This window comes from Haloarcula sp. CGMCC 1.6347 (assembly GCF_037078395.1).
GTDB lineage: Archaea > Halobacteriota > Halobacteria > Halobacteriales > Haloarculaceae > Haloarcula > Haloarcula amylolytica.
On sequence record NZ_JAYMGX010000002.1, the window covers coordinates 109,176 to 164,713 of the forward strand.

The window sequence follows — 55,538 nt, forward strand, 5'->3', positions numbered from 1 at the left end:
GCAGTGATAGAGATGCGTGCCCGTCACGTTCGCGGGGATGGTGTAGGTGTGTTTCTCGCCGGGGTCGATACGGATGCCCGTCGTGGTCGGGACGCCGTCGTCTTCCCATTTCTTCCGGACGGCGTGGAAGTGGACCGTGTGCGGGCGCATGCCGTCCGTGTTGTCGAAGGTGACCTCCATGTCCTCGCCCTCCGTCGTCCGGAGGATCGGACCCGGGACGCTCGGTTCGCCGTCGTCGGCCTTGAACGCCCACACCTTCGGGAGTTCGACCGGGCCGCCCATGGATTCGCCGGGATGGGCTTCGTGTTTGGCCGGGACAGAGGAAAGCGTCACTTCGCCACCCTGTTCGTCGACGTTGACGATCTCAGGCGGCGACGTGGTCGGGAGGTCACTGTCGGATTGTGCTGGAGTTGTGCTGGTGTCGACTGACTCTTCGGTCGGAACCTCACCCGGGGCGGTACAGCCCGCAAGCGCGACCGTGCCACCGAGGCCGGAGGCTTTCACGAAGTCACGACGGGAGATGCCCGATCCGGGTGCGCCAATCTGGTCTTCCATAAGCAACTGTGGATAAGATACCACAGTATAAACCCCCGAAGGGAGTTCTCAGACCGACAGAAGCGTTCTCAGTTGCTGGGAACGAACGAACGGTTACAGATAAGTGCCCCATATATTGCGTGCTGTGTGGCGGAAACGTCGGCTGTGTCGGGCGGTAAGCGCTCCCGAGTCGGTTACATTAAACGTCTTGGGCGGGCAGTGTCGAGCAAGGATGGTCCGGGACCCCTTCGCTGACGAGGAGACGCCGGAGTTACAGACGGTCCTCGACGCACTCGACGACGAGGACTGTCGCGCCATTGTCAGCGTACTGGAGGAACCGTTGACGGCGAGCGAAATATCCGACCGGAGCGGCGTACCGCTATCGACGACCTACCGAAAGCTCGAACTACTGACGGAGTCCTCGTTGCTGTACGAGGGCGTCGAAGTCCGGTCGGACGGCCAACACGCGAGCCGGTACGCGATCGACTTCGAGGAGGTCGTCATCAGTCTCGACGAGGAACTGTCGCTCACCGTCGACATCTCACACCGCGCTCGGACGCCGGACCAACGGCTCGAAAACCTCTGGTCTGAGGTGCGAAAGGAGACATAACCATGGTACACATCCCAAGTTCACAGGTCGGCATCGTCGTCTCGAAGACACTGATCCTCATTCTTGGCGGACTGATTACGTACTACTCGTATCAGGCGTACAGCCGGACGAAAAGCCCCCAGCACAAGTGGCTCACCTACGGGTTCGGGGTGGTGACCCTCGGTGCGTTTGCCGGCGGTGTCCTCGACATCTTTGTCGGCAGGTATCTCGGCCAGCAACTGCTCGCTGTGAGCGTGTTCACGTCGAGTTCGCTGACGGCCATCGGCCTGGGTATCATCCTGTACTCGCTATACGTTCGGTAGTGACTGCGCGGCGCGGTGCTCGATTCGTCTCTTGGTTCTCGATTTCGCTCGGAGCGGGCAACTGGTCCGTATTACGTCGTGACACTGGTATTCTCACCGACTGGAAACGCTACGGACGGTATATTTATCAGGACGTGTCAATCAGAGCCATGCTTGGAGCGAACGCAGTGTTGTTAATCGGGATGAAGACAGTCACGCTGTTCTGCGGTGTGATACTGACGACGTTGACATACCGCGCATACCGCCGCACTCGAGCACCGGCGATGCGAGCGCTCTGTCTCGGTATCGGGTTCGTCACACTGGGCGCAATACTCGGGGGGAGCCTCCACCAGTTCGTCGGCATGCCGGTGGCACAGAGCGTCACTGTCGAGGAGCTGTTCACCGCTGCCGGGTTCTTTATTCTGACCTACTCGGTGTACACTGACCAGCCGACCACGACGAACTGAGTTACGAGTCCTCGGCGGGTGTGTGTTCACGACCGGTCAGCAGTGTTGGCAGCGATTGCGGGCTGTGTTCGACGAGGACAGCGACGAGGTTGCCCGCGAACAAGACGGTCCCGAAAAACGCGAGCCCCCCGGCGACCAACGCCGTGCCGTCCGGTGTCTCAAGCCACTGACTGCTCACGAGGAGGCCGTACGCAGTTATCAGCGTCACACCATCTATCGCCGCGATTCGGTGGTCGTACAGGTCATCGACCATCGGCACGTCCTCGAAGCCGAGGCGGTCACTGTACCGGTGGACCCAGACGATGAACGGGACGACGTGATACAGCGTCCCGAGGACGACGAAGCCGACGCCGCCGACGAGCAGCACTGTCGACGGCTGACCGAGCAGCCCGGCGTACGCGAGCGGGTCGTTCCACCATGCGAACATCGTCAGCCCCGCCCAGAGAAACAGCGACAGCGCTGCGACGCTGTATCGGGTCAACATCGGGGACCACTCGACACGCGCCCCGACGAGCTGTCGCGCCAGGAGCACCGCCACCACGCCGAGACCGGCAGCGACGAGAACCGCGCCGAACCGGGCCAGAACGGGTGACCCGATCAGCCGACCGCCAGCGAGCGCAAGGACCCCAAGCGGATAGACGGCCGTCTCCGCCCGCTGGACCGCTGCGTCAACCTTGCCGGTGTCGGCCTGCGTGAACATCGGGGCGAGCTGTGCCAGCGCGCCCGCGACAGTCGTCAGGACAGCACCGAACACGGCGAGTGTCCCGTGGGCCAGCAAGAGCCCCTGCCTGCCGATTCCCAAAAGCGGGAGGACGCCGGCGGCGTGGTCCAGCGCCAGCACGATCCCGGCGGCCGTCACGAGGGCGAAAAACAGCAGTGCCCAGCCGAAATGAATCGCCGTGACGTCGGGCTCCGCAGCGAGTAGCGTCCGTCCGATGTTGTAACAGAGCGTCCAGACGCCGATCAGCGCGAACGCTCCGGCGACTGGCAACACTGCAGGAGTCGCTGTCAGGAAGCCAGCGGCCAGACCCGCGATCCCGACCGCCGCGAGTGGTAACTGCGCAGCAGCGAGGCGGCGCGAATGGAGTTCGATTCCACACCAGACCGGAACGAACTGCGTCAGTGCGCCCATGATGGTGAGACAGACCCACCCCGCGAGCAGGAGGTGGACCTGTGCGAGGTGGCCGGCCCGACCCTCGACGACGCCGACGGTGACACCGGCGACCAGAAACGCCAGCGCGACGACGAAATGACGCAGCGGAACCGTCATCGGCGGGGCGGCGTCTGCGTCCACGTCGGCAGGTATTCCGCTCATTGCTGTGTAGTATGACCCTGTCCCTGCTGGCAATGTGGCCGAATATGTTCGGGGAAAGGGTCGGCCCGTTCACAACCGAACGCAAACACATGACGTCGAACCACCAGCCAACAGAGCAGATCGCGGCCCTGATTTCGGAAACTGGTGCGCCCGGTGACGCGCCGACGGAACGCCTCGATGTGCAGTCGCTGGGGCCGCCAAAGCCGCTCAAGCAGACACTAGAGCGGCTTGCGGACCTTGACGACGACATCGTCCTCGTCCAGTTCAACGACCGCGCCCCACAGCACCTCTATCCGAAACTCGAGGACAGAGGCTACGAGTACGAAAGTGTTGAGACCGACGACGCGACAGTGACAGTCATCTGGCACAGATGAATCAGAACACGGAGCCGCCTGTCGACGTCGAAGAAGCGATCGCTCGGATCGACAGCCGTGGTGCGAAGATTCAGCGGGAGCAACTCGAACGGACGCTGTCACAGCTACAACAGGACGGCGAACTGACGGCTGACCAGCGGCTTGCGGTCGAAAAACTGAGCGAACGGCTCGTCGACCGATTGCTCGCCGTCCCCCGGGCAACTCTACAGGACGCGGCGAGGAGTGCAGACGACGAGCGGATCGAAACCGCGATTTCCCTGTTCGAGTGAGCCTACTCCGACGACGCCAAAACGAGCAGTGCCTCGCTGTCCGCCGTTGCGGCGGGGGAGATGTTCTGGTCACCGTCGAACCGGACGACGTCGCCGGGAGAGAGCGACACCGTCTCGTCGCCGAGCGTCAGGTCCACGGCGCCCGAACGGAGGAGGAACACGATGTCCCGACCGGGATGCTTGTGGGCCGGAATCGACTCGCCCGCACCGAGCGTCAACCGGACGGTCTTTGGCTCCCCGTCGAACAACCTCGTCCGGCCGTCCCCGTCGCCGTCGAGCGTTGCTCGCTCCGTTTCTGTGACGGTAGATTCGCTCATTGTTTCGGGAGGTCGGCGACGAACTTCTGTGGGCCGTCCTGCTCGCACCGGTAATTCGCCGCGTCGAACGCCTCGACCTCGGCTTGCATCTCGTAGAACAGCGGCTTCGGCTCGTGATCGTTGATAATCCGAAGCGTCTCCCCTGAGGACAGCGCCTCGAAGGAGTCGTGTATCTTCGAGTGTCGCTCCGGCGGCGGCGTCTCGCGCAGGTCGAGTGTGGTTGCTGGCATCACCTGAGCGTTCGCCGGGCGTCGGTGAGGGGGTTCCCCCGAACACGTTCGGGAGTAGGTCCTGATGGATGCCGCCCGTTCGTTTCAGTATGAGCCTTCTCTCCGGCCTCCGTGGCGGCTCAGACGTCGGGTTCGATAGCTACGGGACGTTCGTTCCCGAACACAACCCTGACCCCGGCCCGTTCCTGTCTGAGACAGCAGTACTGACCGGCACCGACCACGCCGCGTTCCACCGACTCACGATGGACCTGTTCGACGAGCGCGGCGTGTACGACATGACTTTCGGGTACAACCTCGCACGGCTGAACCTCGACCATCGGCACCCGGACGCGGGCTTCCGCTACGGCCGTGAGACGGACGACAGGAGCGTGTTGCGAGCCGAGTTCACGCCGACGACCGAGTTCTGCCCCCAGAGCGACACGCTGACTGTCGGCGCGTTTCGCGCCTGGAACGGGCTGTCGGACCGCCACGAGTACGACCTTGTCCGCGTCCGCGTGAGCCCTGGCCACCACCAGAGTACGAGTATCAACGACAAACTCCAGCAACTCGAAACGCGGTACCGGAAAACCGGTGAACTCCGGACGGACGATGCGGACGAATCGTCCGACGAGAGCGTGCCGTTCTGACAGCTGAGTACATGGAAAACGTTATACGGTTTGCTGGGCGACATATCGTAAGCTGAGCCGACTGGGTGGGATATCGGTGGCTTGGTGGGATAGTGGAGAGTCCCTCCACGACAGAAAGCAACAACCTATCAAAAAACGATGGTATCGGAGTACTTACGGTGCGGCGTCGCGGCCCGCCGGAGGCGGAGCCGAGATGGATAGCGATATCTTTCGGGATGCGGACGGAACCTACAACAAGCGGCTTCTGGGACTGGTCCTTCTCGTTTTACTCGCCGTCGTCGGTGCTGGCGTTGGGACCCTCGGTCTCACCGACAACAGCGACGCGACTTCTGAGCCCGCCACCGAGACGACGCCAAGCCCGGCAGAGTCGACACCGGACGGAACTGACGCCACTTCGACCGAAAGCGGCGGCAGTGCCTCCCCACCGCCGAGCGCGCTCCTGTCCGAAACTCCGACAGAGACTCCGGCTAACAACCAGTCGGACGGGACCACCGCGGGCAACGCGACGGCTGAATAGTCCGGCAGTAAAACGGCGGTTCCTCAGGAAAACAGCAGATTGAGGTTGAACCCGGTCACGGCGAGCCCCATCACTGTCAGAAGCACCGGCGGACCGTAGTAGAGCAACGGGTCTTCTTCGAGCACGCCGCCCCAGATGCTCACGCCGAGACAGCAGTATATCACGAGGAGTTTGAGGCCGAGGAAGCCGCCGCCGCCGAACGACTGGATCGCCCACCTGATCGCGGGATTTGCCTCGGTGAACGTCGGGACGAAATAGACGATGGCGATAGTGGTAACCACGTCACCGACACCGTACGTCGCCAGCGCTACCGCCCACACGCTGGAGAAGGACCGGCCGGAGAAAGAACTCCCTTCCAGCGTCAGCCAGTCACCGTCGGCAGCACCCATACTGTGTTGGGGTATGGCCAGCGGTCATATATACTCCGAGTGCCAGTTATCTTATTTGAAAACCCGGACTTCGATGTGACGCCTCCGGAGATATTGAGCCAATAACCTCGTATAGCCACTCCAACGGCCCATATTACCCTCTTGATACCCATGACCGATTCTCAGTAGCCACTCGTATTCAGCTGTGAATCTCAGTTATTGGGAGTGGGTGTCGAGTCGTTGTACAGGCGCGCCTCGACGGTCGCCGTTCGCTGAGCTGCCGACGCGAGTTTCGCTGTGTTCCCGGCCAGAGTGTACATTCGCGTACTACCGACGCGGGTGCATGGAAAGGGACTTATCTTGTGGGCGGCCACGAGGAGGTAATGAGCCTGTCCGACGCGGACCACGAACTCGTGGTCGAGGAGATCGGCCGGGAGCCGACCCGGGCGGAGGCCGCTCTCTTCGAGAACCTCTGGAGCGAACACTGCGCGTATCGCTCCTCTCGCCCCCTGCTGTCGGCGTTCGACTCCGAGGGCGATCAGGTCGTCATCGGCCCCGGCGACGACGCGGCCGTCGTCTCTCTACCGACCAACGGCGACGGCGAGGAAATGTACATCACGATGGGCGTCGAGTCCCACAACCACCCGTCCTACGTCGACCCGTTCGACGGCGCGGCGACGGGCGTGGGCGGGATCGTCCGCGACACGCTGTCGATGGGGGCCTACCCCATCGCGCTGGCCGACTGCCTGTACTTCGGTGACTTCGACCGGGAACACTCGCGCTATCTCTTCGAGGGCGTCGTCGAGGGCATCTCCCACTACGGGAACTGCATCGGCGTCCCGACAGTGGCCGGCAGCGTCGCCTTCCACGACGACTACGAAGGCAACCCGCTCGTGAACGTCTCCTGTATCGGCCTGCTGGAGCCCGAGCGGACCATCACCGCCGAGGCCCAGGAGCCCGGTAACAAGCTCGTCCTCGTCGGCAACGCGACGGGGCGGGACGGCCTCGGCGGCGCGTCCTTCGCCAGCGAGGACCTCGCGGAGGACGCCGAAACCGAGGACCGGCCGGCCGTGCAGGTCGGCGACCCGTACTCGGAGAAGCTCCTCATCGAGTGCAACGAGGCGCTGCTGGACGAGGCGCTCGTCGAGTCGGCCCGGGATCTCGGGGCCGCCGGCCTCGGTGGCGCGTCCTCGGAACTGGTCGCCAAGGGCGGCCTCGGCGCGCGCATCGAACTGGACCGCGTCCACCAGCGCGAACCGAACATGAACGCCATGGAGATTCTCCTCGCAGAGAGCCAGGAGCGGATGGTGTATGAGGTTGCGCCCGAAAACGTCGACCGCGTCGCCGAACTCGCCGAGCGGTTCGACCTCGGCTGTTCGGTCATCGGCGAACTCACCGAACCGGGCACGAACTACGTCTGTACGTTCGAGGGGAGCGAGACAACTGTCTCGGACAAGTCGAGCGGGCAGCGCCCGCGAGACAGCGAGACAGTCGTCGACGTGGACGCGACGTTCCTCGGCGACGGCGCGCCGATGAACGACCTGCCGAGCAACGCGCCACCGAAACAGGAACGGGACCTGCCGACGGTGTCGCTGGACGAGGCGTTCGAGCAAATTGTCGGTAGTCCGAACTGCGCTTCCAAACGGTGGGTGTACCGCCAGTACGACCACGAGGTGCAGGTCCGAACGAGCGTCCTGCCCGGCGACGACGCCGCGCTGCTCGCCGTTCGCGAAGCCGGGACCGGGCTGGCGTTCTCCGCCGGCGCGGACCCCAACTGGACCGACGCCGCGCCGTATGAGGGCGCACGCGCCGTCGCACTGGAAAACGCCACCAACGTCGCCGCGAAGGGCGCGACGCCCCACGCGGCCGTGGACTGTCTGAACGGCGGCAACCCCGAGAAACCCGACGTGTACGGCGGCTTCAAAGGTATCGTCGACGGGCTGGCTGATATGTGCAGCGACCTCGACGTGCCGGTCGTCGGCGGCAACGTCTCGCTGTACAACGATTCACAGGACGGGCCGATTCCGCCCACGCCGACGCTCGCGCTGGTCGGGGTCAAGGAAGGCTACGACGCCCCGCCGCTGTCGCTGTCCGGCGAGGGAACGCTCGTCGTCGTCGGTGACACCGCGCTGGAAGGCGAAGCCGACCCGCGACTCGGCGGCTCCGAGTACACCGCGCAGTTCGGCGGGACCGACCGCTTCCCCGCCCTCCCGGCGGACTCAACGGACGTTGTCGAGACGATTGCCGAGGTTGCCGACGCCGACCACGTACTGGCGAGCCACGACGTGAGCCACGGCGGGCTGGCAGTGGCACTTGCGGAGATGGTCCACGAGGACGCCGGCGCGTCGGTCGACATCGAGCCGGTCGAGCGTGGCAGCCAGAACCGACTCCTGTTCAACGAGCGGCCCGGCCGCGTCGTGTTCGAGACGACCGACCCGGTGGCGGTCCGGGAAGCCTTCGACGGCGTCGCCCCGGTGACGGAACTGGGCGAAGCAAACGGCTCGAACCGGCTCGATATCACTGTCAACGACGGGACGCTGGCGTACGACGCTGCGGACATCGCCGACCTGCGGTCGGTCATCGAAGACGAACTGGCCTGATTACCAGCGGACATCGAACCGCGCACCGCCCCTCTCGCTCTCCGAGACTGCGACCGACCAGCCGTGCGCTTCGGCGATGCTCTGAACGATCGACAGGCCGAACCCTGTCCCGTCCGAGTTCGTCGAGTAGCCGTGTTCGAACACTAGCTCACGGTCGTCCGGTGAAATGCCGGGGCCGTCGTCGGCGATGGAGAACCCGTTCTCATGTGTCTCGGGCGCGGAAACGACGACGGTGCATTCCGCGCCCGCATGCTCGATGGCGTTCCGGTAGAGATTCTCGAATAGCTGCTGGAGGCGCTCGGCGTCCGCCTCGATGGTCGCGTCGGTTTCGATGGTAAGCGTTGCGTCCCCGGTTTCGACCTGTTGCCACGCGTCGCCTGCGACGGCTTCGATGGAGACGCTCGTGGTCTCTCCGACGACCCGCCCCTGACGAGCGAGCGTCAGCGTGTCATCGAGGATCCGTGCCATCCGCTCGTGTGCCGCGGCGACCTCCTGTAACCCCTCCCGAACAGCCGCATCCTCGATGTCGCCGAGCAGGAGGTGGGTGCGGCCGGATGCGACGTTCAACGGGTTCCGAAGGTCGTGGCTGACGATACTGACAAACTCGTCAAGCCGCTCGTTCTGGTGTTTCAGCTGTTGTTCGCGGCGCTTCCGTTCAGTGATGTCGGTGTATATCCCGTACCCTTCCAGCTGGCTGCTGTCACGGGTGACGATGGTACTCCGGAACAGGTAGGTCCGTATCTCGCCTGATGCAGTCGTCCGCCTGACCTCTTGCTCCGACTGGCCGGTCTGTTCCCACCAGTCAGTCCTGATGACTTCGGAGTCGGCTCCGGGCGGCGCGAGGAGTGTCCGAAGCTCCGTTCCGACTGCATCCGTCTGGTCGTAGCCGAACGTGTCCGCGAACGCTTCGTTGATCGACTTGACGTACGGTTCTCGCTGCTCAAACTCGACGACGACAGCCGGGTTTGGGATGTTCCCCAGGAGCGCGTCAAACCGTTCCTGTGCCGCCAGCTGCACGCGGAGTTCACTCGCGACGAGTGCGACGTATCCCTCGTTGTTGTGCTGGATTATATCACAGATATCCTGTGCATCCGTGTCGTCTATCTCCGTGTCGCCACTGATACCCAGATCAGCCATCGCGTCGTCGACGATAGCCGACGCCTTCTCGATGCCGACCGTTTCTGCGAACTTTGAGACGAGTCCTGTTCGATTCATCTGTTACTCCGGCAGTGCAAAGAGCACCGTTGTCGTGTTGTGAAAGCCACTGAGTTGTCCGGCCTGCATACACAGCTCTCCGTACGTCTCAAACCCAGCAACTGGGGCCGACAGGGTCGATGTGATACCATCGACAGTCGCCGAAAACGCGTCGTCGAAGAGAATCTGACGACACGCACAGTCGTAGACGAACGCGCCAGCGATGGGACCGTCACACAGCGAGACAGCGTCGGCAGCAGCCTGTTCGGCGGACGCGATCTGGTCAGCTTTGTTGCCATGCATTACGCGGAGGACAGTTCCCTCCGGAATATCGACGGCAAACTGCAGTGCGCCAGTCTCTTCAATCGCAGTCCGGGGCCAGCGGATCTTGTAGGTTTCACCCTGGTCGATACCGAACAGGTATTCGACCATGAGCTTCCTGAGCGCCGTCGAACCGACTGGGACGTCGTCGACGGCTACCCCCGTTGTCTCCACAGCGTGGTCTCGAACAGCGTCTTTCCATACCGCAAACGCTGGTTCACCGTCGAGTTCGTGAACCACGTTCCCGGAGACCTCGGTTACCTCCCACGGTTCTGAGATGGGGCTGTGGCCGTGGTTGACGGTAATGATCGGACGCTTTTCGCCGGAGACGAGTACGATAACGACTGCGTCGTCGACAACCGACTCATCGCAAAACACTGGTGTCGACTCCATCCGGAGACCGTCAGACGCTGCCCCACCTGCGAATTCGACATAGGGGCCAAGCCGTCGCTGGACTGACAGCGACAACTGTTCACCGACGCCCGACAGCCCGTCGTGGAGGACGATCGCTGACTGGTAGGGTTCCTCGATATCGTCGGGAAGCGCTCGGACAGCATCTCTGACAGCCCCACGGGTGTTCTCGCTGAGACCGGCGGCAAGGGCCGTATCGAACCGGAACGAATCACTGGTAACGAGCGTGACGGCCACGCCGGCGTCCATCGTTCGCTCCTCAGTGAACGTTCCGCCAGCCGTGCAGCCGACAACGGCTGTCTCGTCGTCGACGAGCGCATTCACGCCCGCCAGAACGGCTTCGGGGTCGAACCCGGAACTGGCAAACACCTGACAGAAGTCCACCCGATCGGCGTCCAGTCGGTCCCGAGCAGCGCTGGTCGCCTCTCGGCCAGCGCGCGTCCCAGCGGTCGCCACTGACGTTCCCGTTGCGACCGCTGTACTCGCGCCTGACTGGGGCGACATTGTACAACAGTTATTCGCGCGGAAACCTATATACTCTCCCCAGAAGTATCAGAAATGATATCCCTGGCGGCCGACGTGGTCATACCGACCTGCTCAGGCCAGCGCCAGCGCGATACCGAACGTAAGCACCAGTCCGACCAGCAGGACGCCGAGCCCTGTCCCGACCTGCGACATGGTGAACGGGCTCTGTGGGGCCGTCGACCGAAGCGGCGGTTCTCGCGCGGGCAGTTCGACGTGTTCAGGGTCGTAATCCGGCCGGTCCTCTTCGTGGTGGTCGTCTGCCATGAGCGGTGATTCTGGTGCGTCGTACGTGTAGCTGTCGGATTGTCACTGCGTACTCGGCCAGACACTTGCACCAGTCGAAACGGTCAAACGGCGTTGCGTCGAACCCACAGGTATCGAATGACGCTCACGAAACGGATCATCCCCTGTATCGACGTCGACGTGGACGAGAACGGGGACGCGGCGGTGTACACGGGAGTCAACTTCGAGGACCTGGAGTACACTGGCGACCCGGTAGAGATGGCCAAGGCCTACAACGAGTCCGGCGCCGACGAGTTCGTCTTCCTGGACATCACCGCCTCCGCCGAGGGCCGCGAGACGATGCTCGATACAGTGTCGGCCGTGGCCGACGAGGTGTTCATCCCGCTGACCGTCGGCGGCGGCATCCGCACTCGTGACGACATCAAAGAGACGCTGCGGGCCGGTGCGGACAAGGTGTCGATCAACTCCGGCGCTATCGCCGAGCCCGACCTGATCAACGAGGGCGCGGCGGCCTTCGGGAGTCAGTGTATCGTCATCTCCGTCGACGCTCGCCGTCGCTTCGACGATGAGGGCGAGTACTACACCGAGGTCGACGGCGAGTCCTGCTGGTTCGAATGCACCGTCAAGGGGGGCCGCGAGGGAACCGGGCTGGACGTCGTCGAGTGGGCGACCGAAGCGGAGGAACGCGGGGCCGGCGAACTGTTCGTCAACTCCATCGACGCCGACGGGACGAAAGACGGCTACGACATCCCGCTGATGCAGGCCGTCTGTGATACCGTCTCGACGCCGGTCATCGCATCTTCGGGCTGTGGCGGCCCGGAAGACATGGAAGAGGTGTTCGTCGATGCCGGCGCGGACGCCGGTCTCGCTGCCTCCATCTTTCACTTCGGCGAGTACTCCATCGCCGAGACCAAGGAGTACCTCGACAGCAAGGGGATTCCGGTCCGACTGTAACCCCGTCTCAGACATAAGGTAGCAATATTAAATACCCATACCTGTCATTATATCGGTATGACGCAGTTCTCCTGTCGGTTCGGATGCCCCGGTTTCCTCCGCGTCTCGGCGTTCGATATCGGTTCTCGCTGCCAGCGGCCACGCTCACCCCGGTCCCTGGAAGCAGGCGTCAACGGGGTCGAACGGCCCCGATGAGTCAGCCCACGACTGAGCGACCGTGGGGGAACGTCTCCCCGGAACCGCAGCACTGTGGCCTGGCATCGGGCAGGTTTTATTCGCCCAACACGGAGAATCAACAATGAAATGGCGGTGCGAATGGTGTGGCAAACCCCACGAGGAGGACGACCCGCCGTGTGACAACTGCGGGCACGGCTCCTTCGAGGAAGCCGTGACGCAGGTCAACGAAGAGGTCGTCGAGGGCGGGCCCAGGTGGGTCTGTCTGGACTGCGGTCGCCAGCACCAGAAGAACTCCCCGCCGTGCAAACGCTGTGGCGGGAGTAACTTCGAGCGGCGGACGGGACCGCCGGAGGACGATCCGCTCGATGAGATACAGACCGGCTGGCTGGACGTGCTCGAAACGAAGTACGCGATCGGCTACGCCGCCGTGGCACTGCTGCTCGGCCTCATCGTGCTCGCTGCTGTGGGCGGTATCACGTTGCCGGGCTTTGCCGCCGAAACCCCCACCGGCCCACCGTCGATCGCGTCCCCTGCCGGAAGCGGCGACACCGTCGACTCGCTCTCGCTCGCCGAGGTCGAGGACACCTACGTCGACGTGTACAACGTCCGGCGGTCGGGCGTCGGCGGCGGAACGGTCTCGCGGAACGCGACCATCGACGACGCCGCGGCCTACTACAACAAGGGCCGCGTCGACGCGCGATACGACAACGCGGAGCGACCCACGCGAGAGGGAGTCTCCCGGTTCCCGCTCCCCTGTGACCGCCCAGCAGTGGTCAGCTACGAGGTGGCCTACGACCGAACGCCGCAGTCACTCGACCGGTTCCGGAACGAGACGGCGCTGGCGACCGCGCTCGTCGACAGCTACCTCGAGCGGGGTAACAGGATTCAGACGTCAGACGCCGGACTGATCGGCCTCGATATCCACGTCGGTCCGGACGAACGCGTGTTCGTCACGTACGTGCTCTGCTAGAATTACGCGGCGGCTTCGAACGCGTCAGTGAAGTTGTCCGCCTTCTCGATGACGGCGTCAGTCCCGTCTTCGAGGGCTTCGAGCGCGTCGACGCCCTCCTCGGTTTTGATGGTCAGGACCGGGTCTGTCTGGCCACCGGATTGTTCCGGGTTCACGTCGTAGGTCGCCGCTGTGACGCCCGCTGTCTCCAGCAGCGCCCCCTTGATGACGTTCATGAACGTGTGGTCCTCACCGGCGATTTCGATAGAGAGTTCCGTGTCGGATTTGTCGATAACGCGAAGGTCCATACCCACTGTTTGGTCACCTGCGACCCATCAACGCTTCGCTTCCCGTCTGCCGGCCAACAGCGAGGCTCCAGACCGAGCGGACGATACGGCGTCGGTTAGACGAGCGCGTACACCATCAGGAAGCCGAAGTAGATGAGCACGAGCGCGCCCAGCGCCTGCAGTCGGAACGCCGAAAGCGACGCTTCCTCCTCGTCGTGGGCCGCCCGGAAGGCCTCGACCTCCTCGTCGTCGAGTTCGCTGGGGTGGGCCAGGCCGCGGTGGAGCGCGAGCCAGGACTCGCGGGCGAACGGCCGGCCGCAATACGAACAGGTGTAGGCTGTGGCGTCGGCCGGAACGTCGTATGTCTCGTCGATGGCGGTGCCTGTCGCTGCCGCTGATTGGGTTGCTGTGTCAGTCATAGATGGGGGAGTGCCACCTCCGGCTGGGAGACGACCCAGAGGCTCGTCATCGTGTAGAACACCATGACCGCGATGAAGGGGTACTGCGACCGAATCGCCTGCAGCCGTGCGGGAAACAGGTCGTACGCGGCGGCGTGGGCCACCCAGATAGCGACCAGATGACCGATGATGACCGACGCGAGCGCAATCGCGCCGAACCAATCCGGTAGTTCGATGGTCGGCACTACTGCCGGGTCCGCGAACGGCGACGTGAGCGCGACGGCCAGCGAAGGTGCGAGCACGAGGAAGTACCCGAGGTAGTGCGCGAAGTGGTAGCCGACGGCGATGGCGATAAGCGGCGGCGCGAACCGCTGTGCGAGCACTGCCGGAGCCAGATACGTGTCCGACATATCGCGGGAGAGCCGGACCGCGAGTCGATACACGCCGAGGAAGCCGGCGAAGCCGATCCCGAGCGCGACCGGGTACAGGAGGTGCGGCGGGACGCCAGTGTCGACGAGTGGTGTCGTCAGGTCCCGCCAGGCCGGCGTCGTGACCAGCCCGTCGTAGGTCGTGACCCACAGCAGGGCGACCACGAACGCCACCTCGTCCGGACCGTCGACCAGCCGCGGCGTCGAGAGGTCCATGCCGGGGAGCCGAAGTCGGAGTCCGTCCTCGCCGCGGCCGATGGGGGCAAAGCGACCGTAGTAGCGGAACACCCGCTCCACTGGATCGGCGTGAGCGAACCAGTCCTCGGGTCCGAACACGAGCGCGCCCGCGAGCGTCAGCACCGAGTAGCCGGCGACGACCGACGCGAGCAGGCGCGGCTGGTCGGCGAGCGGGCTGACCACCTCAACCCACACCAGTACGAGCAGGCCGCCGACGGCGGGCCACGACCCGACGCGGGCGGGGTAGGTGCGGTCGAGCGACGGGAGGAGGTCGGCGAGCGTCTTGAACGGATTGAGCGTCGCCCAGCTGTTCCCCACGAGGTACGTCGTCATCGCCAGCCCGGCCCACCAGCCGACCCAGACGAGCAGTATCGCGAGGTTCGTCCGGGCGTTCGTCGGTCCGAGGAAGCCGACGACGAACACCGCGGCGAGTCCGGCGAGCCCGAGGAGTTGGCCGGCGAGCGTTAGGACACGCTCGTAGTCGCCCGACAGCGGCCGCCCCCAGTCGTGGATGCGCTCGACGAACGCCCGGTCGGTGACGAACGAGGCCAGCAGGAACGACGCGCCGACGGCCGCACCACCGGTACTCAGGAAGAGCCACGTCGGTATCGTCAGCGATTCGCGACCGCCGCCGGCGAGACTGCCGCCGTGTGCGCTCGCCGTCCCCGTCGCGGCCAGCCAGCCCAGCCCACACACCACCAGCGCGACCGTACGACGCCTCCCAGATGTCATCGTCGGCAGTTGGGCCTTCGCCCCCGTGTAGCTTCCGGGATGCCGGCGGGCCATTCAGAGACGGAACCGGGCCAATCCGCAGTGAATTGGATGGGCTTTTAGTATTCCGTTCGCAAGGGCCCTAGTATGAGTGTCTCCGATGAACACGCGGACGACGGGCACGGGGAGCATCACCTCCCGGCGACGGAGGACTGGCCCCACGGGTTCGGCGAGGCCAGCTGGTGGCCCTTTGTGACGGCGATCGGTGGTTCGGGAATCTACGTCAGCGCGGCCCTGCTCGTGCTCTCGATGGGCGAGAACGCACTAGTCAGCCAGACGGTCGGGGCGGGAGCGATGGCCGGGAGCGTCGGCCTCTTCCTCGTCGGCATCTACGGCTGGCTGTATCACGCCTTCGTCTCCGACTTCTGGGAGCGCGGGACGGACTACCACTCGGACAAGACGCTGAAGTTCGCCATGCTCCTGTTCCTCGGGAGCGAAATCGCCACCTTCGGCGCTGGCTTCGTGTACTACTTCATCGTGCGTGGCGGCGAAGTCTGGGCGCAGGCGGCAGTGCCAGAGGTGTTCGGCTCGCTGGTGATCGTCAACACGCTGATTCTGATCGCCAGCTCGGTGACGCTTCACTACAGCCACATCGCGCTCCGGAACGGAAACCGAAGCCGGTTCCTGAAGTTGCTGGGCGCGACGCTGCTGCTGGGCATCGTCTTCATCGGCGGGCAGGTGTACGAGTACTACGAGTTCATCGTGCACAAGGGCTTCAGCATCGGTGGCGGCATCTACGGCTCCGCCTTCTACGGTCTGACGGGACTCCACGGCCTCCACGTCACGATGGGGGCTGTCCTTCTGGGTATCGTCTTCGTTCGCGCGTACTACGGGCAGTACTCGGCTGAACGGCACACCTCCGTTTCGACGGCGTCGATGTACTGGCACTTCGTCGACATCGTCTGGATCTTCCTCGTCGTCGTGCTCTACATGGGCGCGAACCTGGTGTAGATCGCCGACGAGTTTTAGACGGCCGACACTCGTTTCACACGCATGGACCGGCTAGACGTCAGCGGGAGCTTCGACGTACACGAGTACCGCCACGGGCTCAAGCTGCTGAAAGACGACCGTGGGACCATGACGCTGTCGAACCGGAAGGGGTTCGCCTGTCCGGCCTGTGGCAACGAGTTCGAGACGCTCTTTATCAGCGAAAAGCGGGCGAACACCTTCGGGGACCCCGGGTCGCCCTTCTGTCTGGTCCGAACTGACGACCAGCTACTGGTCCTGACACATTGAGCCGTATCGCCCCCGGTAACAAGGCTTATTCCGTCCGCCCCGATTCGGTGAGGTATGCATCGAATTGTCCCTGCGGTCGGTCTCGCTGCCCTCGTCGTCCTCTCCGGCTGTGTGACGGCGACGGTTGACTCGACAGTGGCCGGAGACGGCACAGTTTCGGAGTACGATCTGACTCTCGAAATGTCCCCGTCGGTGTACGACGGGCTCCAGAGCCAGGCCCAGCAAGAGGGCTATGACTCGGTTGAAGGATATCTCCTGGCCGACGTGAACACCAGTCGGATGGCGAACCAGACGTACGAGCAAGAGCTGGAGGGTGAGAACGTCACGCTCTCGATGACGTTCACGGACTGGAACCCCGGCCCGGAAAGCGACGTGTCGGTCAACGCTAGCGGAGGCAACGTCACGTACGAAGACCGGACGTTCGTCACTGCGAACGAGGATACCGACGTGGCCTTCGGCGATGGCGTCGCAGTCGAGTACCAGCTGACGATGCCTGCCGACGTCTCGTCCTCGAACGCCGATATCGTTCGGAACGAGACCGCTGTCTGGGAGTACGAGGCTGACGAACCGGTCGAGGAACCGATCCGCGCGACCAGCCCCGCACCGTCGTCGGCCTTCGGCCCCGGAATGGGGATTCCCGTCGCCGTCGTGGCACTGCTCGGGGCCGCACTGCTAGCCAGTCGGGACTGATACTGTCGGCTGTAAGTCTGTAACGAATTTCGCCACCCTGGGTGGCGAATATCTTAAAATAGTTACAGCCAACAGTATGAGTAGCTGAGAGCGTCACCACACGCACCGTTTCTTGTACCTGGCTTCGGAGTCTACAGACGCTGGCCGGGTGGCTGATACTCTTCTCAGACAGTGGAACGGGCGATACCGCAATGTATATGATATTTTATAATGGATATTTAATGTCGTTTCGCCCGGATACAGAACGATGCGCGCAGCCAGACTCCACGAGTACACGCACGATATGTCGGACGGGCTCTCGATAGACGACGTAGATGCGCCACAGGTCGCATCCGGGGACGACGTCATCGTCGAGGTCGAAGGGGCCGGCTGGTGCCAGACTGACAATCACATCATCGAGGGGATGTGGGACCAGTACGTCCCGCAGGACCTCCCGATGACGCTGGGCCACGAGAACGCCGGGACAGTCGTCGAGACCGGCGACGACGTCGACATCGTCTCGGAAGGCGACCAGGTCATCTGTCATCCGGTCCAGACCTGTGGCACCTGCCGACCGTGCCGGCAAGGTGAGACGATGTACTGCGAGAACGACGCGTTCAACGGCCTGACGACCGACGGCGGCTTCGCCGACCAGCTACTGACCAGCGACCGGTCGGTCATCCCGCTGCCCGAGGGCGTCGACCCGGTCGACATCGCCCCGCACGCCGACGCCGGTATCACGGCCTACCACGCGGCGAAGAAAGCCGTCGACGGACTCAATCCGGGCGACACTGCAGTCGTCATCGGTATCGGCGGGCTCGGCCACATCGGCCTGCAGTGCCTCGACGCGATGTGTGCCGCCGACCTCGTCGCCGTCGACATCAAGCAGTCCGCCCGCGACCTCGCCGACGACCTCGGCGCACACTACACCATCGACCCCGAAAGCGAGGACGTAGCCAGCGAGGTCGAAGCCATCAGCGACGGCGTCGGTGCCGCCCAAGTGCTCGATTTCGTCGGGGCCGACGAGACGACGGCGCTCGCGCCCGATATCTGTGCCGCCGGCGGCGACCACCACATCATCGGCTACGGGGGCCACATCCACGAACCCGCGCAGGCGCTCGTCAACGGTGAGTTCGCCTATCAGGGCAACATCGTCGGCCAGTACACCGAACTCCAGGAACTGGTCGCGCTCGTCGAGCGCGGTGCAGTCGACCTGCACACGACCCAGTACGACCTGGGCGAGGTGAACACCGTCGCACAGATGCTCGAAGACCGAGAGATCGACGGTCGGGCGGTCATCACGCCCTGAACGGCCTGTGTTGTGGTGTCGTATCGCCGGACAGGGCACCCTTTTTTCGGCTCACCGACCGTCGGCGCGGGTCTGTTCCGTTTCGTCGGCTAGGTCGTGATAGCGCCTGAGAAACGCGTCTCGGCTCACGGTCCCGGCACCGGCCGCTTCGAGTCGGTCTTCCAGCCCGCTCCGGTCGAAGTGACAGTACTCCCGATAACAGGGCTTGCACAGATACTCGAAGGACTTGTTGTCGCGGTTCCAGCGGTCGCCGTACTTGTCGTATTCCCGGGCATCCGACCGGGCGACCGTTTCACCGCAGGCGATGCAACGGACCTCTGCATCGGTGTCGCGATGCCAGGCGTTTCTGAAATCCATCAGATCCACACTCCGTCTAACTGTCCGCAAGTGTGTCTGTCGTGCCGCTCTCGCCGGCACACCGCAGTACCCGCCGGTAATCCGTACTGTGTGACCATCGTTTACAGCTAGAAGTACCGTCCAGCAGTCCGTCGCCGTATCGCGTCACTGATGAGGGTCGTTTTTATGCGGCCTGTGGAGCCCCGTCAGACCAGCGACGGAGTACCTACGGCTGCTGACAGGTCATCTCCGGTAGGAACCGTACTTGTCAGAACAGCACTCGAAAGCGGAAGCCGGTGGAGGGAGTATGAACAACGGTCGGAGCAAAGCTCTTCACTGCTTCAAACCTCAGTGGCTTTCGCTCGTCTTGCACTGGAGATTCGCCATCGACCCGAGACGGAGACACCGCTCAAGAAGAAAGGCAAGGGTGAACGCGACGTACTCATCGAGAAGGACGACGGGAGAGTGATTGCGGATTACATCGAGAACGCCCGCCTAGCGGTGACTGACGAGTACGGTCGAGAACCACTGATTGCGACCGACCACGGACGCCGAGCGCGGACGACTATTCAGCGGATGGTCTACACGGCGACACGCCCGTGTCACTACGAGAACGCCTGCCCCTTCGATGAAGACCCCGAGACGTGCGAGGCGGCGACGTGGAACGGCGCGTCCAAGTGTCCGGGGTCGGTGAGTCCGCACGCTCTCCGTCGTGGATACGTGACTGCGGCTCGGAACGCTGGTCAGCCGAAGGACGTGACTGGCGAGCGTGTGAACATGACCGGGAGAGTGATCGACAAGCATTACGATAAGGGTTCACACGATGAAAAGGCCGAAAGAAGACGAAATCACCTAAGAGATATTTGATAGGGGCTACTCCTTCTGTCGTATGCTCTCCAGAGCGAGAAGGATTGTTTTTGTTTTAATTCTGAGCGGGTGTCTTTTGTTTATCTTGACGCCTCTACTTATCCTCATATCCGTATCTTTAGTTCTTATTGACCTGCCACGCAGGGTAGGGGAAGTAATCAATTTTGACGATGCAATTCGTGTCGTTTTATTCAGATTTAGTGACCCCGAGGAAATGCGTGAATTCCGAGACGATGTGCTTCACATAGTCGAGAGCGAGAACGAAAACTCTGGCTCAGATAGATGGTCACTCCTTCGTGAGATGGATAAGGCCGAATCTGAGATTGAAAACAGAATACGGAACGGTGAGTTCGCGTTCAGTTTTGCGGGAGGTATCTCTGCACTACTCGTGGGGAATGTATTCGGAATATCATACGGTGGAGTGGTGATTACGATTGTAGTTTTGGTGTTTTCTCTCCTTGTTTCAGCGAGGATTATCGTGACTGACATTCTTTGTTACGAGCCAGTCAAACATCGAAACGACCCGATAGAGCGTCTTGAAATATTGTATGCGTGGAATACGAGTGCCGCAATGAAACAGGGTGCTGTTGGAATAGCTATTCTGACAGCGTTTGCCTCCCGAAGCGAACAGGGATACCGAGTAGGTATCTGGTTGTTGGACACCATCGCCAATATGCTCTACTCGGACGACGATAGATGGCGAGTGGAATAATTACTGCTAACATCGGGAAGGGGCGGCTGCAGTGTTCTCAGAGCAATAATTGACACGGGAAAGAAGTGGCAAATCCTCTTTGTAGCGGGGCAAATTCTACGCCTTCCGTGGCCCAATAATTAAGTAAGCCGACCGCTGTCTGTCCATTTAGACGATTCCGAAGGAAAGAGCCGGTGGAGGGATTTGAACCCTCGGCCTAATCCTTACGAAGGATTCGCTCTGCCAGTCTGAGCTACACCGGCGCGTCGCTCGCGTACATCAGTTGTTGGACGCATAACCGCAATAAGGATTGCGAATCGGGACCACCGAGAGGGACGTTCTCACTCCGCTCGGGACCCGACGACGGTGACCGGGTCGTCCGCCTCAAGCAGGACCTGCTGGGAGACACTCCCGAACACGGCCTTGCCGGTCGGCGACCGCTTCCTGGACCCCATTACGATCTGGTCGACGTCGAACTCCTCGGCCAGATCGATGATGCCGTCCGCAGGCGGCTGCTGACCCTCGGCCAGCTGGACATCGACGTCGTGGTCTTCGAGGTAGTCACGCACGAGGCGCACTGTCGAGATGCGCTCGACGTTGCGTATCTCCTCGGGCGCTTCCGCCTCTTCTTTTGTCAATGCGTGCGTAATGACGGCCTCGATGTCGGTCTCAGCAGCCGGTAGCTCCGCGACGAAGGCGGCCTGGCCGCGGGCGCGGTCCTCATCGGCGTCGACGGGGACGAGTATTGTGTACATATTTTACCCTCCTAGATACAAGCGTCCGACTTCCTCGTCGTTAAGCAGTTCGGTCCCCGTACCGGTGATGATAATAACTGTTCGTTTCAGCGCGTCAGTCGAACGTCGAGAACGACGTTGTGTTCCTTCGGGGCATACGACCGGACAGTGTGTCGCGTTTCGACCGTCACGTCGTAGGCCGGCTCCGCAGCCGCCCGGATCTCTCGCTCGCCGGGCCCGAACAGGTCGTCCTCGTGCTGGATATCGTAGTAGTGAAAGACACAGTCGTCAGCCGCCAGGCGGACGGCGGTCTCCAGAAACTCGTCGGCGCTATGGGGCAGATTCATCACGACGCGGTCAGCCCAGCCCTCGTACTCTCCGGCGACCTCTCGTACGTCGCCACAGATGCCCGTCACGCGGTCGGCGACGCCGTTGCGCTGTGCGTTCGCCCGGAGGTACTCGATTGCCGTCTCGTTGATGTCTGTTCCGACGCAGGTCGCGCCGCGTTTGGCGAACGGAATCGCGAACGGGCCGACGCCCGCGAACATGTCGAAGGCCTGCTCGCCCTCGCTGACCTGTTCGGTGACACGATGGCGTTCCGTCGCTAGCCGCGGTGAGAAGTACACCTCGGCGAGGTCGAGGTCGAACGTGCAGCCGTACTCCCGGTGGGTGACTTCCGTCCCTTCGCCAGCGAGTACGTCCCAGTCCCGGACCCGCTGTTCGCCTTTGATCTTCGACGCGCGGTTCAACACCGCTCGCACGGGCAGGTCTGAATCCATAATCGCGTCGGCAATCGCCCGCGCCCGGTCGGCGTCGTCCTCGTCGACAATCGCGACGTCGCCGATGCGCTCGTAGCTCGGGTCGAAGTCGAGTCCGTCCGCCGGCATCGTCTGGCCCTCGCGGACCGGCGGGTCTGCCTCCACGACGACGAAGTCCGACGGCACTGCTTCGGGGTCGGTGACGGGAACGTATAGCTGCCCGTCGACGACCGTGATGTCGTAGCCGTCGTCGACGAGGTTTGCTTCGGCGAGGCGTTGGCGCGTCTCTTCGCCGGCCTCGCGGGGAACGCGAACGCAGGGAACGCCCATACTCTCTCTCCCCGACCGCGGGCGGTAAGCCTGACGCTTCGCGCCCTTTATGCCCGACGGCGACCCACTCCGGATATGCTCACATTCGTCGGGCTGGGCCTCTACGACGAGCGCTCGGTCACGGTCGCCGGCCGCGACGCCATCCGAGACGCCGACCGGGTGTTCGCGGAGTTTTACACGAGTCGGCTGGTTGGTACCGACCTCGAAACGCTGGAGGACGTACTGGAGACGAGTATCGAAGTCAGGGACCGCGCCGGCATCGAGCAGGACCCCGAACCGATTCTCGAAGCCGCCGAGAGCGAAGATGTCGTCTTCTGTACTGCCGGGGATACGATGGTCTCGACGACACACACCGACCTCCGACTCCGCGCTGCTGACCGCGGTATCGAAACCCGAATCGTCCACGGAACGACAGCCCAGACGGCCGCCGGCTCACTGACTGGCTTACAGAACTACCGCTTCGGGAAGGCCACGACGCTCCCGTTCGAGGACGCCCACGGCGGTGACGGCGTTCCGGACAGCGTCGTCGCCACCATCGAGGACAACCGGGAGCGGGACCTGCACACGCTAGTCTATCTCGACATCAAGGTCGACGACCCCCACTGGGACGAGAGTGACGACACGTACATGACTGCCAGCAAGGCCGCCGCCATGCTATCCGAGCGGTTCCCCGACACGCTCGGCGTCGTCGTGGCCAGAGCCGGTAGCCCGGACCCGCTGGTGGCCGCCGATACGCTCGACGCTCTCGCCGCACAGTCATTCGGCGAGCCGCTACATCTGCTCGTCATTCCCGGTTCGCTCCACCCGCTCGAAGCTGACGCACTGGAATCGATTGCTGGAGCAGAATTAGAATAACGGCCGTTCCTCCCGACGCAGTTCAGTCGTCACCGGGTGTCGCGGGACTCGATTCCGACTGGTTCTTTTCGAACGCCGTTCCGAGGTCGTACTCCGTGCCGGTCACCAGGAAGAGGAGGTCCTCGACGATGACCGTGAGTTCCGGTAGCTCCCGCATCAGCACCCACGTCAGCCCGACGAGAACGATGACGGAGCCAAACTGCGCCAGAATCCGGTCGACGATGTAGTAGGACACCAGCTGTGCGTCGCTGAGGCCGAACAGCGCCATGACCGTTCCCGGGAAGAACTGCGCCTTCTGCAGGCCAAAAGCCAGCGCGATTCCGAGGTTTCGAATCAGATTCAGTACGTAGATGATGCTGACGGCCGCGACCAGCACGCGGAGCTTCCGCCGCCACGGAGCCTTGACTGCCAGTATTCCGCCGGCGAAGATAGATATACTGCCGATACCCGTACAGGCCAGAATGATGGTGTACGTTATCGGACGCTCGTTCCCGTCGAACCAGAACGTGTTCTCGTAGGGGTACTGCTTCGAGGCGATATCGATGCCGTTGTGCGAGAGCCCGTCGACTACCACTGGGTCGTAGCCCAGTACGGTCATGAGGAAGGAGACCTGCCCGGTGACGATCTCGATGATGGTCTGGCGGAGCGGCCCGATGGTGAGAAACGGTACGTAGATGACGCCCATGAGGCCGATTGCCCGGGTCAACACCAGCAGCGACTCGCGGCCGTTCCAGAGCAGATAGCCGGTGTACAGCGACAGGGGGACGGCGATGACGCTCCCCAGGCCCTCGACGACGCTCTTCTGTATCAGAATGAAATGCGGGGCCAGGACGAGCCAGTACGCTGCGAACAAAGCCCAGCCGACTGTTCCGACGGGACGGGCCAGTCGCTCGTCGTACTGGGCGACAGCCACGCTTCCCAGAAACGCCGCGAGAACGAGCCACATCAGCGGTTCCGAGACTGTGACCGGGTCGAACGACAGTCCAGCGATGTCGACGCCTGCTTGCAGGACTGTCTCACTCATTGCTCGTACGTTAGCCAAACCGGCGTATATGTTTTGTCGTTGCGCTACTGTGTGGTGTCGTCGTCAGACCGACCTATCGGCAGTGCCGCCGCTACTCACGTAGCGCGCGAAAGAAAGAACGGTGTTCAGAGACCGGAGCTGTTCCGGTTAGTTGTTGCGTCGGACAGCGAGGAGCGCAGCGGCGACGAGTGCGATGAGCGCGATGGCTGCCGTGAAGCCGGGACCTTCCGCGGCGGTGGTCTCGGACTCATCGGTTGCCGGCTCATCGGTTGCCGGTGCGTCAGTTTCCTCTTCGGTTTCGGTTTCCGTGTCCGGTGCTTCGGTTTCGGTTTCCGTGTCCGGTGCTTCAGTCTGGTCTTCCTCGACGATGGTCACGTTCGCACTGTCCGTCACGGCAGAGCCGTTCTGGGTGTACGGATCGTCATCGCCGGGGAAGTCGTACGCTTCGTTGCCGTTGGTGTCCTGGTGCGGCATCGCGACCGCAGTGAAGTCCTCGTCCATCGGCTCGTCGAGCGTGATCGTGATGTCCTCGTGGCTGCCTGCCTCGAGGTACTCGGAGTTCCCGACGACGTCGCCGGATGCGTTACCGGCGTGGATTGCGATGAAGCCACCCTCGGACAGCTGTGCGCTGTCGACGACGACTTCGCTACCGTCGGATTCCTGCTCGCTGATGCTCACAGTAGCCGTGTCGGCTTTGACGATACGGCCATCTTGCTCGTCGCTGAAGTCGTTGCTACCGTCGACGTCGAGCGTCCGGACGGTGAAGTTCGTTCCAGCGGAGTAGTCGCTGAAGTCGGCCGTAGCGGTGTACGTACCGTCGGGTGCGACATCAGTTTCCGGACGGAGGACGAACGGGTTCGCTTCGTTCTCGGACTCCATTTCGACTTCGAGTTCGCTGCCGGGTGCGACGTTTGTCTCGCCGGTCACTTCTTGACCAGCGGCGGCTGAGACCGTGACAAGGTCGTCGTCGTCAAGGTTCAGCGTGGCGTCGCGCTCGGACGTGGTGTAGATCGCACTGCCGCTGTTGCGGTCGTCGGTCAGCGGACCCTCTCGGACGGAGAAGGTAGCGTTGAGGCGCGTGTCCTCCTCGTCAATGATCGTCTTGCCGTTTTCGAACACAACGTCGCTGGTATCAACGGCGACGAAGTAGGTGTTGTTGTCCGGGTCGTCAACGACGGTCACCGCGTCACTGCTGTTGGTGAAGTTAACCGGGTTCGCGTCAGCGTTTGCACCGACGTCCGTCCGGTTGACGTAGAGTCGGAGGCCGGAGTCCGTCGTATCACTGCTGTTGATACGGTCCGGCGTGGTGTCGGTCGCGTCGATGAACGCCTCAGTTGCGTCAGAGGCACTTCCGTCTTCCTGCTCGTATTCAAGCGCACCCTCGATACCGGAGGCCTGAATCTCGTGGACGACAACGTCCTCGGCTGCGAGGTCGTCAGACTCGGTGAGGTTCACGCCGATGCGGTCGTAGATGTCGACATCCTCATCGTCGATGTCTGCGTCGCTCGGAGCGGCCCACGTCTTGACGTTCTCAACGGAGTTTTCGTTGAGTTGTAGCGTCCCGACTGCGTCGGGGCTGGTGACGTCAGGGGATGTCCCTGCAGTCACGTTGATTGAGTAGGAGCCGGCTTCGAGTGCGTCGCTCGAGAGGTTCGTTCGGCTGAAGTCGCCGCCTTCTTCGACTTCATCAAGGTCGTCGTCACCAGGGACGCTGAGCACCGTGTTGGTGCCGTCAGTCCCAGCGGTGTAGCTGTTGAACTGGACAGTGACTTCGCCGTCACCGTCTTCGTCCGTAAGCTGACCCTGGATGTAGTAGTTGTCGTCGTTCTGGCTGCCGACGTTGATTACCGCATCCTCGGTGTTGTCCACCTGAACCGTGATGTTGGCGACGTCGCCGAGTTCGTCCTGAACGGTTCCGGTTTCGAAGCTTGCTTCACCGTCGTCGGACTCGGAGACGTTGATCTGGTCGGACTGTGCGGAGACACCGGTCTGGTTGTCCGTCACTTCAACGTAGTACGGACTGTCATCAGCGCTGTGATTACCGAAGTCGAACACAGTGTTGTCGTTACCCTTCAGGTTCTTGATGATTGTATCAACCTTGTCGTCGTCCTCGTTGAACAGCGTCGCGTTGGCCGGCTCGCCACCGCGGTTCGTGGAGACGTTGATTGCGAGAGTATCTGTGTCGTCGATGTTGGCACCGTCGCCGACATCGTCGTCAATGTTCACATTCAGGCTGAGGTCGCTGATTGTGACGACCGCTTCCTCGTTGTTGTCGACACTGATGGTGTAATCCTCGCCAGTGTCGAAGTCGCTCGTGTCAACAGTGTAGACTTCACTGTTGTCGGTGTACGAGTCGGACAGAACGACACTGTCTGCCTCGACCTCGATGGATGGGGAGTTGTCAGAGTCGTCTGCAGACGTCTTCTCAATAGCGATCACTTCACCACGGAAGGCGTTGAGCTCCGTGTCATTTTTCGTGTTCGCCGTGATCGTCTCGGACGTCACGTCAATGTCCTCAGCGACGACTGTGCCGTCGCCACCAGTGAGGTTGCTGACTTTGACGGTCAGGTTTCGGTTCGGTTGAACGTCCTGATCCAGACTGAACTGGAGGCGCTCGCTCGTCCCGTCAGCACCGACGTTGGTGACGCCGTATTTGCTCGGGTTCTTGTTACCGTCGATGTAGACGTCGATGTCAGTGTCAGTGACTGTGCTACCGGTTGAACCATTGAGTGCCAATTCGACTGTCCCGCTATCGTATTCTACTGCCTGCTCAACGGTCACGTTCGCGGCGGCGGCTGCGCCACCGGAGAACGCGATGGTCCCGGCGAATACCGAGAAGACCATCAGCGCCGTGAGGAACAGGCTGCGGATTTTTTCGTTTGTATCTGTCATAGTTTGTGTTGCTATCGGGCGACCCCAGCAGTTTTCCACCTGGTCGGAACGTGATCACCGCGACCACGCATAGACCGGACCGGCGTACTCACTTCTGGCGTCATGGGTAGGGGTGTCGATATATTGCCGCAAGTGTGGTAAATGCTTTATGGATAAAGGTTGCATCCAAATTACATGATCCTGTCGCTTAATAATTATTTTAAAATGGTATGTACTCTGATTATGGATATTAGTTTGAGCATTCTTGTAGTTTGACATGAAAAGCACGCCACCCGATTCGATCTGGATCTGTTTTATCACTCGACGACGGACACAGCTCAAACGATTGCCGAAGCCGACCTCACAGCGACAGAAGGGATGTCCGGCAGGTGCTGGATTGCTACCGCGCTGTTCCAGCGTTCGACTGTGGTCCAGTCACGGCCGATACTACGTTCAGAAACGGACGGAATACCGATCTGAGTAACCAACGAGTCCGGAGTCGTTCTGCAGTCTGTTTGTTCCCGATTTCTTCAGGTACAGCTACTGACGGGTCACGCACGTACGCGCAAAAGAAAGGAATGACGTTCAGGGACCGGAGTGGTTCCGGTTAGTTGTCGCGTCGGACAGCGAGGAGCGCAGCAGCGACGAGCGCGATGAGCGCGATGGCTGCCGTGAAGCCGGGACCTTCTGCTTCGGTGGTCGCGGTTCCAGTGTCTGGCGTGTCCTCAGGCGTGTCCGCAGGCGTGTCTTCGGGCGTGTCCTCAGGCGTGTCCTCAGGCGTGTCCTCAGGCGTGTCCTCAGGCGTGTCCTCAGGCTCTTCGGCGGAGACGGTCACGTTCGCGCTGTCCGTCACGGCGGAGCCGTTCTGGGTGTACGGACCGTCATCGCCGGGGAAGTCGTACGCTTCGTTGCCGTTGGTGTCCTGATGCGGCATCGCGACCGCAGTGAAGTTCTCGTCCATCGGCTCGTCGAGCGTGATCGTGAGGTCATTGTACGTACCTGCTTCGAGGTACTCCGAGTTGCCGACGACGTCACCGGATGCGTCACCGGCGTGGATAGCGATGAAGCCGCCACTGGACAGCTGTGCGCTGTCGACAACGACTTCGCTACCGTCGGACTCCTGATCGCTGATGCTCACGGTGGCCGTATCGGCTTCGACGATGCGGCCGTCTTCCTCGTCGCTGAAGTCGGAGTCACCGTCGACGTCCAGCGTCTGGACGGTGAAGTTCGTTCCAGCGGAGTAGTCGCTGAAGTCTTCCGTAGCGACGTACGTGCCGTTCGGACCGACAGTTGCTTCCGGTCGTTCGACGAATGGGTTCGCCTCACTCTCGGACTCCATTTCGACTTCGAGCTCGGATCCGGGGGCGACGTTCGTATCGCCGCTCACTGTCTGTCCGGCGGCGGCGCCAACGGTGACAAAGCCGTCGTCGTCAAGGTCCAGCTCCGCGTTCCGCTCGGACGTAGTGTAGACTGCGCTATCGCTCGAAGTGTCGTCGGAGAGGGGGCCTTCTCGCACGGAGAAGGTGGCGTTGATCTCCGTGTCCTCTTCACCGGTGATCGTGTTGCCGGACTCGAACTCGACGTCACTAGTGTCTAGAGCGACGAAGTAGGTGTTGTTGTCCGGGTCGTCAACGACGGTCAGCCCGCTACTGCTGTTGGTGAAGTTAAGCGGGTCTGCGTCAGCGTTTGCACCGACATCGGTCCGGTTGACGTAGAGTTTGAGGCCGGAAGTGCTCCTGTCGTCGTTGATACGGTCCGGCGTAGTGTCAGCGGCTGCGACAAACGCGTCAGTCACGTCGGAAGACCCGTTGTCTTCCTGTTCGTATTCAAGAGCTCCTTCGATACCGGAGGCCTCGATCTCGTGGACGACGATGTCTTCGGCTGCGATGTCGTCCGACTGCGTGAGGTTCTCGCCGATACGGTCGTAGACATCGATATCGTCGTCGTCGATATCAGCATCACTGGGAGCAACCCAGGTCCGGACGTTCTCGACGGAGTTCTCGTTGAGTCGGAGCGTCCCGACCGTGTCAGGACTGGTGACATCCGGGGACGTCCCGGCGGTCACGTTCATCGAGTAGGATTGTGGTTCCAGTGCGTCTTCCTCCAAACTGTCCCTACTATCGGTGAAGCTACCCTTCTCCGTGACTTCATCAAGGTCGTCGTCACCGGGGACGGTGAGAACTGTGTTGTTGTTGTTAGTCCCGGCGGTGTAGCTGTTGAACTGGACAGTGACTTCGCCGTCACCGTTTTCGTCCTCGAGCTGACCCTGGATGGCGTAGTTGTCGTCGTTCTGGCTGCCGACGTTGATCACAGCGTTCTCGGTGTTGTCAACCTGAACCGTGATGTTGGCGACGTCGCCGATGTCGTCCTGCACGGTAGACGTCTCGAAGCTGGCGTCACCTTCACCGGATTCGGAGACGTTGATCTGGTCGGATTCGGCGGAGACGCCGGTCTGGTTGTCCGTCACTGAGACGTAGTACGGACTGTCGTCGGCGCTCTGGTTGCCGAAGTCGAACACGACGTTGTTGTTACCTTGCAGGTTCTTGATCTGCGTGGCAACCTTGTCGTCGTCCTCGTTGAACAGCGTCGCGTTGGCCGGCTCGCCACCGCGGTTCGTGGAGACGTTGACCGCGAGAGTGTCCGTGTCGTCGATGTTGGCACCGTCGCCGACATCGTCGTCAATGTTCACCTCGAGGCTGAGGTCGCTGATTGTGACGACCGCTTCCTCGTTGTTGTTGACACTGATGGTGTAATCCTCGCCAGTGTCGAAGTCGCTCGTGTCAACAGTGTAGACTTCACTGTTGTCGGTGTACGAGTCGGACAGAACGACACTGTCTCCCTCGACCTCAACGGACGGGCCGTCAGAGTCGTCTGCGGACGTGTTCTCAATAGCGATCACTTCACCACGGAAGGCGTTGAGTTCCGTGTCATTCGTCTGGGTCGCCGTGATCGTCTCGGACGTCACGTCGATGTCCTGAGCGACGACCGTATTGTCACCGCCGGTGAGTCCTGAAACCTTAACGGTCAGGTTCCGGTTCGGCTGAACGTCCTGATCCAGGCTGAACTGGAGGCGTCCAGTTGTCCCGTCGTCAGTCCCGTCGACTGAGGAGACATTGTAATTGCCCGGGTTTTCGTTCCCGTCGATGTAGACATCGATATTTCCTCTGGGGACTGCGCTACCGGTCGATCCATTGAGTGCCAATTCGACTGTGCCGCTATCGTATTCTGTTGCCTGCTCGACGCTGACGTTCGCGGCAGCGGCTGCGCCACCGGAGAACGCGACGGTCCCGGCGAATACCGAGAAGACCATCAGCGCCGTGAGGAACAGGCTGCGAACCTTGTCTGAATTTCCTGTCATAGTTTGTGTTGCTATCGGGCGACCCCAGCAGTTTTCCACCTGGTCGGAACGCGGCCACCGTGGCCACGCATAGACCGAACCGGCGTACTCACTTCTGGCGTCATGGGTAGGGGTACAGTCTAAACGATAGGTGTCTGTTGTATATGTTTTGTGGTTAGGAAATCTGATTGTCATGAATAGTCAAGCCCCAAAGACGCCATCTGAGGCGATTAGATGTGGTCCAAGCAGCTTGTAGGTCATAGCACAGGATCGGCATTCGGGCGTTTGACGGCCCAGAGATACGTATCGGAGATGGTATCGCTGGCCTGAGACGCTAGGGCTTCACAGATCCTCACTGCTCGCTCAGGAACGATTCCGCAGACGAATCTCCTTCTGTCAGCTACCGCGCGAGAATAGATTAGAACAGACGGGTAGTACCGACCAGTGCCGTCAGTTGGTCACGATTTCGATTTCGCGGGCGTCGGGGTCTTTGGTGAACGCGTAGCGGTCGTCACAGCTCTCGGGGTCCCGGTAATCCTCGGCGTGGCGCCCCATCAGCGTCTCCCACGCGCTATGGAGGTCATCGGTTCGAACCGCGAGATGCCCCCAGGCATCGCCGAGTTCGTACGACCGGCCGTCGTAGTTGTAGGTGAGTTCGACCGACATCGCCTCTTCTGGGGCATTCTCGGGCTTGAGGAAGTACAGGGCGAAGTCGTCGAACTCCTCGCGGCGGAACAGGTCGTAGTCGAGCTTTCGGGTGTACCAGCCGATAGCCTGTTCGGCGTCTTCGACACGGATCATCGTGTGGTCCAGCGACCACTTCGCGCCGTGGTCCCGTTCGACGATCTCAATCTCGTGACCGTCGGGGTCCGTGACGAAGGCGTAGGAGCCGCCACAGGAGTCCGGGTCGCGGTAGTCCTCGACGCCGGCGTCCATCAGCTCGTCGTAGGCGTCGTACACGTCGTCACAGCGGACGGCGATGTGTCCCCACGCGTCGCCCATCGTGTACGAGCGGCCGTCGTGATTGTACGTCAGTTCGAGCAGCGCACCTTCGTCGTGGACGTCTTCCGGACCGAGGAAGACGTTCGTGAAGGTGTCGGCCTCCCAGCGGCCCTTCTCCTCGTAATCGAAATACGTCTGGTACCAGTCCAGCGACGCGTCCAAGTCTTCGACGCGCATCATCGTATGATCGAGTGACCACATACGCGGCACATGGTGCGAGCGAGCGAAAAGGCTACCGCCACAGGTGGTTCCGTCCGGATTCGATACCGCGGCTCACTCCGTCGCTGTGTCGGCCCGGATGGCCGGCAGGTAGTACCACCAGACCACGGCGAGCATGACGAGAGAGCCGACCGGGACAGCGACGTAGTCGAGCCGTCTGTTGAAACCCAGAAACACGGGGAACTGCGTCAGACCCGCACCGGCGAGAGCGAGGGCGGTGACCCGAACGTCCTCACGCCAGACGACACCGGCAACGGCGCTGGCCAGGGCAACGAGATACAGCAGGACGCCCGAGCCCCACGACTCGATAAACTACGGGAGCGCCCCGGTGAACCGAACGAAGTAGCTGTAGACCGAGAGCAGTTCCGGCGGGTTCGTGTTGAACAGGCCAAAGGAGAAGACGAGCGTCAGTTCCGCCCCGATTTGCACCACTGTCCAGGGGACGAGGCCAGCAACGACGACGGCAGCAAGACGGCGTCGGGGACCGTGGTCCATACGTGGTGGCAGGACTCTAGACGCATGAACGCATCTACTTCAGAAGGGATGGATATTGTCTGAAGGGATATTCGCTCACACGCGCGCACGCGAGCGCTGACAGATTTTACCGGTTGGCGACGATCCGCAGGATATCTTCGTCAGCGAGTTCGTGGTCGCGCCCGACCTGCTGTTCGTCGTGCTTGGCGCTTGGACCGGTCACACGAGCGAATCGGAAGCGCTCGTCGAAGCTCCCGCCGAGTTTCTCGCAGGCGTCGTCGACGGTGTCGCCTTCACGGAGTATCAGCGGCTCCTCGCGGTCGACACCGCGGCCCGGCTTGTCCATGTAGATCCGGATGAGGCCGAGTTCGTCCCAGATGCGTTCGGTGAGGCTATCCAGTCCCTTCTCTTCCTCGGCGCTGATGAAGATTGCCTCGTCGGGGTCGATGTCCCGCTCCCGGAGCTCGTCTTCGACTTTGGGGAGGTAGTCGGGCTCGATGAGGTCGGCCTTGTTGACAGCAACGAGGGAGGGCAGATAGACGCGGTTGTCCATCACGCCGTCGATGAGCTGGTCGATGTCGATCTGCTCGCCGATGGTCACGTCGGCGTTGACGTAGCCGTGCTCGCGCAGGACGGCTTTGACCGTCTCGTCGTCGAGTTCGACGCCGGTGGCCGTGTTGACCGAAATCCCGTCCTTGCCCTTCTTCCGGACGTTGACCCACGGCGGGTCCTGGTCGAGTCGGATCTTGTTCTTGTACAGTTCTTCGCTGAGTCGGTCGTACTGGTCGATCTCGAAGACGGAGATGAGGAAGACGATGAGATCCGCGGTCCGGACGACGGACAGCACTTCCTTGCCGCCACCGCGGCCGCCGGCCGCACCCTCGATGAGCCCGGGAACGTCGAGAATCTGTATGTTCGCCCCCTTGTACTTGAGCATCCCCGGATACACGTCGAGCGTCGTGAACTCGTAGGCCCCGGTCTCGGACTCAGCGTTGGTGAGGGCGTTTAGCAGCGTCGACTTCCCGACGCTGGGGAACCCGACGAGCGCGACGGTCGCGTCGCCGTGTTTCTCGACGCCGTAGCCACCGCCGCCGCCCGAAGAGGCCTGCTGTTCGAGCTTCTCCTTTTTCTCCGCGAGCTTGGACTTCAGCCGACCGATATGGGCCTCTGTAGACTTGTTGTAGGGAGTGCTGGCGATTTCATCTTCGAGTTCCTGAATCTCCTCTTCGAGCCCCATTAGGTGTATGTCGGCCCCTCACACCGAATAAGGCTTTCCTCCCTCGCCGATGCCACCCCGGCAGCACGCGTCATCGGACCCGCGCTGCCGTTCAGAATGGTCAAACGACCCTCATGTAATTCGACACACCTATAGGGTATCCTCCGTCATGTGTCGATAATGGGAGCGGCGAGTCGGTTCCGCGACAGCACGCAGATACTGCTGCCAGTCGGTGCGCTCGACGGGATTCGCGAGGAGTTGGAACAGCGGTTCACTGTGAGCGTTCATCAGGAAGGTGAACAGGTTCGGATAATCGGCTCCCCAGTCGAGATCAAAGACGCGAGCGATTTCCTCGCACGCAACGGCGTGACGTTCGCCTGAACTGACTGGGATTCAATTCTTTGCCGCGTTGGCCGTCCTGCCTGTGGGTTCCTAACGGTGAGTGTTCGTGCGTGTGGAGACCTCACGCAGCGATCCGTGAAACGCAATCCTTTAAACCGCCGCGAGGATTCCACTATGTATGGCTGGAACTATCGAAGTCCTCGTTCCCGGTGGGGAGGCCAACCCTGGCCCGCCACTCGGTCCGGAACTTGGCCCGACACCGGTGGACGTGCAGGCAGTCGTACAGGAAATCAACGACCAGACGGCAGCGTTCGACGGCACCGAAGTCCCCGTCACCGTCGAGTACGACGACGACGGCTCCTTCGAAATCGAAGTCGGTGTCCCGCCGACGGCCGAACTCATCAAGGACGAGGCCGGTTTCGAGACCGGCAGCGGCGAACCGCAAGAGGACTTCGTCGCTGACCTCTCCGTCGACCAGGTCAAACAGATCGCCGAGCAGAAGCATCCCGACCTGCTCTCCTACGACCTCACGAACGCCGCGAAGGAAGTCGTCGGGACGTGTACCTCCCTCGGTGTCACTATCGAAGGCGAAAACCCACGCGAGTTCAAGGAACGCATCGACGCGGGCGAGTACGACGACGTGTTCGCGGCCGAAGCACAAGCGTAAGTCGGACCGCTGTGCGACTGGCGTGTGTTTTCCCTTGCTTTCGACGCTGTGAGCTACTGCACAGTCAGTGGGACCGTCACCAGCGACTGGTCCCTGAGAACCGGAAACACGCCCGTCAGCGGTCCTTGGGCTGGTTCGACGGGTTTAAGTGTCGCATTGGCGTCTACCCGCACGAGACAGGCATCCGCCTGTTTCACTGACCCGTAGAAGCCGATTGGCGTACTACGGAGGTGAACAATGGCAGATCAGGAAATAGAGAACGCAGTCTCGCGCGCACTCGAGGACGCACCTGAGCGGAATTTCCGCGAAACGGTCGACCTCGCTGTGAACCTGCGCGACTTAGATCTTAACGACCCGTCGAACCGCGTCGACGAGTCCGTCGTGCTTCCTGCTGGCACCGGCCAGGAGACCACAATTGTGGTCTTCGCCGAGGGCGAAACCGCCCTTCGTGCCGAGGAAGTCGCAGACGACGTACTCGACGAGGACGAACTCGAGGAGCTCGGTGGCGATGACGACGCCGCCAAGGACCTCGCCGATGACACTGACTTCTTCATTGCGGAGAAGGATCTGATGCAGGACATCGGTCGCTACCTCGGGACCGTCCTCGGTCCGCGTGGGAAGATGCCGGAACCGCTCGACCCCGACGACGACGTCGTCGAGGTCATCGAACGCATGAAAAACACCGTGCAGCTCCGCAGCGGGGAACGGCGAACGTTCCACACGCGGGTCGGCGCGGAGGACATGTCCGCCGAAGATATCTCGGACAACATCGACGTTATCCTCCGCCGTCTGCACGCGGACCTCGAGAAGGGCCCGCTCAACATCGACAGCGTCTACGTGAAGACGACGATGGGGCCTGCGATGGAGGTGGCCTGATATGAGCGCCGAATCCGAACGCAAGACCGAGACCATTCCCGAGTGGAAGCAGGAAGAGGTCGACGCCATCGTAGCGATGATCGAGTCCTACGAGAGCGTCGGCGTCGTCAACATCGCCGGGATTCCGTCCCGACAGCTGCAGGATATGCGACGTGACTTGCACGGGACCGCCGAACTTCGCGTCTCCCGGAACACGCTGCTCGAGCGTGCACTCGACGAAGTCGACGACGGACTCGAAGACCTCAACAGCTACATCACCGGGCAGGTCGGGCTCATCGGGACCGACGACAACCCGTTCTCGCTGTTTCAGGAACTCGAGGCCTCCAAGACGCCCGCACCCATCGGTGCCGGCGAGGTGGCCCCGAACGACATCGTGATTCCGGAAGGCGACACGGGCGTCGACCCCGGTCCGTTCGTCGGCGAACTCCAGAGCGTGGGTGCCGACGCACGCATCCAGGAAGGCTCCATTCAGGTCCTTTCTGACTCGGTCGTGCTTGACACCGGCGAGGAAGTCTCCCAGGAACTCGCGAACGTCCTGAACGAACTCGGTATCGAACCGAAGGAGGTCGGTCTCGACCTCCGCGCCGTCTTCGCCGACGGTGTACTGTTCGAACCCGAGGAGCTGGAACTCGATATCGACGAGTACCGGAGCGACATCCAGGCGGCTGCCGGCCGAGCGTTTAATCTCTCGGTCAACGCCGACTACCCGACCGCGACGACGGCCCCGACAATGCTCCAGTCCGCTCGTGGCAACGCCAAGAGCCTCGCGCTCCAGGCGGCCATCGAGGACCCCGAGGTCGTGCCTGACCTCGTGAGCAAGGCTGACGCACAGGTCCGTGCGCTCGCCTCGCAAATTGACGATGAAGAGGCACTCCCGGAGGAACTCCAGGGCGTCGAGGCCGACGTGGCGACAGAGGAACCGACTGACGACCAAGACGAGGACACCGCATCCGAGGACGACGCGGACGCCGACGACGCGGCCGAGGAGGCCGACGACGATGACGACGACGACGAAGACGCCGGCGACGCGCTCGGAGCGATGTTCTAACAACGCACACTACAACAATGGAATACGTATACGCTGCACTCATCCTGAACGAAGCTGACGAAGAGATCAACGAAGACAACCTCACTGACGTGCTCGAAGCCGCGGGCGTCGACGTCGAGGAGTCCCGCGTCAAGGCCCTCGTCGCCGCCCTCGAGGACGTCGACATCGAGGAGGCCGTCGACCAGGCCGCTGCGGCACCGGTGCCGGCAAGCGGCGGCGCGGCCGCACCTGCCGAGGGTGACGCTGACGAGGCCGACGAGGCCGAGGAAGAAGCCGACGAAGAGGCTGCCGACGACGGCGGCGACGACGATGACGACGAGGACGACGAGGCAAGCGGTGAGGGCCTCGGCGAACTCTTCGGCTAACTCGGTTCAACACAGCTCAGTTTTTTCTTTGCGTGCGCTCGACCGGTGAGAGGAGTCAATACTGACCCCGCCGATAGCCGTATCTCTATTGGACAAGTATGCTGAGCCACGACCGGGCTGTAATCCAGCGTGTACCGCCTGACACACGAGTCTGATTACACCGAAAAACGGGTCTGCTACGGCCTTAACTACCGATCGTAATCGTATCGGAGTCAATCGAGATGGGTGAGTCGTTAGTGGTTGCGCCACTCTCGTCGACATCCTTCAGGTAGATTTCACCCGTCGCAGTATCGTCAACCGACCCACTGGCCGTGTCGTTGTACACTGTGACTTCGTACGTGTAGTATCCGGGATCGAGGTCGGTGTCGTAGCCAGCCCACGCCGGATACGCGTCGGATCCCGTAAGGTCACCGCTACCCGCTGTGACGTTCTCAGTGCCTGTGTAAACCGTAGTGCCGTCACTCTTGTTCTTGACGGTGAGGGCCACTTCACGTTCGTCGCCGACAGTTCCCTCATTGTTGACTTCAACGGTGATCCGTTCTGCACCGCCGTTCCGTTCGATGAGTGTGGCGGTATTGTATGTCTGTGCGCCGATATTGATGCCCTGGGTGTCGTTTACCACGACACTCGACCGACCGACGAAGAACGACTGCTTTGCTGAGGTGCTGTTCCGCGTCTGCACGTAGTACGTGTGGTTGCCACGGTCAGACGGTAGACTGAGGGTTACTTGCTCCGTATCTCCGTTTGTGAGCAGCGAGGTTGTCGCGGAGTCAGACACTGTGAACGTCGAACCCGCGTCGTCGGTGTTCTTTGCATAGAGTTTGATCTCGGCGGTTCCGCCTTCCCCACCGACGTTCGTGATGTCGACCGTAGCGTTTGCAGACTCATCGTTGTCGATTGTGCTTGTGGCACGAACAGAGTCGACTTGCATGAACTGTTCGTCGATGTCGCCGACGTAGATGTTTCCACCCCATTGCTTCCCAGTAGCGGACTCGGAGCGGTTAGGGTTCGTGAGATTGAACCTGTACTGGTACGACTGACCCGGTGTCTTACTTGCAGTCGCTAGCTCAACGTTGAACTGCGCCGTTTCGTTTACCCCGATCTCCGTATCCTGCGTCTCGGCTGTGCTTCCATCGAAGGTAGGCGTAAGCTTTGCACTACCGGCGGCGGTACCGACGTTTTTGACCGTCACCGTTGCCTCCGTGTCGTCTGTCTTCGGGGTACGGGCGGGGACATCAACATCAACGAAGCTGAATCTCGGCTCCGCAACCTCATTCTCGATGGAGTTGGTTCTGAATATAACCACTGCGTCGTTGTAGTCGGGGTCGCCGTAACCGTATGCGTTTTCGGGGTTTGCGTTGTCCTGCGAGAGCTCATAGAGGTACACGAATTCACCGTCGGCGAGATTAAGCCTCGCTGAACCGTTGTCGAGTTCGGTAAGCCGTTGCTCGCCAAGCATATCCGTCAGTTTTCGCTGTGCCTTGCCAGCTTGACCGTAGCCGGGAATTACCTCCCCATCGGCTAATATATCTGCGTTCGTGCTGCTCTCGTCGGTAGAAATCCGGACACTACCGGGGCTGCTGCATCTCTTAGTGTAGTAGTTCGTACCGTCTATCTTGAATCGAATGTCCGTGTACGTCGTTTCATAGCAATGGTACGACGTGGCGGTGACGGAGAAGTTCGAATTCGCTTCGAAAGTCTTCGTGAACTCGTATGGGTCCGGATAGTCGTCGTTAATCAGCCGCCGTTCAGCATGGGGGCCGTTCACATCGCCGTCTTCGAAGTCGTATCCCACATCACGCCACAGTGGAATCTCGTGGTCGCCGGACTGGTTGTTGACGACCAGATCCATGTCTACTTTCGTGTGCGTAATCTGATAGCCGTTACTGCCCTCAAGCTCAGCTCCCTTGAGTTCGATTGTTGCGTTGACCCTCTCGGTGGTAGTCATGCCACCTCCGTCACGCTCAACCGCAGTATTCGACCGCACGTTCAGGATTCGCCAGGCAGTCTGGTTTCCAGTGGTGAAGTTCACTCGATAGAGTCCGTCTTCGGACGGCGCTGTAACGGTCTGTGTGACCGTCGTACTCTCCCCCGGGTCAAGCTGCTCGTCCGTTGACTTGTCGGCTCCCCAGTCTCTGCCGATGCGAAGCGTCTGGGAGCCTGCCGTTCCGCCAGTGTTAGTGACATTGAAGCTGACCTCGGTCTTGTTTTCCGGTTCGACCGGGTTGTCGACGCCAAGACCGGTGATATCAAACACCGGTGGTGCCGACGCGCCGACAGTGAAGGTCCCGTAGCTGCGGTCGTCCGGTGTCTCGACAATATAGGTGTAGTTACTGTATGACGGAGCGGTAAGCGGACCGCTGGTGAGAGTTACCGTCTCTTTTTCTGAACCGCTGTTGGTTCCATTGAGTGTGAGCGTTTTCTCCTTCGATTCAACCGTTGTATCCGACTCGTTTTTTATGTGTATTTTGACGGCGTCGGACTTACGGATGTTGCCGGTATTTTTGACTGTCGCCTCAATCGTGACCGTGTCACCGCTCTTTACGCCGCCCGGTGGCGAAACCGATGTCACCTCGAAGACACCGACGTCACCGACAACGAAGTAGTGGCCGTCGTCGCTGTACTGCGAATACGTGTCGTCGTCCGTCGCGACTTCAATATCGTAGGTCCCGTTCTCGCTGGTCGGCATCGCTGAATCAAAGTCAACTGTCCGAGTGTTGCCCGGATGGACTGTCACGTGCTGTGTGGCATTCACCGAACCATTAACCAGAAGTGTGACGTTCTGTTCGGCCGTCATACTGCCGTTGTTTTCGACTGTGACATTCGATTCTGGGACCTGGTTCAGCCGTGCTGTCGCGGGGATTGAGGCACTAGTTATGTTTAGCGACGGTGACCCGGGCACAGCCGTGTAGTTGACTAGCTTGTAGGCCTTGTCTTGCTCAGATGCCACAGTGAAGTTGTATACGCCGCTGTCGGCATCTATCGACTTGCTCACTCTGGCTGAATCTCCACCGGTAAGCGTGACCGTGGCTGTCGCATTATCCGACGCCCCGGACCGATTCAGCCTGATCTCTTGAGTGTCTTGCAGACCACCAGTGTTCCGTATCGTTGCATTCACCAGTGCTTTTTGATCGTCTGATGGGTCTTCTCGCACCGACATATTCTGTACTTCAAACTCCGGGTCGCTCACGTTACCGAGCGCAAATCTGATGTCGATGGTCTCACCAGGCTCCACTGAACTCGGAGTCACCTTGACGTACTTGTCGTCGTATGCACTCTGTGCCCAGTCCGCCCACGCGCGGGCGTAACTGCTGTTCTCGATTGTCAACGTAGCGTTGGTGACCTGTGACGGGGCGCAGGTGGTGCTCGGCGACGAAGAGTCCCACGAGCCGTTCCGTACGCCTTCGTATGTAGCCTCAGTGAACAGTGCCGTCTGAAGTGCTGCTTCGTGTGATCGATTCGCAGTCGTGTTCGACCGAATCGCAACCGAACTGCCCCCAATCTGCTGCCCGGAGATATTCGCGAACGAGACTGACAGCGCCCCTTTATCATAGTTCACAGCCGGGGGCGACGACATCGTCGCGCCCGACTCGGTCATCCGCCACACACCGCCACCCTGATAGCCGACTTCTTGGCCGTTTTCCTGATACTGAAGCGTCTGCAACGAACGGTTCCCCGTCGAACAGGTCGAGTTACTGTTCAACGTCAGATTGTATGTCGCATCGTCTGTAACAGCGACATCAGACCGAACCCGGTCTGGGACTTCAACTGATTCACTGGTATCTGACCGCTGGAAGCTCTGATCAACCGACAGCAGTACCTCCTCAGCGAGTTCGACGTTCGCGTCGTCGTTGACATCTCCGATAGTCTGTTGCCCCACTTGAACGATCAGTACGGCACCAATGATGACTGCACTAGCCAACAACACCACACCCAGAACGTGCGATACACCCCGGTCTCCAGCCCCCCGGCTGCCCCACTCGAACATACTTATTTACATACCAACTATTGCACATAAGTTTACTGTTTCACCCATACTAATAACGGTTCCATCGGTGACCTACTGAGGTTAAACAGCAGGTATTCCCTCTAACGGGACCTACCAGCGGTATACACTACCGGCACCGTGTGTCGAATTCTAGATCCAGTGACATTATAACACCCTCCGGAAATGTCATATATTAACCAAGATTGCTATGCCATATTTTGGAACGCTTGTGATATGTGACAACACTAAACAAGATTTAGTTGACTAAGTTTCCTTATTATTCGTATACGGTGGACTGGACGGTACTTACGTAATGCGAATTGAGCCCAACTTGACCTTTTAATTGAATCCGGCAGCAACGGGTAACGGTTGGTTTAGTAATGTCTCTAGCTGGTTTTCTCCTAATATCTTGGTTAGACAGTATTGTGCCCTCGATTGTGTGGTTTATTATAGAATCCGCCGGGCTACATCCCAAATCAGCCTACCTGTGTTGTCGATCTCTCGTCCACGACCGTAAAATAAGGATGGACTCGCCGGGTTGTTAGCCTATTCGAGGATGCGCGTTTCCTAGATTCATCCGCTGTGGTGTACTGGTGGTGGATCATGCGTCGTCGATGAACTCCCGTCGAACCTCCATCTTCTCGCGCTCGCTGCGCTGATCGTAGTGCTGGTCGAGAACGTCGTTCGAGACGTTCATCCGATCCGAAACCACTTCTTCCGGTGTTCCGTCTCGAAGGTGCTTCGTGATCGAGCCGCGGCGGATACCGTGTGGAGATCGGGACGACGGGCAACCGCTGGCAGTGTCCCGAGTCATGTACTCACAGCTCTCCGGGTTCTCTCCGTGTGGACACTCGCCGACCATACAGGGTCGAGTCCACTGGTAGACCGCACTCCGGATGGGTGTCTCACTCAGACGGCCCCGGTCGCTGGTGATGAGCGGTTCCCGACCGTATTCGTCGGTGACCGAATCTCGGTGGTTCTCGATGAACTCCTGAATCACTTCGGCGTAGAAGTCACCGACAGCTATCGACCGCTCGGCAGCTCGTCCGTTCTTCAGTGGAGTTCCTGTTTCCGGCCGGTGGCGCAGTTGTAGGTACTGCCCATCAGCGTCGAAGTCGTCCAGGTCGAGCGAGCGGAGGCTCCCGAGTCGAATACCAGTGTGCCAGAGGATTCCAAATATTACGTGTTCGCGGGAGGCGTACTGGTAGCGATTCAGGTGGTCGAGGATGGCTTCGGCGTGTTCGGTGTCGAGTTTCTCATCTTTCGAGGCTTCCTCGGGGTCGACCTCCGGGAGCAACACCCGTTCGCGCATTCCCTGTTCGACCGCGTCGATGCTGGCACAGAATTCGAGGAACTTCCGTAGCGTGGCGAGGATGCCCCGAAGAGTAACCTTCGATACCTCACCGTATTCGCTTCCTTTGCCCTGCCGACGCCAGACTCGGAACTCGTGGAGATCGCGCCCAGTCAGCTCGTTCATGTTCTCGATTCCCTTCGACTGGGCCCACTCGATGAACGAGTTGAGCCGGTACCGCTGGTTCGTGAGGGACTTTTCAGATAGCTCTGGTTCTCGGTGATCGAGGTAGAGGTTCACCGCGGTCGCCGGAGCTATCGGTTCGAGGTCGTCGCTCATGGTTCCCCCATCGGGGCAAGCAGCTGGCGGGCAGTCTCAAACGCATTGTCCTCTGTTGGTTTATCACCAAGCGGGTAGCCGTCACCGTCTCGACCCATCGCCTCGAGTATCTTCGAAACGGAGGGTGCAGGACCATCGATGAGAAGTTCGCGGCGGGCTTCGCAGGCAGCCGCGACTGCTTCAGCAGCATCAAGCGATTCATTTCGTCGCTGCTTCGACACCTCCGACAGACCGAGCATTCGGTCACAGTGCGGGCAAGGATGGCGGCGCTGGTGGGAAGTCGCGTCGGCATACGAGTCGTACCGTTTGGAGAAGTTACAGCCAGAACACCGGACGCGGTACTCCGTACGTGAGCGAACAGCGGACTTTTCAGCAGGCGATTCGACTACTTTCGTGCGGGGAGTACTCCCCGTATCGGTTCCGTACGACATTGGTTTGCCGGGCGGAGCCACCTTCTGGGCCGTGTCACAGCACGGCCCGGTTCTCGATGACCGAGAACCATCAGTGACCCGCAGATACACAAGAACGTGCTGACAACATAAATGTAATGACGTGGTTAGTAAGTTGTAAGAGAACTTGAGGGGGCCTATAAAATGTATTAGGTGTCCACACGTAGAAGCGATAATAGAATGCGCCTATCTGGGTCGTGGCAGAGCGTATGGGATGACCGAATCCTAGAGTGGATGTCTGAAAACGAGGGATCGGGTACACCCAAGCAGCTCAACGAAAGTGGTCTCATCAGAGTCTCTCAAACGCATATCGCGCGTAGATGTAAGGAGTTAGCTGAACATGGACTTCTCCGACATGTTGGAAATGGGGCCTACGTGATCACCGAAGAAGGAGAAGCGTATCTCGATGAAGAATACGACGCCGAAGAAGGCGTCTACATCGACGGAGAAAACAGCATTTCAAAGCCATCGCCGACGGCTGAATCAGAGACGAACGGCGTGTAAGTAGTCCTCCACCATGACGATACGAAAGACCGCCCGCTGGCAGCAGTGTATCGACGACCGAATACTGGAACACCTGCGTGACGATTCGTGGTCAACCGCGAGTCAGATTGCACTTCAAGATGGGATTCATGCCACCGAAGCACAGGTCCAAGAACGATGTCGTGTTCTGGCCGATGCCGATTTGGTGGCGTTTCTGACGGAAGATCAGGACCTCGTTGAGTTGACTACCGAAGGCGAACAATATCTCGAAGGCGAGGTCGATGTAGAGCTGTACCCACGCCCGCGCCATCCCCGACTCATGGAGTGAATTCAGGGGAATGTTCATACCGATTGAGTCTACTGATTGACTTGTGTATCAATTTACTCCCGACGAAATAGATAGAGATCGCGCCCATCATCAAGCAGTGAAGCAGGGTGCAGATAATGTTGATGTGAAGCGTATCGGAAATCTTGGAGAAATCGCGTTTGAGCAGTTCTGTCGAGAATACCTTCCAGCAGAGATGTGGGAATGGGAGAACGAGGATGCCATTCGACGGTGTAACCCAGAGAGCTACTCTGGTCACGATTTCGAGGTTTTTGGGTATAATATCGACGTGAAGACCTCTCGGGACGTATCGTCATTTCTGCCAGAGACGCTCGTCGAGAAGGATTCGGAAGACGATATTATTGTGATGGCCTGGCACCGGGACAACGAAGATAGTTTGATTTTGCTCGGGTGGGAACACGTCGAAACGCTCGAATCGAAGGTTGAAACAGAGGAGCAGTTCTCTGGTAACTCTCCTGAGAAGCTCGAACACTTGGCAACTCGTCCGATGAACGGCCTTCAGGACCTCGGGCCGAACACCGCGAATATGAACCAAACTCCCGAGAATCCATTCCAGCCGGGAGATCGTGTACAGAAGCGTGACGACGAAGATGCGTCAGTGGGTGTTGTAATTGAGGTTCTCCCCCCAGAAACGCAGGTAGAACTCTACGGACAGGAGCTTGACGGCGAAGCGGTCAGAGTAGCTTTCCCGAGCTCGCTCGATGAAGGCCCGGGTGACTGGAGAGATATTTCACCAGCTCTGCTTTCATCGTACTGCGATGACCAAGATATCAGTCTCTACACTTACAAGCACGAGAATCTGAAATTCGCCGAGAATCCGTACACTGTAGGTGATTACGTCATCAAATCCACACACGATGATCCTAATCTTGCGGTGGTGGTGGAAGTTGATGGGTACAATGTTTCCGTGGTCTACGAAGGACCAAAAGGTGATGAAGTAACACCGGCTAACCTCCCCGATTACTGCGAGAGTGAAAACCTATCTCTGTATGAGTACAGTGAAAACGAACTTCAGTTCGCTGACTTAGCTAAGCTCTAAGAAGGCGATATAGAGCAGTTAGCATAGTTTTTAACGACCAAGCACAGAGGGGGTCTCCTATGGGTTCTACAAACATTCGCCGATAGATGATTTTCCTTTCTTTCTACGATTAGAGCCTCATGACAGGGTAGTGTAAGTTACCACAAACTATTACCTCAGATATATCATATGAGAATTATGGCAAGTCTCATAGTATATGCAGTAATTGCACTAACAATACAGTCCATATTAGCGATGTTTGTTGCCGGAGATGCCTCCGATAGAGGACTTAATAGCAGGTTTTGGGGAGTGGTTACGTTCGTTTTTGGGATACCGGGAGTCGTCATTTATCTCCTATTGCGTCCAGATAGAAGCCCTGATATCATCTATGTCTGTCAAGAGTGCCGCACGGAAAACCCCGAAGAGAACAATTTTTGCTCGGAATGTGGATATGAACTAAAGGTGAGGAGATCAGAAGACGGAGATCAGTCCGATGATGAAACTCGAAAGAAGGGGAGCATGAGCATAGTTGAAGCTGTCAAGTCTGGTTTCGGGCTGTGGTGAAGTCTAGTCGGTGTCCGAACTGGGACACATACAGAGTTTGTATCAGACTTCCGCATTGGGATTGCCCCCGTCGCTCCGCTCGGGGGCGTGCGCTCACAGGCTCGCTCGGCCCCCCATGTGAGGGGGGCGCTTCGCGTCGCCGTTCGCTTGTAGCGTTAGTGTAATCAGTAGACACACCGTGGCCGGACCCCTGAAAGCGGTGGGTCGGCGGGTGGGTGGGCGACGGGGTTGTGGAGATCTTCGGCTACGTGGTTGGGCCGAGTTCTTCCAGGCGGTCGCCGAAGTGGTCCCAGTCGTCGAAGCCGTGCCACACGTCAGGGTCAAGATTCCACTTCCAAGAGGCAACGTCGTCCGGGTCGTAGCTGTGAAGTGTCGGTTCGAGATCGGCCAGATCGGCATCGAAAAGCGGAGAGTCGGGCCGGTCTGCGTCACCGTCCCAGTTAGTGTAGAACTCAACGACATCCGGCGCAGATTTCCAGAATGCCAAGTTGGTCAGTCGCTTGCACTCTGGGACGACGTCTTTTCCGGTGTGTCCGACCGCACCGACGACCTCGACGCCGAGTTTGCTCATGGCCTTCAGCGCGGGAGCGTACTGGGTACTCACTTCGCGGCTATAGACTCTGGCATCCATGTACCGACTGGCTTCATCAAGGACGAACGTTTTCGGAACATCGCGGTTCTCGACGAGGAGTGTCATCAGCTCGTGCATCGAGGAGACGTAGCGGTCAGCGCCTTCCCAGGTCTTGGAGTTCGAGATGACCAGCACGTCATCCCATACTGCACGAGCCATATCCGAGGCGAGCAGGAACATCGTGTTCGTCTTGCCAGTATTGGGTCGGCCCGCAGCGAGTACCGTCGTCAGTGTCCCGTCGGCGTCGAGCCGATCCATCAGGCGAGCGGTCACCGTCAGCGACGACGCGTCGAGTTCCTGTTCAGTGATGCCGACGAGGTAGGAAGCGAGTGATCCGTTGCCGTTCTCAATGGCGCGGGTAGCCGCTTCGGTGTGGTACTTGGACTGGAGAACATCGGAGAGTGCAGTCTGTCCGAACGACCGGGAACCGTTTACCTCAGCACCACGGTCGAAGAGCGACGAGACGAACGACAGGGTCGCTCGTTCTGCGTCATCAGCCACGACGCCGGTATGCTCGTGCAGGGATTCGCCACCCTCGATGTTACCAGCAACGACCTCGTTGAGTTTGGCCGCCGTCAGTAGTCGTTCGTCGGAGTCAGTCATCAGCCGGCACCTCGGCAGAGTCGGTATCGTCTTCCACGAGCTGGTCCCGGAACGCGTAGGCGAAGCCGATCAGCGGCAACGCCACCGACAGCACAGGGAGATGATCAGGAACAGGACGATACGCAGCCTGGTATGCCTGTTCACCGGCGCGATACGTCACGTCAACTGGCACATCGAGTGCCTGCGGCGGAACTGCCCATAGGCCAGCCCAGTAGCCAGCGATGAACGTCACAGTAGCAGTCACCACGACGACACTCTTCTCACGATGGGTTAGGTTGAGTTCAATCATCAGCTGGAACACCTCCGTCGCCAGCACCAGCGAGATCGGCGAGGTCTTGGTCAAGATCGACGCGGACGCCCGGAACATCAGACTCCGGAGACTCGTCGTCCTCGGTGTGTCGAATCTTCCGGTCGAGTCCGAACTGTTCGATGGCCGAATCTATCTCGTCGGTCAGTGCGTCACCTTCGTCGGGCAGCGTCCCGCGCTCGAACGTCGACACGATACGGAGAACCGCCTTTCGGGTGGCGTTGCGGATGATCGTGAACGCCTGGGCTTCGATGGCGAACCCGCGCTTGGCGTCGGCTTCGAGCTGGCCGCGACACTCTTCGACGGCCTGGAGCGTTCGCATCAGCTCCCGGTCAGAGAGGGTTCCGCGCCAGCATCCTTCGACGGTCTGGGCTTCGAGGTCGACGTTCTTGCCGAAGGCGAGATTGGGACTCACCCAGTCGAGTTGGCCGTCCTCGACGGACCACTCGCGGAACCGTTGCCCAGGTGTCCGGAAGATACCGCCTTTCGTGTGACGGGCATCGATGTCGACGAGCCAGACGTAATTCGGGTCCCAAAGCAGCGACCGGACCTTCTTACCTGTCGGTCGCCCGACCAAGGGAATCGTCACGAGCGCACAGAGTCCGATCAGGCGCAGGCTTCGGGGAAGTTCGTAGCCGAGAATCGACGCGATGACGAACAGGACGATACCGGTACCCGACGCGATCAACAGCAGGTTGTTCGTGAGCCAGCGGAACAGTCGATAGGTCCGGCTGTGATCCGGGCCGGGGTCAGCGTTGTGCGCCATCTCGTCGCGGTCGAGATCGGGATTGCTCTCGTCGTCGGTCATGCCAATCGCTCACCTCGTTGAGCCGAACCAATCTTCGCAGAGACGGCTTCGTACAGGACCGCAATTACGACGCCGAGCGCACTGCCAAGGGCGGCGTTGCGAACGTCCTCACCACTCCACGGACCAGTAATGATAAACGAATTGGGCTTGCGGAGGTAGTGGAAGCGCTGTTGTTCGATGGATTGCTCAGTCCAGAGTGTTACGCCACCACTAGAGGGCACTCGAACGGTCGTCGTCGTATCCGCGTCGACGACAGCCGCACGGAATGAGACACTGCCGGCTTCTGATCCGTCGTCGACCTGCGGGGCGACACTGACGACCTTGTACTCGTCCGACCAGAAGTCGATGACCAGCTGGCCGTCCGCGTAGTGGTAGTCAGTCACGACAACGTTCTCATCGACGACGAGTTCAACATCGCTGGGTGCGCCGTCCGGAGCAGAGACGTTCGTTGAGGTCGCAGTCTCGTTCGTTGTTTCCTGCGCTGCCGCTGGTGCAGCGAGAGCGATACAGCTGACGATCAGTATGAGGAGTATAGGCGTACGTGGGTTCATAGTCGAAAATCCGAGTTTGTCACCAGAGCCAGTCGAGCGAGGGTTCCGGGAGCCAGGACGACACCAGATCAATGGCTGGCCCGATCACGTCGACGGTTCCCGAGAGTTGCAGCGCGGCGAGTGCGACTAGGACGAGCCACGCATCCCGAGGAACGAGCTTGAGAGCCAGCCAGTAGACCATCAGTTGTTACCTCCCGTTCGCCGCTGGCTCACGGCGTAGAGTACGCCAACGCCGACCAGTACAAGCACGAACGACGAGGATGAACCGCCGAGTAGGCCACCACCAGCTGAGCCACGAAGGTTCTGCTCACGCGCCTCGATCTCCGCTCGGCGCTTCGCCAAGTCCTCGTACTGCTGTTTGAGTTCGGTAACGTTCGTGGTCTCGTAGGTGGTTTTCTGGATGGTGACGTTCTGGACGGTCTGGCCGTCCTGTGTGGAGATACTGTCGATAGTAAACTCACCATCCAACTCGACAATGCGATCCGAGGTAACGACGTACTGCGTGCCGCCGATGTTAGACGTGTGGTAGGTCGTTCCGTTCTCGAACTGCCCGCTGGCAGGGTTCTCCTGCGAGAACAGGACGCCCTCGTACTGGGTACCGTCCCCGGTGGTGACGTTGAAGCTCCCGATCTGGTCGAAGTTCTCGGGGCTGTTCGTCCCGAGCAGCGTCAACTTCGCGGCGGTCCAGCCCTGGAAGTCGGACCCTGCCGACTGCTGGGACGCCAGCACGTAGGGGTCTACGAGGTCGCTGTTGTTGATTTCGCCATTCTGATAGGCGCTATACGTGTTTTCGGCGAGGGTGTCGAGTTGGGTATCTACGTTACTGCTCTGGGTGTTTATTTCAGACCATTTTTCAGCATACCACTGAGTCCGAAGGATGGTCTTAGACTCGTACTCGGATGAGTGAGGGACGGAGACCTTCACACCGTCCGTGTGGTGGGCGTTGCCGGAGTTCGAGATGTCGTTCACCTCGTCGTCCATGATGTTCAGATACGCCGTGTTAGGCCCCGAATCGCTCGGTGAGTCGTAGCCAGTAATCTCTATCCCGTCGGTCTGGATGGTGGAGCCGTTTGCGAGGGTTTGAGTCTCGTTATCGGAGACGACCGCCACCGGGCGGCTATTAGACGGCTCGAAGCCGTTCAGCGGCGGGACGGTGTTCATTTCGACAGTGGCCGTTCCGGCCCCTGCGGTGTTCTCTTGCTTCTGGAGATAGACAGCCTGTGCAGCGCCTTGGTCCCAACTGCGGGCTAACTGGACCTGCTTCTTGGCGTAATAGTCTTGAGCAGCCTCCTTGGCGTCAGCCTTCGCAGCAGACTTACTACTCCCGTTGTTGAGAGCGCGGATGTAGGCGTTCTTGCCGAGGATGAGCGCCTGAGTTTTGGTGTCCTGAAGGTAGTTGTTGAGAGTCGTGTTGAAGTTCTCGAACCCGGCCTTGTGGTTAACTCCGGACTGGTAGATTTCGATCTCCGCGTCGTTAGCTTCCAGTCCGCTCGTGTTGACGGTCGTACTGCCCGGCTGTGGCGTACAGTCGAGACTGTCGACGTAGCCAACAACATCCGCAATTTTATCAGACACATCACATGTGAGGTCTGAGTCGCCGCCGGTTGTTCCCACCTTCGTATGGAACGTTTCGCCACGGCCGTCCCAAGTGTCGAATTTCGGTTCTCCACCAGAGTACTCGGAGACGGTGACGTTCACCGACTCATATGCCCCGGAATTTAAGAACAGGAGCACGTCCCCGTCAAGATTGGCCGTATTGTACGTTTCACGGGCTAAGACGGTCGTGCCGGTGGACGGGCCCCCTTGGGTAATGTACTCAACTTTGAACTCCGTGCCACCGTCGAGAGCGCTGGTGTCAATCACCAGTGTTTCCGGCGAGCCTGTGTACTCGTAGGTGACTGGCCCGCTGTCCGTGGCTGTCTGTGCCAGTGCAGGACCGACACCAGTAACGACTGTCGACAGGACGAGCAGGCCAGCCAGCAAGATCGAGCGTGCGTGACTCATCGGGGTTTACCTCCGAAAGAATAGCGTCGTGTCATCGGTTTACTGAACAGCGACTCCCCAGGAGACGACCGTGGCGACGAACGCCAGTTGCATCCCGAGCGGGTCGCCCAGGGAAGTGAGGAAGTCGTTCACCGCTGGCAGGTACTCGTTGCCGAGGATGACAGCGGGACCCAGTGCAATGGCGATCTTCTCCCAGTCCTCATAATACTCGAACTGCTTTGTCTCGGAGCTGGCAAACGCCGCAGCGAAAGCCCCGAGCGAGATCAACAGCGAGTGCTGTGTCGTCAGCGTGTACGACAGCCACGGGAGTTCGACCGTGGTGATCCCGCCGAACTGGTAGAGGCTGGCCGCGACGAACGCCACCGACAGCATGGCGGGCAGACTACGGATGTTCATGTAGTCGCTCACCATGTCGCTCGCGCGATTCTGGTAGCTCATTCAGGCCCTCCAGCAGGGAGTTCCCGGACCTTCCAGATGTCGTACTCCTGTTCCTCGCCGTCCTCGTTCGTGAACGTACTCGTCTGTTCGGTGTGCTTGATGCCGACCACGTCGCCCTCTCCGAGGTCGTTGTCGTCGAGCGCGTTGTCGATCTGGCTGTTCGACCACATGGCGACCACGTCGCCGATGCCACGGGCCAGCTCGATGACGGTCGTGTCGTACTTGCCGCAGTTGGGGGTGAGTTCCCGAATTTCACCGACGACCGATTCGCCGGGTTCGAGGTCTATCCACTCCGAATCGTAGTCGTCAGAAGTGCTGTTATCGACCGGTTCGAGATCGTCGAAGGATGGCGTTTCCTGAGTTGCCATACAGGAGAAAAATTCGCGGGTTGGAACTAGAAGGGGTCGCTCGCCTCGGTGAAAGTATTATATTTAGGGATGTACTTATAAAAGAATTTATTACGATAAATCACTGGGGTTACTTTTGATATTCCGTATAATGCGAGGTAATATATTAGAGCTTCAACAATATGCGCTATTCAGACTTCTGCATAATTTGTTCAAATTGTTCATTATCCCGAATATTATCTAAATCACCATCAGATGATGCAGATTCTAAATATCTATCGTCTATCTCCACCGCTTCTTTCAGACTTTCTATGGCTTCTTCCTTGTTATCAATTAAAGAGTGTGCACAAGCCCTGTTATAATAGTAATTTGCCGAGATCCCTTCCGGAAGGTCAGATATACTAATTTTTTCATAGATCTTTATAGCCATGCTGGGGTGACCAGAATCAATCAGCACCTTTGCAAAATTCAATTTTTGGTTTGGCCTAATATCATCTGAATTAACAAGTTTATTTGCAATTTCTTTGGATTTTTCATATCTTCCAATCTCGTTTAGGCCCTGGATCGCTCGTTCAAATGCACTGAGAGAATTTTGCGGATCAGGGAGAGCCTGTTTAATATTCTCATAGCCTTCTTTATCACCCAAATCTAGCTGAATTAAACCTTTTATAACAAAAGGAGATATCCAGTCTGGTTCCTCATTACAAAGTTCATCTAACAACTCTAAAGCATTTTCTGAATTGCCTCTATCATGTTCTACCTCAGCTTTACGTAAGTTTGAGAGTCTATTACGAGAGTTTATATCAATTGCTTTATTATAATATTTGATTGCTTCCTCATAATTTCCGTTATCTTTGCACTCTTCTCCTTCAATTACATATTGATAATCTGACTCCAGTTGTATTTTAAATCCAGCTGATTCGAGCGTGTTTGCGATTTCATCGATCTTTTCACGAGTTTGTTCATCACATTGGGGTATGATTGCGGTAAATCCACCATCTAACCATTCTATCTCACATCTAAAAGAGAATACATTTTGGAGCTCTTCAGTGTACGGCCCTCGCGGTTGGTCAAATATTAAATCCTCTAATGTATTATGTGTCGATTCAAACGGTACTGTCTGAAAATTAATAAATAGCCGATGTTCTTGTGATGTCTCAGATTGTGACTCAACATCAAATCGAGAAGGTTGATCAGAATATGCCCAAATCCGGTCATTGTTGGTAAAAATACTTTCAGCAAACTTTGAGAATATATTTGATACCAAGTGGCCCTCATTTCCTTGGAAAAAGCTGATATCGTTACCTGGTGTATCCATTGAGGCCACATAGTATCTCAAGTATAAGCTGTCAAACTGACTGCCAGCAAAGGAGATCTTCTCATCAGAGTTATCAACCACATCTAACTCAATCAGTTCGTTAAGCTGACTATGTATCTCTTCTTCAACACTGCTAGGGCTCTGTCTACCGAGCTTGCCAATGTTATCAAGTAGGTTGTATTTGAGAAATTGTTCGGGTTCTGTGTTAGGAAATTCTAAAGTAGACGTTAGAATTTGAAGTTGTGAGGGTGATAAACCCCCAATTTTATTTGCTATCTCGTGATGACCCTCTTGTCGGATACCCTCAAGTTCTTCAAGCACATCATCTAAAACCGGTTTTGAAAGTTGTATCTTTTCGTCATTTTGCTGAAGACACCTACGATACATGTGGTGACTAATCAAATTTATTTCGTATGGGGAACCGCCAGTAATTCTATGAATCTGAGCAACTGTGTCCCTCTCAATTTGTTCTCTCCTATCACTTGAAAGAGGCTTTTTAATACATTCCTCGGTTTTCTCGATATCTTCAAAATCATCAACCTGAATATTAACAAAAGATCGGGGAAGAGGCGAAAATGTATCACTTAGATCAGGAAACATATCTTCAGTCCCGGATAAAACTAATATATACCCATCAATATCTGTGAATATGTTTCTTAATTTCTGTAATAATGCGGTGTTTTCCGCGAGCAAATCACACTCATCTAACAAGATAACGATCGTACTCATTCCAGCCTCAGAGGCCTCCTGATGCAGTTCTTTCAGATCTTCTTTTAGAACTCTCTGCGTTACCGTTTCTTGTGTATCCTGCATTTGTGCACCAACATAGGCACTACCAAAACCAAGTGGAATATCATACCTAGCTTCAAAATCAACTGAGTCAAGAACATCACGGAACTTCTGATAGATTTCACCCGTACGCCCACCATACATCCCTCGATTAGCACCATTTGTCATTATGGAGTCGATCATCTCTGAAAAAAAGCCGATATCATTACTAACAATGTCTTCATTTAGTGGCATTTTCACAGTAAGGAAGTCTAAATTGTCAGCAAATTGTTTAGTGAGGTTCATTAAGCTAGTTTTACCAGATGCTCTGGAGCCAGTTATTGCTAGATGATAGTAAGATGGATCTTCCGTATCTGACAGTTGCAAATACTCTTTTATTTTTTCCTTTCCTCTTCTCGATCCGCGAACTTTTCCCGGGTTTTTATTGGAGAGCCGAAATCATAAGGATTGGACAGTATTTCGTCAGGCATGATTTAATTACAAAATTATGGCGTAATAACTCTCCCGACTAGAACTATGGCTTTTTGCTTTATTTTTATCTTATTCGATGTAGTTTAAATACTAATATTAATGCTAATATAGTCCGGTGATACCCGTCCGAGATCTTATTCTGACTGTATATTCACATAGAGGCGCTGTCGGTAAATTTAGCAACTTGTTCAAACTCACTATTATTCTCACCTAGTTCATTACTGGGAAGATCCCAGTACGAATATGCTCCAATATAGTCAATAACACACCGAAATGTGGGATCTTTTGGCAGCGTTGAACGTACTTGTGGACGTTCCACTTCAGAAATAGCCCGCTCTACAGCAGCATCAAGGTTATCAAGGTTGGTCCACTGCCGGCGTGCAAGGCTATCACGGATTTCACTCTCAATGGAAGTTTTCACTGAATCAAGCGAACACCAGCGCACGGCTTCACGTACGTCCGGATCTTGCAGGTGGTCGCTCGGGTCGATCCCCTCCGTAATCGACCGTGAACATGACCAGAAGCGCCGGTTTGTCACCCAGTACAACGCGAGCTTCCAAGTAGCCGCTTTATCATCATAATTTTCCCGATCTTCGTCACCCTGCTCAAAGGACTCCGTAGCGTCAAGCAGCGAACCAAACGTCGCACTCAGGTACTTTCCGAGATACGCGCCAGCGGTTGATTCCTTCTCGTGGCCGTCATCGCCAAACTCTATCAGCTCGTGTGACCTGGTACGGTCGCGTACCCAGTCTTCGCCGTGATCGTGGTCGCCGAAGCGATACCAGTCGACGAAGCCTTCGTCACTCTGGAACTCTGGTTCCAGCTCGTCGAGGTCGTCGCGGTACGTCAGCGGGTACACGTCGACGATCTCGCCTTGGCCGTAGTCGGCCCATTTCTCGGCTACTTCCGGCTTGTCGCACAGCCACGGCAGTCCGTCTTGCTGGCGGGTCGGCACGTCGAAGAACAGCACATGCAGGTGCGGGTATCCTTTCTCAGTGAACTCCAGGGCCTTGATGTAGTCCGGTCGGTCGCGCGGTCGCCCGGTCACGTCGTCGTCGAGGTCGGGACGCCAGCCGGGAACGCTCGGGTCGCGGGTATCGGCTTTCGTCGACGGGTCCGAGTCGAAGTACGACAGAAGCCGATTGAAGTTCTCGTTAATAGAGTCGATTCCGTCGAGCAGCGAGTCTTGGCGCTTCGGGTCAGTCGTCAGCGTGACCAGGACGGCGTTCTCAGCGTTTTCGTAGCCGTATTCGAGTGCATCATTGAACCGGGCAAACTGCTTGGAAACGCGGCCTTGGTCGTTGAATCGGGTCTTGTAATCCTTCGTCATCCGCTTGGTGGACTCGCCACCACGCCGGTCGACGAAGTGGACATCGAACAGGAGCTTGTAGTCTTTGATGCGATTGAGGTAGGATGTAAAACCGTCCTTCAGTAGCTCCCGGAGGTCATCGTCTACAGAATCGACCTTAGAGAGGTAGTTCCGGAGAAACTCCCTGTCGTACTTGATGCCCTCTTCGTTGGCTGTTTGAGTAATGCCTTCTGTAATCAAGTCAAGAAGGCGGAGGGTCGGGGTCACCATCAGAACCCCTGCAGACTCGGATTTCCGCACGTAGGGGGTTTCAGGGGCTACAAGATCGTCGACAAAGCGATATGCAAACTGGTAGTCGGGGTCCGAGCCTTCAACGCGCTCGCAGACTTCTGGTGAGACACCTTTGACAGCGTAAGAAACAACGTGTGACAGCGGTGTACCCTCCGGATGCGCCGCAATAAACTTCGCTACGCGTACGCGATCTTCGTCGCGTTCTGTGAGAGTTCCATCGAGCAATTGGCCGTGACCGAGAAGATCGCGCTCTTCGAGAAGGTCTGCTAAGACGGGAGTGTTACATCTATCGGCGAGGTCGAGACCGCCCAGGTGTCCCGGCGGCTCGACGACGCTCATTTGGGACCATCAGAACGGGCGTCCGTTCGTCGGCTGCCCAGTGTGTCGCTGTTGGGATTCCCCTCACCCTCCGGGTTCGGGGGGAACGCTCGGGCTTCCGGGTCGCCCCGCGTGGGGGCGCTTCCAGTTGGTCGAGCTGGTGCGGAGTGCGATTGGCGCTCGCCCTCCGGTCCGGGATGCTCACTCCGTTGCGCTTCCGGGCGTGCCAGCTCTCCCGCGCCCTCG

At 59.2% G+C, this 55,538-nt stretch carries 57 protein-coding genes, 1 tRNA gene and 1 pseudogene (1 of these 59 only partly in view); 26 read left to right on the forward strand and 33 right to left on the reverse strand.

What is annotated here, in order from left to right; genetic code table 11:
• On the reverse strand, positions 1 to 555 hold the start of the coding sequence (locus VI340_RS08870; RefSeq protein WP_008313182.1) for a multicopper oxidase domain-containing protein. It extends 597 nt beyond the left edge of the window; 555 of the gene's 1,152 nt are visible here — the first part of the coding sequence; its start codon is at positions 553 to 555; its stop codon lies off the left edge, out of view.
• Positions 556 to 766: 211 nt separating this feature from the next.
• On the opposite strand from VI340_RS08870, the gene VI340_RS08875 reads away from it, so the two are divergent.
• The 3 genes from VI340_RS08875 to VI340_RS08885 all read left to right on the forward strand — a co-directional run bounded on the left by VI340_RS08875 (position 767) and on the right by VI340_RS08885 (position 1,892).
• The gene (locus VI340_RS08875) at positions 767 to 1,144 is read left to right on the forward strand and encodes a helix-turn-helix domain-containing protein (RefSeq protein ID WP_004591803.1); all 378 of its coding nucleotides are present in this window, start codon (positions 767 to 769) and stop codon (positions 1,142 to 1,144) included.
• Between the two features lie 2 nt (positions 1,145 to 1,146).
• Complete coding sequence (locus VI340_RS08880) at positions 1,147 to 1,446, forward strand: DUF7521 family protein (RefSeq protein ID WP_008313181.1); 300 nt, start codon at positions 1,147 to 1,149, stop codon at positions 1,444 to 1,446.
• A 182-nt stretch (positions 1,447 to 1,628) separates the two neighbouring features.
• On the forward strand, positions 1,629 to 1,892 hold the full coding sequence (locus tag VI340_RS08885) for a DUF7521 family protein (RefSeq protein ID WP_008313180.1): 264 nt from the start codon (positions 1,629 to 1,631) through the stop codon (positions 1,890 to 1,892).
• Between the two features lies 1 nt (position 1,893).
• On the opposite strand, the gene VI340_RS08890 is transcribed toward VI340_RS08885, so the two are convergent.
• Positions 1,894 to 3,207 (reverse strand): hypothetical protein, encoded by a 1,314-nt coding sequence (locus VI340_RS08890; protein WP_008313179.1) that lies wholly within the window; start codon positions 3,205 to 3,207, stop codon positions 1,894 to 1,896.
• Positions 3,208 to 3,296: 89 nt separating this feature from the next.
• Between VI340_RS08890 and VI340_RS08895 the strand changes: the two genes are divergently transcribed.
• Together VI340_RS08895 and VI340_RS08900 are read left to right on the forward strand one after the other, a co-directional pair.
• On the forward strand, positions 3,297 to 3,581 hold the full coding sequence (locus VI340_RS08895; RefSeq protein WP_014040729.1) for a DUF2249 domain-containing protein: 285 nt from the start codon (positions 3,297 to 3,299) through the stop codon (positions 3,579 to 3,581).
• Positions 3,578 to 3,850, forward strand: a complete 273-nt coding sequence (locus VI340_RS08900) for a glutamyl-tRNAGlu reductase (protein ID WP_008313175.1) — start codon at positions 3,578 to 3,580, stop codon at positions 3,848 to 3,850. Before VI340_RS08895 ends, VI340_RS08900 begins: the two co-directional genes overlap by 4 nt.
• Positions 3,851 to 3,852: 2 nt before the next feature.
• On the opposite strand, the gene VI340_RS08905 is transcribed toward VI340_RS08900, so the two are convergent.
• Entirely contained in the window at positions 3,853 to 4,167 is a 315-nt protein-coding gene (locus VI340_RS08905; RefSeq protein WP_008313173.1) for a cupin domain-containing protein, read from the reverse strand.
• A complete protein-coding gene (locus tag VI340_RS08910; RefSeq protein WP_008313171.1) occupies positions 4,164 to 4,397 on the reverse strand; it encodes a DUF2249 domain-containing protein in 234 nt (77 codons plus the stop codon). The genes VI340_RS08905 and VI340_RS08910 overlap by 4 nt, the downstream gene beginning before the upstream one ends.
• An 89-nt stretch (positions 4,398 to 4,486) precedes the next feature.
• Between VI340_RS08910 and VI340_RS08915 the strand changes: the two genes are divergently transcribed.
• Together VI340_RS08915 and VI340_RS08920 are read left to right on the forward strand one after the other, a co-directional pair.
• Positions 4,487 to 5,023: a hypothetical protein gene (locus VI340_RS08915; protein ID WP_008313170.1), complete on the forward strand. Its 537-nt coding sequence runs from the start codon at positions 4,487 to 4,489 to the stop codon at positions 5,021 to 5,023.
• A 193-nt stretch (positions 5,024 to 5,216) separates the two neighbouring features.
• Complete coding sequence (locus tag VI340_RS08920) at positions 5,217 to 5,540, forward strand: hypothetical protein (RefSeq protein WP_336329261.1); 324 nt, start codon at positions 5,217 to 5,219, stop codon at positions 5,538 to 5,540.
• Between the two features lie 23 nt (positions 5,541 to 5,563).
• On the opposite strand, the gene VI340_RS08925 is transcribed toward VI340_RS08920, so the two are convergent.
• Positions 5,564 to 5,929: a hypothetical protein gene (locus VI340_RS08925; protein ID WP_008313166.1), complete on the reverse strand. Its 366-nt coding sequence runs from the start codon at positions 5,927 to 5,929 to the stop codon at positions 5,564 to 5,566.
• 362 nt (positions 5,930 to 6,291) lie between these two features.
• On the opposite strand from VI340_RS08925, the gene purL reads away from it, so the two are divergent.
• Positions 6,292 to 8,508 (forward strand): phosphoribosylformylglycinamidine synthase subunit PurL, encoded by a 2,217-nt coding sequence (purL, locus tag VI340_RS08930; protein WP_336358220.1) that lies wholly within the window; start codon positions 6,292 to 6,294, stop codon positions 8,506 to 8,508.
• Here the strand turns inward: purL and VI340_RS08935 are convergent, their stop codons facing one another.
• The 3 genes from VI340_RS08935 to VI340_RS08945 form a co-directional block, all read right to left on the reverse strand.
• A complete protein-coding gene (locus VI340_RS08935) occupies positions 8,509 to 9,723 on the reverse strand; it encodes a sensor histidine kinase (RefSeq protein ID WP_008313161.1) in 1,215 nt (404 codons plus the stop codon).
• Positions 9,724 to 9,726: 3 nt separating this feature from the next.
• Positions 9,727 to 10,938: an FIST signal transduction protein gene (locus VI340_RS08940; protein WP_336358221.1), complete on the reverse strand. Its 1,212-nt coding sequence runs from the start codon at positions 10,936 to 10,938 to the stop codon at positions 9,727 to 9,729.
• A gap of 93 nt (positions 10,939 to 11,031) precedes the next feature.
• On the reverse strand, positions 11,032 to 11,223 hold the full coding sequence (locus VI340_RS08945) for a DUF7550 family protein (protein WP_004591771.1): 192 nt from the start codon (positions 11,221 to 11,223) through the stop codon (positions 11,032 to 11,034).
• Between the two features lie 117 nt (positions 11,224 to 11,340).
• Here VI340_RS08945 and hisF point away from each other — a divergent pair, with 117 nt between their 5' ends.
• The gene (gene hisF / locus VI340_RS08950) at positions 11,341 to 12,156 is read left to right on the forward strand and encodes an imidazole glycerol phosphate synthase subunit HisF (RefSeq protein WP_008313157.1); all 816 of its coding nucleotides are present in this window, start codon (positions 11,341 to 11,343) and stop codon (positions 12,154 to 12,156) included.
• A gap of 298 nt (positions 12,157 to 12,454) precedes the next feature.
• Positions 12,455 to 13,303 carry a hypothetical protein gene (locus tag VI340_RS08955; protein WP_008313155.1) on the forward strand — a complete coding sequence of 283 codons (849 nt, stop codon included), beginning with the start codon at positions 12,455 to 12,457 and terminating at the stop codon, positions 13,301 to 13,303.
• 2 nt (positions 13,304 to 13,305) lie between these two features.
• On the opposite strand, the gene VI340_RS08960 is transcribed toward VI340_RS08955, so the two are convergent.
• From VI340_RS08960 to VI340_RS08970, 3 genes are all read right to left on the reverse strand, one after another.
• Positions 13,306 to 13,590, reverse strand: a complete 285-nt coding sequence (locus VI340_RS08960) for a DNA-directed RNA polymerase subunit L (RefSeq protein ID WP_008313154.1) — start codon at positions 13,588 to 13,590, stop codon at positions 13,306 to 13,308.
• A gap of 95 nt (positions 13,591 to 13,685) precedes the next feature.
• Positions 13,686 to 13,988, reverse strand: a complete 303-nt coding sequence (locus VI340_RS08965) for a C2H2-type zinc finger protein (RefSeq protein ID WP_008313152.1) — start codon at positions 13,986 to 13,988, stop codon at positions 13,686 to 13,688.
• The gene (locus VI340_RS08970) at positions 13,985 to 15,331 is read right to left on the reverse strand and encodes a hypothetical protein (protein WP_336358725.1); all 1,347 of its coding nucleotides are present in this window, start codon (positions 15,329 to 15,331) and stop codon (positions 13,985 to 13,987) included. Before VI340_RS08970 ends, VI340_RS08965 begins: the two co-directional genes overlap by 4 nt.
• Positions 15,332 to 15,490: 159 nt before the next feature.
• Here VI340_RS08970 and VI340_RS08975 point away from each other — a divergent pair, with 159 nt between their 5' ends.
• From VI340_RS08975 to VI340_RS08990, 4 genes are all read left to right on the forward strand, one after another.
• Entirely contained in the window at positions 15,491 to 16,354 is an 864-nt protein-coding gene (locus VI340_RS08975) for a cytochrome c oxidase subunit 3 (RefSeq protein ID WP_008313149.1), read from the forward strand.
• A gap of 42 nt (positions 16,355 to 16,396) precedes the next feature.
• Entirely contained in the window at positions 16,397 to 16,639 is a 243-nt protein-coding gene (locus VI340_RS08980; protein ID WP_008313147.1) for a DUF7385 family protein, read from the forward strand.
• Between the two features lie 54 nt (positions 16,640 to 16,693).
• Positions 16,694 to 17,329 (forward strand): PGF-CTERM sorting domain-containing protein, encoded by a 636-nt coding sequence (locus VI340_RS08985; RefSeq protein WP_008313146.1) that lies wholly within the window; start codon positions 16,694 to 16,696, stop codon positions 17,327 to 17,329.
• Positions 17,330 to 17,576: 247 nt separating this feature from the next.
• On the forward strand, positions 17,577 to 18,617 hold the full coding sequence (locus VI340_RS08990; RefSeq protein WP_336358222.1) for an NAD(P)-dependent alcohol dehydrogenase: 1,041 nt from the start codon (positions 17,577 to 17,579) through the stop codon (positions 18,615 to 18,617).
• A gap of 51 nt (positions 18,618 to 18,668) precedes the next feature.
• Here VI340_RS08990 and VI340_RS08995 read toward each other — a convergent pair whose 3' ends face one another.
• Complete coding sequence (locus VI340_RS08995) at positions 18,669 to 18,974, reverse strand: DUF7562 family protein (RefSeq protein ID WP_336329254.1); 306 nt, start codon at positions 18,972 to 18,974, stop codon at positions 18,669 to 18,671.
• Positions 18,975 to 19,139: 165 nt separating this feature from the next.
• On the opposite strand from VI340_RS08995, the gene VI340_RS09000 reads away from it, so the two are divergent.
• Positions 19,140 to 19,820, forward strand: coding sequence for a hypothetical protein (locus VI340_RS09000; protein WP_336358223.1), 681 nt, complete (start codon positions 19,140 to 19,142; stop codon positions 19,818 to 19,820).
• 22 nt (positions 19,821 to 19,842) lie between these two features.
• Positions 19,843 to 20,532 carry a hypothetical protein gene (locus VI340_RS09005; protein ID WP_050036745.1) on the forward strand — a complete coding sequence of 230 codons (690 nt, stop codon included), beginning with the start codon at positions 19,843 to 19,845 and terminating at the stop codon, positions 20,530 to 20,532.
• Between the two features lie 168 nt (positions 20,533 to 20,700).
• On the opposite strand, the gene VI340_RS09010 is transcribed toward VI340_RS09005, so the two are convergent.
• The 3 genes from VI340_RS09010 to VI340_RS09020 all read right to left on the reverse strand — a co-directional run bounded on the left by VI340_RS09010 (position 20,701) and on the right by VI340_RS09020 (position 22,333).
• A tRNA-Thr gene (locus VI340_RS09010) sits at positions 20,701 to 20,774 on the reverse strand.
• A 78-nt stretch (positions 20,775 to 20,852) separates the two neighbouring features.
• Entirely contained in the window at positions 20,853 to 21,266 is a 414-nt protein-coding gene (locus VI340_RS09015) for a universal stress protein (RefSeq protein ID WP_008313140.1), read from the reverse strand.
• An 86-nt stretch (positions 21,267 to 21,352) separates the two neighbouring features.
• Positions 21,353 to 22,333 (reverse strand): class I SAM-dependent methyltransferase, encoded by a 981-nt coding sequence (locus VI340_RS09020; protein WP_336358224.1) that lies wholly within the window; start codon positions 22,331 to 22,333, stop codon positions 21,353 to 21,355.
• A gap of 75 nt (positions 22,334 to 22,408) precedes the next feature.
• Between VI340_RS09020 and dph5 the strand changes: the two genes are divergently transcribed.
• The gene (dph5, locus tag VI340_RS09025; RefSeq protein WP_336329251.1) at positions 22,409 to 23,188 is read left to right on the forward strand and encodes a diphthine synthase; all 780 of its coding nucleotides are present in this window, start codon (positions 22,409 to 22,411) and stop codon (positions 23,186 to 23,188) included.
• 22 nt (positions 23,189 to 23,210) lie between these two features.
• Here dph5 and artA read toward each other — a convergent pair whose 3' ends face one another.
• The 6 genes and pseudogenes from artA to VI340_RS09055 form a co-directional block, all read right to left on the reverse strand.
• Entirely contained in the window at positions 23,211 to 24,212 is a 1,002-nt protein-coding gene (artA, locus tag VI340_RS09030) for an archaeosortase A (RefSeq protein WP_008313136.1), read from the reverse strand.
• A 147-nt stretch (positions 24,213 to 24,359) separates the two neighbouring features.
• The gene (locus VI340_RS09035) at positions 24,360 to 27,104 is read right to left on the reverse strand and encodes a DUF7282 domain-containing protein (protein ID WP_336358225.1); all 2,745 of its coding nucleotides are present in this window, start codon (positions 27,102 to 27,104) and stop codon (positions 24,360 to 24,362) included.
• Between the two features lie 586 nt (positions 27,105 to 27,690).
• Entirely contained in the window at positions 27,691 to 30,441 is a 2,751-nt protein-coding gene (locus VI340_RS09040) for a DUF7282 domain-containing protein (RefSeq protein WP_336358226.1), read from the reverse strand.
• A 429-nt stretch (positions 30,442 to 30,870) separates the two neighbouring features.
• Positions 30,871 to 31,623 carry a VOC family protein gene (locus tag VI340_RS09045; protein ID WP_336358227.1) on the reverse strand — a complete coding sequence of 251 codons (753 nt, stop codon included), beginning with the start codon at positions 31,621 to 31,623 and terminating at the stop codon, positions 30,871 to 30,873.
• Positions 31,624 to 31,695: 72 nt separating this feature from the next.
• Positions 31,696 to 32,136, reverse strand: a pseudogene (locus tag VI340_RS09050) (TIGR04206 family protein).
• A 106-nt stretch (positions 32,137 to 32,242) separates the two neighbouring features.
• Positions 32,243 to 33,352, reverse strand: coding sequence for an OBG GTPase family GTP-binding protein (locus VI340_RS09055; protein ID WP_008313129.1), 1,110 nt, complete (start codon positions 33,350 to 33,352; stop codon positions 32,243 to 32,245).
• 159 nt (positions 33,353 to 33,511) lie between these two features.
• On the opposite strand from VI340_RS09055, the gene VI340_RS09060 reads away from it, so the two are divergent.
• From VI340_RS09060 to rpl12p, 5 genes are all read left to right on the forward strand, one after another.
• A complete protein-coding gene (locus VI340_RS09060; RefSeq protein ID WP_008313128.1) occupies positions 33,512 to 33,712 on the forward strand; it encodes a VNG_1110C family protein in 201 nt (66 codons plus the stop codon).
• A 139-nt stretch (positions 33,713 to 33,851) separates the two neighbouring features.
• Entirely contained in the window at positions 33,852 to 34,340 is a 489-nt protein-coding gene (locus VI340_RS09065) for a 50S ribosomal protein L11 (protein WP_004957037.1), read from the forward strand.
• 237 nt (positions 34,341 to 34,577) lie between these two features.
• On the forward strand, positions 34,578 to 35,216 hold the full coding sequence (locus tag VI340_RS09070) for a 50S ribosomal protein L1 (RefSeq protein ID WP_008313127.1): 639 nt from the start codon (positions 34,578 to 34,580) through the stop codon (positions 35,214 to 35,216).
• 1 nt (position 35,217) lies between these two features.
• The gene (locus VI340_RS09075) at positions 35,218 to 36,264 is read left to right on the forward strand and encodes a 50S ribosomal protein L10 (protein WP_008313126.1); all 1,047 of its coding nucleotides are present in this window, start codon (positions 35,218 to 35,220) and stop codon (positions 36,262 to 36,264) included.
• Between the two features lie 17 nt (positions 36,265 to 36,281).
• Positions 36,282 to 36,629: a 50S ribosomal protein P1 gene (rpl12p, locus tag VI340_RS09080; protein WP_336358228.1), complete on the forward strand. Its 348-nt coding sequence runs from the start codon at positions 36,282 to 36,284 to the stop codon at positions 36,627 to 36,629.
• A 184-nt stretch (positions 36,630 to 36,813) separates the two neighbouring features.
• Here rpl12p and VI340_RS09085 read toward each other — a convergent pair whose 3' ends face one another.
• Together VI340_RS09085 and VI340_RS09090 are read right to left on the reverse strand one after the other, a co-directional pair.
• A complete protein-coding gene (locus tag VI340_RS09085) occupies positions 36,814 to 40,617 on the reverse strand; it encodes a DUF7289 family protein (RefSeq protein ID WP_336358229.1) in 3,804 nt (1,267 codons plus the stop codon).
• Between the two features lie 601 nt (positions 40,618 to 41,218).
• Positions 41,219 to 42,247: a tyrosine-type recombinase/integrase gene (locus VI340_RS09090; RefSeq protein ID WP_336358230.1), complete on the reverse strand. Its 1,029-nt coding sequence runs from the start codon at positions 42,245 to 42,247 to the stop codon at positions 41,219 to 41,221.
• Between the two features lie 629 nt (positions 42,248 to 42,876).
• Between VI340_RS09090 and VI340_RS09095 the strand changes: the two genes are divergently transcribed.
• The 4 genes from VI340_RS09095 to VI340_RS09110 all read left to right on the forward strand — a co-directional run bounded on the left by VI340_RS09095 (position 42,877) and on the right by VI340_RS09110 (position 45,107).
• Positions 42,877 to 43,200, forward strand: coding sequence for an ArsR family transcriptional regulator (locus VI340_RS09095; protein ID WP_442905119.1), 324 nt, complete (start codon positions 42,877 to 42,879; stop codon positions 43,198 to 43,200).
• A gap of 13 nt (positions 43,201 to 43,213) precedes the next feature.
• The gene (locus VI340_RS09100) at positions 43,214 to 43,507 is read left to right on the forward strand and encodes a hypothetical protein (RefSeq protein ID WP_151145836.1); all 294 of its coding nucleotides are present in this window, start codon (positions 43,214 to 43,216) and stop codon (positions 43,505 to 43,507) included.
• Positions 43,508 to 43,550: 43 nt separating this feature from the next.
• Complete coding sequence (locus tag VI340_RS09105) at positions 43,551 to 44,564, forward strand: hypothetical protein (RefSeq protein ID WP_336358232.1); 1,014 nt, start codon at positions 43,551 to 43,553, stop codon at positions 44,562 to 44,564.
• 177 nt (positions 44,565 to 44,741) lie between these two features.
• Complete coding sequence (locus VI340_RS09110; RefSeq protein WP_336358233.1) at positions 44,742 to 45,107, forward strand: zinc ribbon domain-containing protein; 366 nt, start codon at positions 44,742 to 44,744, stop codon at positions 45,105 to 45,107.
• Positions 45,108 to 45,351: 244 nt separating this feature from the next.
• Here the strand turns inward: VI340_RS09110 and VI340_RS09115 are convergent, their stop codons facing one another.
• The 10 genes from VI340_RS09115 to VI340_RS09160 all read right to left on the reverse strand — a co-directional run bounded on the left by VI340_RS09115 (position 45,352) and on the right by VI340_RS09160 (position 55,313).
• A complete protein-coding gene (locus VI340_RS09115) occupies positions 45,352 to 46,341 on the reverse strand; it encodes a hypothetical protein (protein ID WP_336358234.1) in 990 nt (329 codons plus the stop codon).
• Positions 46,334 to 46,630 (reverse strand): hypothetical protein, encoded by a 297-nt coding sequence (locus tag VI340_RS09120; protein ID WP_336358235.1) that lies wholly within the window; start codon positions 46,628 to 46,630, stop codon positions 46,334 to 46,336. The genes VI340_RS09115 and VI340_RS09120 overlap by 8 nt, the downstream gene beginning before the upstream one ends.
• Entirely contained in the window at positions 46,623 to 47,456 is an 834-nt protein-coding gene (locus VI340_RS09125) for a hypothetical protein (protein ID WP_336358236.1), read from the reverse strand. The genes VI340_RS09120 and VI340_RS09125 overlap by 8 nt, the downstream gene beginning before the upstream one ends.
• A complete protein-coding gene (locus tag VI340_RS09130) occupies positions 47,453 to 48,007 on the reverse strand; it encodes a hypothetical protein (protein WP_336358237.1) in 555 nt (184 codons plus the stop codon). The genes VI340_RS09125 and VI340_RS09130 overlap by 4 nt, the downstream gene beginning before the upstream one ends.
• Positions 48,008 to 48,026: 19 nt before the next feature.
• Complete coding sequence (locus VI340_RS09135) at positions 48,027 to 48,188, reverse strand: hypothetical protein (protein ID WP_336358238.1); 162 nt, start codon at positions 48,186 to 48,188, stop codon at positions 48,027 to 48,029.
• Positions 48,188 to 50,011, reverse strand: coding sequence for a hypothetical protein (locus VI340_RS09140; protein ID WP_336358239.1), 1,824 nt, complete (start codon positions 50,009 to 50,011; stop codon positions 48,188 to 48,190). Before VI340_RS09140 ends, VI340_RS09135 begins: the two co-directional genes overlap by 1 nt.
• A gap of 39 nt (positions 50,012 to 50,050) precedes the next feature.
• On the reverse strand, positions 50,051 to 50,449 hold the full coding sequence (locus tag VI340_RS09145; protein ID WP_008313106.1) for a hypothetical protein: 399 nt from the start codon (positions 50,447 to 50,449) through the stop codon (positions 50,051 to 50,053).
• On the reverse strand, positions 50,446 to 50,817 hold the full coding sequence (locus VI340_RS09150; protein ID WP_008313104.1) for a hypothetical protein: 372 nt from the start codon (positions 50,815 to 50,817) through the stop codon (positions 50,446 to 50,448). The genes VI340_RS09145 and VI340_RS09150 overlap by 4 nt, the downstream gene beginning before the upstream one ends.
• Positions 50,818 to 50,983: 166 nt before the next feature.
• Positions 50,984 to 53,188, reverse strand: a complete 2,205-nt coding sequence (locus VI340_RS09155; RefSeq protein ID WP_336358240.1) for a tetratricopeptide repeat protein — start codon at positions 53,186 to 53,188, stop codon at positions 50,984 to 50,986.
• A 337-nt stretch (positions 53,189 to 53,525) separates the two neighbouring features.
• On the reverse strand, positions 53,526 to 55,313 hold the full coding sequence (locus VI340_RS09160; protein WP_336358241.1) for a hypothetical protein: 1,788 nt from the start codon (positions 55,311 to 55,313) through the stop codon (positions 53,526 to 53,528).
• Positions 55,314 to 55,538: the final 225 nt, after the last annotated feature.

Bases quoted from the DNA above. Each gene is read 5' to 3' on its own strand.
- VI340_RS08955 (WP_008313155.1), top strand. From the start codon at position 12,455: ATGAAATGGCGGTGCGAATGGTGTGGCAAACCCCACGAGGAGGACGAC.
- artA (WP_008313136.1), bottom strand. From the start codon at position 24,212: ATGAGTGAGACAGTCCTGCAAGCAGGCGTCGACATCGCTGGACTGTCG.
- rpl12p (WP_336358228.1), top strand. From the start codon at position 36,282: ATGGAATACGTATACGCTGCACTCATCCTGAACGAAGCTGACGAAGAG.
- VI340_RS09115 (WP_336358234.1), bottom strand. From the start codon at position 46,341: ATGACTGACTCCGACGAACGACTACTGACGGCGGCCAAACTCAACGAG.
- VI340_RS08920 (WP_336329261.1), top strand. From the start codon at position 5,217: ATGGATAGCGATATCTTTCGGGATGCGGACGGAACCTACAACAAGCGG.
- VI340_RS08995 (WP_336329254.1), bottom strand. From the start codon at position 18,974: ATGGATTTCAGAAACGCCTGGCATCGCGACACCGATGCAGAGGTCCGT.
- VI340_RS09150 (WP_008313104.1), bottom strand. From the start codon at position 50,817: ATGGCAACTCAGGAAACGCCATCCTTCGACGATCTCGAACCGGTCGAT.
- VI340_RS09000 (WP_336358223.1), top strand. From the start codon at position 19,140: ATGCGGCCTGTGGAGCCCCGTCAGACCAGCGACGGAGTACCTACGGCT.
- VI340_RS09085 (WP_336358229.1), bottom strand. From the start codon at position 40,617: ATGTTCGAGTGGGGCAGCCGGGGGGCTGGAGACCGGGGTGTATCGCAC.
- VI340_RS09135 (WP_336358238.1), bottom strand. From the start codon at position 48,188: ATGGTCTACTGGCTGGCTCTCAAGCTCGTTCCTCGGGATGCGTGGCTC.
- VI340_RS09060 (WP_008313128.1), top strand. From the start codon at position 33,512: ATGGGAGCGGCGAGTCGGTTCCGCGACAGCACGCAGATACTGCTGCCA.
- VI340_RS08885 (WP_008313180.1), top strand. From the start codon at position 1,629: ATGAAGACAGTCACGCTGTTCTGCGGTGTGATACTGACGACGTTGACA.
- VI340_RS08910 (WP_008313171.1), bottom strand. From the start codon at position 4,397: ATGCCAGCAACCACACTCGACCTGCGCGAGACGCCGCCGCCGGAGCGA.
- VI340_RS08975 (WP_008313149.1), top strand. From the start codon at position 15,491: ATGAGTGTCTCCGATGAACACGCGGACGACGGGCACGGGGAGCATCAC.
- VI340_RS08900 (WP_008313175.1), top strand. From the start codon at position 3,578: ATGAATCAGAACACGGAGCCGCCTGTCGACGTCGAAGAAGCGATCGCT.
- VI340_RS09055 (WP_008313129.1), bottom strand. From the start codon at position 33,352: ATGGGGCTCGAAGAGGAGATTCAGGAACTCGAAGATGAAATCGCCAGC.
- VI340_RS08925 (WP_008313166.1), bottom strand. From the start codon at position 5,929: ATGGGTGCTGCCGACGGTGACTGGCTGACGCTGGAAGGGAGTTCTTTC.
- VI340_RS08915 (WP_008313170.1), top strand. From the start codon at position 4,487: ATGAGCCTTCTCTCCGGCCTCCGTGGCGGCTCAGACGTCGGGTTCGAT.
- VI340_RS08945 (WP_004591771.1), bottom strand. From the start codon at position 11,223: ATGGCAGACGACCACCACGAAGAGGACCGGCCGGATTACGACCCTGAA.
- VI340_RS08935 (WP_008313161.1), bottom strand. From the start codon at position 9,723: ATGAATCGAACAGGACTCGTCTCAAAGTTCGCAGAAACGGTCGGCATC.
- VI340_RS09155 (WP_336358240.1), bottom strand. From the start codon at position 53,188: ATGAACCTCACTAAACAATTTGCTGACAATTTAGACTTCCTTACTGTG.
- VI340_RS08890 (WP_008313179.1), bottom strand. From the start codon at position 3,207: ATGAGCGGAATACCTGCCGACGTGGACGCAGACGCCGCCCCGCCGATG.
- VI340_RS09160 (WP_336358241.1), bottom strand. From the start codon at position 55,313: ATGAGCGTCGTCGAGCCGCCGGGACACCTGGGCGGTCTCGACCTCGCC.
- purL (WP_336358220.1), top strand. From the start codon at position 6,292: ATGAGCCTGTCCGACGCGGACCACGAACTCGTGGTCGAGGAGATCGGC.
- VI340_RS09130 (WP_336358237.1), bottom strand. From the start codon at position 48,007: ATGAACCCACGTACGCCTATACTCCTCATACTGATCGTCAGCTGTATC.
- VI340_RS09015 (WP_008313140.1), bottom strand. From the start codon at position 21,266: ATGTACACAATACTCGTCCCCGTCGACGCCGATGAGGACCGCGCCCGC.
- VI340_RS08940 (WP_336358221.1), bottom strand. From the start codon at position 10,938: ATGTCGCCCCAGTCAGGCGCGAGTACAGCGGTCGCAACGGGAACGTCA.
- VI340_RS09145 (WP_008313106.1), bottom strand. From the start codon at position 50,449: ATGAGCTACCAGAATCGCGCGAGCGACATGGTGAGCGACTACATGAAC.
- VI340_RS08965 (WP_008313152.1), bottom strand. From the start codon at position 13,988: ATGACTGACACAGCAACCCAATCAGCGGCAGCGACAGGCACCGCCATC.
- VI340_RS09110 (WP_336358233.1), top strand. From the start codon at position 44,742: ATGGCAAGTCTCATAGTATATGCAGTAATTGCACTAACAATACAGTCC.
- VI340_RS09090 (WP_336358230.1), bottom strand. From the start codon at position 42,247: ATGAGCGACGACCTCGAACCGATAGCTCCGGCGACCGCGGTGAACCTC.
- VI340_RS09120 (WP_336358235.1), bottom strand. From the start codon at position 46,630: ATGATTGAACTCAACCTAACCCATCGTGAGAAGAGTGTCGTCGTGGTG.
- VI340_RS09005 (WP_050036745.1), top strand. From the start codon at position 19,843: ATGCTCTCCAGAGCGAGAAGGATTGTTTTTGTTTTAATTCTGAGCGGG.
- VI340_RS08880 (WP_008313181.1), top strand. From the start codon at position 1,147: ATGGTACACATCCCAAGTTCACAGGTCGGCATCGTCGTCTCGAAGACA.
- VI340_RS09095 (WP_442905119.1), top strand. From the start codon at position 42,877: ATGCGCCTATCTGGGTCGTGGCAGAGCGTATGGGATGACCGAATCCTA.
- VI340_RS08875 (WP_004591803.1), top strand. From the start codon at position 767: ATGGTCCGGGACCCCTTCGCTGACGAGGAGACGCCGGAGTTACAGACG.
- VI340_RS08895 (WP_014040729.1), top strand. From the start codon at position 3,297: ATGACGTCGAACCACCAGCCAACAGAGCAGATCGCGGCCCTGATTTCG.
- VI340_RS08990 (WP_336358222.1), top strand. From the start codon at position 17,577: ATGCGCGCAGCCAGACTCCACGAGTACACGCACGATATGTCGGACGGG.
- VI340_RS08960 (WP_008313154.1), bottom strand. From the start codon at position 13,590: ATGGACCTTCGCGTTATCGACAAATCCGACACGGAACTCTCTATCGAA.
- VI340_RS08980 (WP_008313147.1), top strand. From the start codon at position 16,397: ATGGACCGGCTAGACGTCAGCGGGAGCTTCGACGTACACGAGTACCGC.
- VI340_RS09045 (WP_336358227.1), bottom strand. From the start codon at position 31,623: ATGTGGTCACTCGATCATACGATGATGCGCGTCGAAGACTTGGACGCG.
- VI340_RS09020 (WP_336358224.1), bottom strand. From the start codon at position 22,333: ATGGGCGTTCCCTGCGTTCGCGTTCCCCGCGAGGCCGGCGAAGAGACG.
- VI340_RS09035 (WP_336358225.1), bottom strand. From the start codon at position 27,104: ATGACAGATACAAACGAAAAAATCCGCAGCCTGTTCCTCACGGCGCTG.
- VI340_RS08905 (WP_008313173.1), bottom strand. From the start codon at position 4,167: ATGAGCGAATCTACCGTCACAGAAACGGAGCGAGCAACGCTCGACGGC.
- hisF (WP_008313157.1), top strand. From the start codon at position 11,341: ATGACGCTCACGAAACGGATCATCCCCTGTATCGACGTCGACGTGGAC.
- VI340_RS09100 (WP_151145836.1), top strand. From the start codon at position 43,214: ATGACGATACGAAAGACCGCCCGCTGGCAGCAGTGTATCGACGACCGA.
- VI340_RS09070 (WP_008313127.1), top strand. From the start codon at position 34,578: ATGGCAGATCAGGAAATAGAGAACGCAGTCTCGCGCGCACTCGAGGAC.
- VI340_RS08985 (WP_008313146.1), top strand. From the start codon at position 16,694: ATGCATCGAATTGTCCCTGCGGTCGGTCTCGCTGCCCTCGTCGTCCTC.
- VI340_RS09040 (WP_336358226.1), bottom strand. From the start codon at position 30,441: ATGACAGGAAATTCAGACAAGGTTCGCAGCCTGTTCCTCACGGCGCTG.
- VI340_RS09140 (WP_336358239.1), bottom strand. From the start codon at position 50,011: ATGAGTCACGCACGCTCGATCTTGCTGGCTGGCCTGCTCGTCCTGTCG.
- VI340_RS09075 (WP_008313126.1), top strand. From the start codon at position 35,218: ATGAGCGCCGAATCCGAACGCAAGACCGAGACCATTCCCGAGTGGAAG.
- VI340_RS09125 (WP_336358236.1), bottom strand. From the start codon at position 47,456: ATGACCGACGACGAGAGCAATCCCGATCTCGACCGCGACGAGATGGCG.
- VI340_RS09065 (WP_004957037.1), top strand. From the start codon at position 33,852: ATGGCTGGAACTATCGAAGTCCTCGTTCCCGGTGGGGAGGCCAACCCT.
- dph5 (WP_336329251.1), top strand. From the start codon at position 22,409: ATGCTCACATTCGTCGGGCTGGGCCTCTACGACGAGCGCTCGGTCACG.